Here is a 57,671-nt window from a genome sequence, read left to right as displayed (position 1 = left end):
CTCATGTTGTTGAAACTATTGAAAAATTAAGAAAAAATGGATTAAAAATAGGTTCTACAACAGGTTATACAAGAGAGATGATGAATATAGTTGAACCAAATGCAGCAAAGAAAGGATACTCACCAGACTTTCTTGTAACACCATCAGAAGTATCTCAAGGAAGACCATACCCTTGGATGTGTTATAAAAATGCTGAAGCTTTGGGGGTATCACCTATGAGTTCTATGGTAAAAGTAGGAGATACAATAAGTGATGTAAAAGAAGGTGTAAATGCAGGAATGTGGAGTGTTGCTGTAATAAAGGGCTCAAGTGAATTAGGTCTTACACAAGAAGAAGTAGATAACATGGATAAAGAAGAGCTAAAAGTTAAGATGGATACAGTTTCAAAGAGATTTAAAGAAGCAGGGGCACATTTTGTAATAGAAACTATGGCTGAATTAGAAGAGGTTTTAATAAAAATAGAAAATGAAATTATTAAATCAGACTTTGTACCAGAAAATGATTACATATTACTTACACCAGGACCACTATCTACTACTAAATCAGTAAGAGCATCTATGTTAAAGGACTGGTGTACTTGGGATGTTGAATACAATGACTTAGTACAAGATGTTAGAAGAAGATTAATGTCTTTAGGAACAAAAAATACAGATAAATACACGAGTGTATTGATGCAAGGAAGTGGGACTTTCTCAGTGGAAGCTACAATAGGAAGTACTATTCCAGAGGATGGTAAACTTCTTGTAATTGCAAATGGAGCATATGGAAAGAGAATGAAAGATATATGCAATTATCTTAATATAGAATTTGTTGATTGTACATTTAAAGATATAGAAGCAGTTGATTTAAATGTAGTAGAAAATTTATTAAAAGAAAATAAAGATATAACACATATATCAATGGTTCACTGTGAAACTACTACAGGTAGATTAAATCCTATACAAGAGGTAGGGAAACTTGCAAAAGAATATAATAAGATTTATATAGTTGATGCTATGAGTAGTTTTGGGGGAATTGAGATTGATGTTGAAGACTTTAATATAGATTTTCTAGTTAGTAGTTCTAATAAGTGTATACAAGGAGTACCTGGATTTGGTTTTATAATAGCCAATAAAGAAGAATTATCTAAATGTAAAGGTATAGCTAAGTCATTGTCCCTTGATGTATATGCACAATGGGAGACTATGGAGAAGAACAATGGCAAATGGAGATTTACTTCACCTACACATGTTGTAAGAGCTTTTTATCAAGCTTTATTAGAACTAGAAGAGGAAGGTTCTGTTGAAAAAAGATATGCTAGATATAAAGAAAATCAGTTTACAATAGCTTCAAGATTAAAATCTTTAGGTTTTGACACTTTGGTAAATGATAGTGCTCAATCACCTGTAATAACAACTTTTTTATACCCTAAAAATGCAAATTTTGAATTTATGGAATTTTATACTTATCTAAAAGAAAATGGATTTGTTATTTATCCAGGTAAATTGACTGATATAGATACGTTTAGAATAGGTAGCATAGGAGAAGTTTATCCAACAGATATGGAGAGATTGGCTGATGTAATCGAAAAATTCATCAATATGTAGATGATAATGGATTATAAGTTATTATAGAGTTTTGAGGCTCGTATTTAGGCGTTTATATAATAAATATATAAATATTGAATAATAGGGATGTATTTTACTTAAACCACAAATCTAAGAAATTTGGATTTATAGTTTGGATATAATATTTTCTCTATTATTTTTTTATGATTATTTATAGAAATTAAAATAGGAATTAAATAAGGGTTGTTTTATTGCATATAATTATTACACTTGACAACGTAACAATGTTTTGTTATATTAAGCTCAAGGATAAAATGCGTTAATGAAAGGATATCATTATGAATGAAGGATTAAATTCACTAAACTTTAATATAAAAAACTTTGTTGTAAATGGAAAAGCTGTTATAAAGAGATAATATTAAAGCTGAACGTGTAAGAGTGAATGGGCAACTTAGTATAGATGGAGATGCAGAAATAGATGACTTGGTTATAACTGCTCAACAGAAAGTTGATGGTAAACTGAAATGTAATAATGTTACAATAAAAGGACAATTAAGTATAAATGAAAATATGTATGCACGAGATATAAAAATATATGGTGAAATGAGAAATAAAGCAAATATAGAATGTGAAGATATAAAGGTATATGGAGCTATAAAATGTGATGGTCTTTTAAATGGAGAAAATATATATGTTTATTCAGGAGGAGGTTCTTACTGTAAGGAGATAGGTGCAACTAATATACAAATAGGAAGAAATAAAAATGCTTTTCAATTAATTAAAATTATTAATATTTTTTCTAGAAAATTTAAATGTGATTTGATAGAGGGAGATACTATTGAATTAGAAGATGCATCAATAAAAGATATACGTGGAAAAAATATATCTTTAGTAGATAATTGTGATGTTGGAGATATTGAATACAGTGATAATTTATCAATTTCAGATAATTCTACTGTAGAAAACAGTATAAAGGTGGGCTAGAGAAGTTATGGAAGAATTAATATCTAAGAAAGATTTACTGAGTAAAACTAATATATCTTATGGGCAATTATATAGATGGAAAAGAAAAAATATTATACCAGAAGAATGGTTTATAAAAAAATCAGCTTTTACAGGTCAAGAAACTTTCTTTCCAAGAGATAAAATACTAGAGAGAATAGAACTAATATTATCTATGAAAGAAGAGACTTCTCTTGATGATATTGCAAATATGTTTATGAAAAAAGATACTAATAAAGAGTTTGATATTGATTTTATTCTCAGTAAAGAAGTTATATGTAATTATACAAAGGAAATATTTCAAAACTTATATAAAAAAGAGCTGAGTATAGGTAAAAAAGAACTACTTATATTGAATGTAATAGAGAAATTCTTAGTTAAATCCACAATAACTTTTGAAGAATTAAAACTGATAGTGAACATAATAGAAGAAAACTTTACAGCAATATATAATGAAAATGGTAAAATTTATTTGTTTAGAAAGTTTGGAGTTCCATTTGTAGTAGGATGTCTGGATTATAAAAAAGTAAAATTTGAAAAAGATATGGTTAAGATTGTTGAGATTGACTTAATGAAAGAAATAAATGATATAAGTATAAGGTTATCATAGTAGACTATCTTATATAATGTATTATAATAACTTACTTAAAATACATTTTATTTAAATACTGGGTTTAAAAATTAGATTTTTACAAGTATATAAAAATTAAAGATATATTTAGATAAGCTATAGGGATTAATGAATAATAAAACGAACCATGATGAATTACTATAAATTGTATTCAAATTACATTTTATATTTATAGTAATCTCTATGGTTCATTTTATTGCTATTAAGATAATACGGTATTTATAAAAATATTTAATATAAATATAGTAAATTGTTTAAATATAATGATTACCTTAATTTATTCAAATAATGAGTTTTTAAAATCTAAGAAATATCCTTGTGGATGAAGACATACAGGACAAGCTTTTGGAGCTTCTTTACCTACATGGATGTGTCCACAATGTGTACATATCCATTGTATATCTTCATTTCTTCTAAATAAAGTACCTTCTTCTAAATCAGTAGCATATCTACCAAATCTATCACCGTGAACCTTTTCTATTTCAGCTATATTTTCAAATAATTTAGCTATAGATTCAAATCCTTCTTCACGTGCTGTTTTTCCAAAGTTTTTATATACATCATCCCATTCTTGAAGCTCATTATGTTGTGCAGCTTTAAGATGTTGTGCTGTTTTATCATATAAATCTACAGGATATGCTCCTGATATATTTATATTTTCACCAGCAAATTCTTTTAGTTTAGAAAAGAATTGTTTTGCATGTGATTTTTCTTGGTCAGCAGTATAATTAAATAAAGATTCTATTATATATAATCCTTCTTTTTTTGCTACAGATGCAGAAATATTGTATCTATTTCTAGCTTGACTCTCACCTGCAAAAGCTCTTAATAAATTTTCTTTAGTTTTACTATCTTTTAAATTCATATTCTACCTCTCTATCACAATAAATTTTTACAATATTTGATTCTTTTTATTTATTATTCCAATAGGAGATATAATTATGCTCAATTTGGTCAGCATTTTTAAAATTATCATTAATTTTTTTTAAAATTCTAAGAAATTCTTGTTTTTCATTTTCTGTAATATTATGGTATGCTGTTTCTTTAACTTGTGTTGAGATACTATTAAATGTATCTTCTATAAGTAATGCCTTTTCTGTAAGCTTTATATACGTGACACGTTTGTCATTAGTACATTTTTGTCTTTCTATATATCCTAGATTTATAAGTTTATTAACCAACACTGTAACAGTAGATTTATCCTTTCCTATTTTAGTTGCAATTTCTTTCATTGTAAGTATTCCATTATTTTCATAAAGTGCAGTTAAAATATTTCCATGAGTAGGTATCAATTCATCTAAACCATTTTTACTAAGTTTATTTTCAATGAATTTAATCATATTAGCCTTTGTTTTACTTATAAAATGTATAATATATTTATCTTCCATAAATTATTCTCCAATCTTTAATCTATTTAAATTAGTTTGACATAAAACTATTTATAAACTATAATTAGTTTAACATAAAACTAAATGTATTGGGAGGAAATTTATGAATAAAAAATTTAAATCATTATATATTACAGAAGAAGAAGGAAGTTTTAGAAAAAATATAGTTGAAAGAGAAATAGACACATTGCCAGAAGGCGAAGTTTTAATAAAAGTAAAATATTCTTCTCTAAATTACAAAGATGCACTTTCTGCAAATGGAAATAAGGGTGTTACTAGAAAATATCCTCATACACCAGGAATTGATGCATCTGGTATAGTAGAATATAGTAGTTGTGATGATTTTAAAATTGGAGAAGAAGTTTTAGTGACAGGTTATGATTTGGGAATGAATACTTCTGGTGGTTTTTCAGAGTATATAAGAGTTCCTTCTAGTTGGATAGTCAGACTTCCAAAAAATCTTTCACTAAAAGAAGCAATGGATTATGGTACAGCAGGATTTACAGCAGCTTTATCTGTATACAAATTTATAAATTCTGTAGGTAATGATATGGGAGATGTATTAGTTACTGGTGGTACTGGAGGGGTTGCTGTAATTGCAACTAAAATATTGATTAAATTAGGTTATTCAGTTGTAGTTTCAACAGGAAAACTAGAAGAACAAAAAGAAGTATTGCTAAATTTAGGTGTTAAAGATGTTATACATAGGTCAGAATTGGATGATAATTCAGGTAGACCTCTACTTAGACCAAGATGGGCTGGAGTAATAGATACAGTAGGAGGAAATACTTTGTCAACAGCAATAAAGACAACTGATTATTGTGGAGCAGTGACAACTTGTGGTAATGCAGGAGGAATTGAGTTTACAAGTTCAGTATATCCATTTATCTTAAAGGGAATTACTTTATATGGTATAGATTCTGTAGAATGCCCAATGAACTTAAGATTAAAAATATGGGACTTATTATCAAATCAATGGAAATTGGACGATTTGGACGATATGGTAAATGTAGTATCATTAGAAGAGTTAAATGATAGTATAGATTCAATAATGGCAGGAAAACACGTGGGAAGAACAGTAGTTGATTTAGAAAAAATATAAGTGATTAAGTTTACGATTAGAACTTTAGGTTTTAAGTAAAAATGAGATACTTTAAATTTATTTAGGAGTATCTCATTTTTTTATGTAAAAATTTTTTGTACAAAAGTTTGTGTAAAAAGATTATTCATGAACAATTAATTCAAATACATCTGGTCTTGAATAGTGACCTTCTGAATCAAAGTCTAGTCTACTAAGTACTATTTTTTCTAGGTCTAAATCAGCTATTAGCATCTCTTCTTTATTAAAAATAGGACCTGCTACATATTTTCCAAAAGGGTCAACTATGCAACTTCCTCCTGGACACATAATCTCTGGTTCTACATCTAGCTCCTTATAATAATTAAGGTCAGTTGGATACATATTTTTTTCAACATATTGATTACATCCTATAACGAAACATCTTCCTTCTAAAGCAATATGTTTCATGGTTGCTTGCCATTCTTCTCTTGAGTCTGCAGTAGGAGCTATATAAAGTTTTACTCCTTTAGCATAAAGAGCTGTTCTAGCTAATGGCATATAGTTTTCCCAACAAATCAATGAACCCATTTTTCCATATGGAGTATCGACTACTGTAAGAGTACTTCCATCTCCTTCTCCCCAAATACATCTTTCTGTTCCTGTAGGTTTAAGTTTTCTATGTTTACCAATAAGCTTACCTTCTGGAGAGAAAAACAAGTTTGTGCAATAAAGAGTACAATTTATATCATCACCATCTCTTTCTGTTATGCCCATTGATAGATATACGCCTGCTTCTTGAGCCGCTTTTCCTAACAAATCTGTTGTAGCACTAGGAACTGGCACAGAATTATCATAGTATCTTTTCCAATCTTCTCTACCTTCCATTGTTCTACTTCCAACAACAAATCCAAATGAAAGACCTCTTGGATATGCAGGTATGAATGCTTCTGGGAAAACTACAATATTTGCTCCTTTTCTCCCAGCTTCTTTAATTAATTCCAATGCTTTTTCAACAGTTTTTTCTAAATCCATTATGACTGGCGATGCCTGAACAACAGCAATTCTTACATTTTTATTTTCCTTGCTCATAAAAACCTCCTAAAAAATATTTAATTTATTGAATTGAATAGACTACATAAGATGTTATTTGAGAAATAAGATATTTATATTGTGAATAATAATTTAACTGTATATTTAAAATAATACATCATGATTTAAAAAATTACAATTGCACAAATATAATTGAGTTCAGATATTTAAACTTAATAACTTATAATATTTTTTTACTTAGTATAAAGAACATTAAATTGTCTTATTTAGAATGAATAGTATTTATTTCTTAGCAAACAATAATTGAAAATAAAACTTTTATATGATTAAAGTCTAAAGAAACAAAGTTAATATAAGATAATATAATTAAGTAGAAAATAATGAAGAAAATTTATTAGACTAGATAACTTAAGGAGAATTTTATGACAGAAAAAATTTATTATAATGGAAATATCATCACAATGGAAGATTCAATATGTGGAGATGCTATTCTTATCAAAGACAAAATAATAAAAAAGATAGGAACAAAGGAAGAAGTATTTGCCCTAAAAGATAAAGACGCAGAAGTTATAGATTTACAAGGTAAGACATTGATGCCATCTTTTATAGATTCACATAGCCACTTAATAGCTTTTGCTACTACACTAAAGTTAATTCCATTAGAAGATGCAACTAGTTTTAAAGACATAATAAAAAAAATAAAGGATTTCAAAGAGACAAACAATATAAACAAGGGTGAGTGGATAATTGGATTTTCATATGATAATAATTTCTTAGAAGAACATAGACATCCAGATAAATACGTGCTAGACAGTGCATCTTCAGAGAATCCAATACTAATTTCACATGCTTCTGGTCATATGGGAGTTGCAAACACCTTAGGATTAAAGCAACTTGGTGTTACTCATGAAACACAGGACCCAGAAGGTGGGCATATAGGTAGAATAGAAGGCAGTGAAGAACCAAATGGATATTTAGAGGAGAATGCATTTTTTAATGTATCGTCTAAAATAAAACAACCATCACCAGATGACATTTTTAACTCAATTGAAAAGGCGCAGGACATATATCTAAGTTATGGTATTACAACAGCTCAAGAGGGTCTAATGGCAGAGAATCAATTTAACCTTCTAAAGACAATGGCAAATCAAAAGAAATTAAAAATTGATACTGTAGGGTATGTGGATTTGAAAAAAAGTAAGTCTGTAGCAGATGACAATAGAGATTTTATAAAGAAATATAAAAATAGATTTAAAATAGGTGGATATAAGATATTCTTAGATGGTTCTCCACAAGGTAAGACAGCATGGTTAACTAGACCGTATGAAAATTCAGATGATTACTGTGGATATCCTATATATAAAGATGAAGAAGTAGAAAAATTTATAAAAACTTCACTAAAAGAAAAAATGCAGCTTTTAACTCATTGTAATGGAGATGCAGCAGCAGACCAATTAATAGATTCATTTGAAAAGAATTTAAAAGAAGAAAATAGTAAAAATGATGCAAGACCAGTTATGATACATGCTCAAACGGTAAGAGCAGACCAAGTTGATAGTATGAAGAATATAAATATGATACCTTCATACTTTGTAGCTCACACATACTATTGGGGTGACATTCATATAAAAAACCTTGGAGAAGATAGAGCATTTAAGATTAGCCCACTTAAAACGACTATAGAAAAAGGTTTAATTTACACTCTTCATCAAGATACACCAGTAATAGCTCCTAATATGCTGGAAACAGTATGGTGTGCTGTTAATAGAATTACAAAAAAAGGTATACAAATAGGAGAAAATGAAAAGATAAGCCCACTAGATGCTTTAAAGGGTGTTACTATAAATGCAGCATATCAATATTTTGAAGAAGATAAAAAAGGCTCAATTAAAGAAGGTAAATTAGCTAATTTGATAATATTAGATGAAAATCCGCTTACAATCGACCCTATGAAAATAAAAGATATTAAAGTGTTGCAGACTATAAGAGAAGGAGAAGTATTGTATTCTTTAAAGTAGATGTAAATTAGATATTTTATCATTTGTATAAAAATAGGTTTAGGTAAAAAATTAGGTAGAATTAAATAAAATTATAGTTAAATCAACAATTATCCTTTTTATTAAATTTTAATTATTATATTGAAGATTTACCAGTATAATTTTATTGATTCTACTTTTTTAAAGAAATATCAATTTATTAAAGTTATCTATGTACTATATAAAATAATTAAGCAGTTATTAGTTTATGAAACAACTATGTATATTACTTTACAGTAAGATTTTGGAGCTAAATTTATAATACCAAATTTAAATTCATTAATGGATTACATTATAACATTTCATATAAAATATATTGTGAATCTTGGGGAACTACTATTCTTCTTTGAGTATTTCTTACAATCAGTTCTAAAAAATTCAATTTCATACCTATACTTGAATTATTCATTAAAATTGTTCTATATAAATAAGAGATATATTATAATATAAATAAACTTATATGAAAGTTAATAACTATACAAGATTGATAAAGAAAAAGTCAAAATAGATAATTGATTGGCAAAATCGATATAATTATAATGAAGTTGAATCTAGAAATATTCTCTTAAAATTAAATTATATTGATTTAATTAAATATAATTTGACAATGACTAAAAAAGTGAGTAAAATATAAATAAAATAAAAATAATAGGTTCGGATAAAATAAAAGGGTTTCTTAACCTCAAGCATAAAGTATATTATCGAAGTTATTTGAGATTAAGAGATAAAATCCAATCTTAGGTACTGAGGAGGAAAAAATGCTTGATATAAAAAGAATAAGGGAAAATTTAGATTGTATAAAAAAAGCAATGGAAAGAAGGGGCGAAAAAGCCTTTAACCTTGATGAAGTAGTTAAGTTAGATGATGAAAGACGAAAGATTCTTCAAGAAGTTGAAGTTATGAAAAATGAATTAAATACAGCATCTAAAAATATACCAAATCTTATAAAAGAAGGTAAAGATGTAGAAAGTGAAAAAGTTAAACTAAAAGAGTTATCTGATAAAATTAAAGTAATAGACCAAAACCTTAAAGAAGTAGAAGACAAGATGGAATACTTATTAATGAGAATACCAAACGTACCACATCCAGAAGTGCCACGAGGTGAAACTGACGAGGACAATGTTGAGGTAAGAACTTGGGGAAAGACTACTACTTTTGATTTTGAATCTAAGGCTCATTGGGAAATAGGAACTGAGTTAGGTATACTTGACTTTGAAACAGCTAGTAAAATAACTGGTTCAAGATTTACTCTTTATAGAGGATTAGGAGCTAGGTTAGAAAGAGCATTATTAAATTTTTACTTAGATACAAATACAACAGTAAATGGATATACAGAAGTTATTCCACCATTTATGGCAAATAGAAATAGTTTTTTAGGTACAGGTCAACTACCTAAATTTGAAGAAGATATGTTTAAAATAGAAGGGCTGGACTATTTTCTAATTCCAACATCAGAAGTTCCTTTGACTAACATACATGCTAATGAAATACTTAAATTTGAACAATTACCAATAAATTATACAGCTTATACTCCATGTTTTAGGTCAGAAGCTGGTTCTGCTGGAAGAGATACAAGAGGTTTAGTAAGACAACATCAATTCAACAAAGTAGAAATGGTTAAAATAGTAGCACCAGAAGAATCTTACAATGAATTAGAGAAACTTACTAACAATGCTGAGACTATGCTACAATTATTGAAATTACCATATCGAGTAGTAAAGATATGCACAGGTGATTTAGGATTTACAGCTTCTTTTAAATACGACGTGGAAGTTTGGATGCCAAGTTACAATAGATATGTTGAGATTTCATCTTGTTCAAACTGTGAAGATTTCCAAGCTAGAAGAGCAGGAATAAGATTTAAAAGAGATAAAGATTCTAAAGCTGAATATGCACATACATTAAATGGCTCTGGATTAGCTATTGGAAGAAGTGTTGCAGCTATATTGGAAAATTATCAACAGGAAGATGGTTCTGTAGTTGTTCCAGAGGTTTTGAGACCATATATGGGAGTTTCTGTTATTAAATAAGAGTTAAATTATGTATTTTAATAACACGATAAACTAGAAGCAATTAAAAAATAATAATGAATATAAAAAAGTGTACAAACTAATGAATATTGATATAGTAAGCTATCATATGAAAGAGTATGTACACTTTTTTATTTACTAAATTTACAAAAAAATAAACATAAATAATTTGCAAGTAGAAAGGAATTTTTTATGAAAGTTCAAAAGACAGAGTGGGGATATATTGAATGGAAACACACTTATGACGAAAACAATCCAAAACAAGCTATGAATATATATATTGCAGTAACTATGCAAGGTAAAAAACATTTTAATCATGTTCATTATGGTCAAGAGCAAATGATATATATTTTAGAAGGTGAGGGTCTGTATATTATTAACGGAGTCTGGAAGCCTTTTTACCAAGGTATGATTTTTTATATAGAATCTGGCAGTACACATGAAACTATAAATACGGGTGATAGACCTATAAAAGAGCTTATTGTTTCAAATAATGTAAGTGATATAGGAGAAAGTGAAGTTATAGAAATTAATCCTAATAATTATTTGAAGAAGACTTTAATAAATTATAGTGAAAGCACTTTAAATTTATATGCAGCAATAGAATCAATTCGTGGTCAATTTATAGACCCATTTAAAATTCCATTAATTATATATGATGATTCATGGAATATAGTTTTAAAAAATCCTTATTTTCCTCTATTTTGTTTTGAAGAATGTAATCCTATGAAATTTCCTCAAAATTGTGATTGTATGAATCAAAAAAGTAGCAATCAATTTGTATGTAAGTATGGGATAACAATATATAATATCCCAATATTATACAAAAACAATAGTATAGGAGTTATAAGAGGAGGATATGTATTATTATCTGATTTAAATTTAGATACAACGCATAGTAATTTATATGATATACCAGAAGGTGCTGCTAGAAGTATAAAACGTCTTTTAAAACAAATATCTAAAAATATAATAAATTTTTGTTCATTCAATGATATAAGAAAGGATTTACAAGAAAAAGAGAATGCTATTGCAAGAACATATCATTATGGAGAGCAACTTGAAATGAACTTAAGGGTAGCTCAAGATATGGTTACCAACTTAAGAATAAATCATCATTTTTTATTTAATACTCTAAATTCAATGGCAAGTATAGCACTTGATGATGGTAGTTATGATTTATATAGTGCAATAATAGATTTATCAAAAATGTTTAGATACACAATGAGGTCTGATTTACGATTTGTAGAATTAGAATCAGAAATATTGTATATTAAAAATTATTTAAACTTACAGAAATTGCGTTATGGAGATGCACTTAAAGTAAAGTATCTTATTCCTGAGAAACTCTATAGTCTTTCTGTACCTTTTAACTTTATTCAACCTATTGTAGAAAATGCTTTTACACATGGATTTAGAGATATTGATACAGAAAAGCGAGTTGATATAATTGCAAGAGTAGATTCTAAGTATGCTATTATAGAAATTCATAATAATGGAACTATTTTAGAGGAAAATAATATAGACAAAATAAAGGAAGGTATTCGTAGTAATAATGGTCATGGGCTATCTTTGATATATACAAAATTTACATCTGCTTATGGAAATGATTTTGATATGGATATAAAGTCAAGTGATAAAGAAGGAACTTACATAATGATTAAAATTCCTATTGAAAATTATAAGGAATATGTATAGAACTTGTGTAAACTTAATAAGTTTTATAAATGTTAAGAAATATATTAGATGTTTTATGTTGTTTTATATATCTTATTTTTTATATTATTAAGCTAAAAGGGAGGAATTCTCATGAGAAAAGCACTAATAATAGATGATGAAGAAGCTGTTTTAAAAATAATAACACACTTTATAGAAATGAAAGATATGCCAATAAAAATTGTTGGTAAAGCAACATCTGGTGATGAAGCAGTAGAGAAGATAATTAGTTTAGAACCAGACATAGTTTTTATAGATATTCAAATGCCAATATATAATGGGTTAGAAGTAATAGAAAAAACATCTCATCTGTCTAAAAAAATAAACTTTGTAGTAATAACTGCTTTTGACTATTTTGAATATGCACAAAAAGCTTTAAGGCTAAATGTGAAAGATATACTCCTTAAACCATTGGATATGAACGAGTTTACTAGGTCTGTAGAAAATATTATCGGTTATCAATATACTAATAATAATTTATTAAATGAGATACTAGAGTATATAAATTTAAATTATGGTAAGGACTTAAAGTTAAATGATTGTGCTAAATTATTTTTAACTAATCCATCTAATATATCTAGAATTTTTAAAAGTAATTTGAATACAACTTTTATATCATATCTAAATCATGTAAGGATAGAAAAATCTATTGAATTACTTGAAAATACTACAAAAAGTATAAATGAGATTGCAGAAATAGTTGGATATAATAGTCTAAACAACTTCTACAAGAATTTTAAGATAGAAAAAGGAATGACTCCAAAAGCCTATAAATTAAATACTAAAAATTGAGATTGATAAATAAAAAGTCAATATAGATAATTGTTTGAGTGTGTCTGAATAAGTATACTTTAATTATAGTAAAAATTAAAGCGCTTTAAACATATTTAATGATATTAAACCTTATAAAAGATGTACCTATTTATATAAAAAAATATATATAAATAAAAATAAAAAGATATACAAAATAAAAAAAGCAAATAAAATACTGTTCAAAAAAGACAGAATTTTCATTTAATTTGCTGAGAATTTATATTTGTTGAAGAAGGTAACTTTATAATGGAGGTAGTTTAATATGTCAGACAAAGTGAATGTGAAAAATATTATCTGTATTGCAGGGGCTTATTTAGCAACAGCAATTGGTTCTGGATTTGCTACAGGTCAAGAAATACTCCAATTTTTCGCCTCCCAAGGGTATATGGGGCTAGTTGGAGCATTAATATCAATGGTGTTATTTTCATTTCTTGGTGCTGAAGTTATAACTAGAGGTAGAGAATTAAAACTTAAAGAACCAACGAGAATTTATACTTTTTATTGTGGAAAGATTTTAGGAAAATTTTACGAATGGTTTAGTCCAATATTTTTGTTTGGAATTCTTATAGTAATGATTTCTGGTGCAGGTTCAACTTTAACTGAATACTATGGTATAAATCCTTATTTGGGAAGAGTTTTGATGGCTGTTGCTACGTTAATCACGGTGTCTATGGGTCTAGAAAAATTAGTAAGTATACTTGGTCGTATTGGACCAGTGATAGCAGTATTTACAATTGCTGTTGGATTAATAAGCTTGTTTAAACATTTTGATGGTTTATCTATGGTTGGAGAAGCTATGAAGAATATTGAAGTTACAAAAGCATCAGGAAGTCCAATAGTTTCAGGTGTAATTTATAATACGTTAAATATTATTGTAATGATTGTTTTTTTAACAGGAATGGGAGCTTCTATTGAGAGTAAAAAGGATGCTTTCTGGGGAGGTTTGTTAGGTGGAGTAGTATTTATGACTGCTGGAATCGTTATGTATTTGGCTATGATTTCAGATATAGGAAACTTATATATGAAAGAAATACCATCACTTTATTTAGCAGATAATATAGCTTCTATTGTAGGTGTACTTTTCTCAGTTGCACTTATATTAGGTATATATACAACAGCTGTTCCACTTTTATGGTCTGTAACTAATAGAATTGTTGAAGATGAGCATCCTAAATTTAAATTAATAACAACAGTAATAGCTATTTTGGCTTGTATAGGTGGATTCTTACCATTTGGTAAACTAGTAAATATTTTGTATCCGTATACGGGTTATATGGGACTTTTAATTTTAGTCTGTATGGTATATAAAGCTATTACATGTAGAGAAAAATCAACACAAAGTCAGGAATAGGGTTACTTATCAATAGTTTATAGTTAAGGGAAGTTTTCATATAATATAGATTTAAAAAGTCAAAATAGTTAAATAAATTGTAAAATATGATAATATATTTAATTAAAACGATATAGTAATATATAAATATAAACAAAGTTGCATTAAATTTATAAAAATAATTAAATTTAAAAGAGGTGTTATTATGTTAAAAACAACAAAAATTTCAGACCCAGAGTTATATAAGATTGTAGCTGATGAGTTGGTTAGACAAGAGCATAATATTGAAATGATAGCTTCTGAAAGTACAGCACCAACAGAAGTACTTGAATTAAGTGGATGTGTATTTACAAATAAAACGGAAGAAGGTTATCCAGGGGCTCGTTTTCAAGCAGGTTCTGAAGAAGCAGATAAACTTGAAACTCTAGCAATCAAACGTGCAAAAGAAGTATTTGGAGCAGAACATGTAAATGTACAGCCATATTCAGGTTCTACAGCTAACTATTGTGTATATTCATCAATATTAAAACCAAATGATACCGTCTTAAGTATGCGTCTTGACCAAGGTGGACATTTAACACATGGTAGTACAGTTAATTTTTTACATGACATTTATAGATATGAATTTTATGGAGTAGACCCAAACACTGGGCGTATAGATTATGATGCTCTTGAAGCAAAAGCAAAAGAATGTAAACCAAAACTTATAATTGCAGGAGCAAGTTCATATCCAAGATTAATAGATTATGAAAGAATATCAAAGGTTGCAAAAGAAGTAGGAGCTTACTTTATGGTAGATATGGCACATGTAGCAGGTTTGGTAGCAGCAAAAGTAATTCCTAGCCCTGTACCTTATGCAGATTTTGTTTCTTCATCCACAACGAAGACTTTCTGTGGACCAAGAAGTGGTATTATACTTTGTAAAGCAGAACATGCAAAGAAACTTGATAAAGGTGTTTTCCCAGGAACATTAGGTTCTATACATCTTAATACAGTTGCAGCAAAAGCCTTTTCACTATTGTATTTAAGTACAGATAAATTTAAAAAAATAATGGAGCAAGTTGTAGTAAATGCTCAGACTCTAGCATCTGAACTTATTTCACATGGTTTTAGTATTGTAAGTGGAGGAACTGATAACCATATAGTTATGGTTGACTTAAGAAGTAAAAATCTTACAGGTAAACAGTTTGAAAAAGCTCTTGAATATGTAGGGATAACAGTTAATAAAAATGTTATACCTGATGACCCACAATCACCATTTGTAACTAGTGGCGTTCGTATAGGTCTTACATCCATATCTCAAAGAGGTCTTAAAGAAAAAGAAGTTGTACAGATAGCAGGAATAATGAATAAGGTAGCAGAAAATATTGACAATAAAGAAGTATTAGATGAGTGTAAAGCAGAAGCTCAAGAGCTTATATCTAAGTTTCCATTATATCCAGAAGGGTATTTTGAAGATTAAGTGTATTGATTTTAGCCCACAATCTATAAAGCCTATAACATAAAACCTAATAATATATAACCGCTATAAGGTGTTGATTAATCAACGCCTTATTTTTTTTGAAAAGTAATATACAAGCTATCATAAGCATATAATTCTTTATAGATAATTAACAAGGGGGATAAAGTTATGAGGTATTATAATAAACCTACCAAAGAAGTATTAAAATACTTAAAAACAAATCCAGAAATTGGACTTGATGATAATGAGGTAGAAGAAAGGAAGCTTAGATATGGATTAAATGAATTTACTATAAAAGAAGGGCGAACATTTTGGGACGAGTTGGGAGAAAGCTTGACAGAGCCTATGATATTAATTCTTATAGGAGCAGCAGTGATAAGTTCTTTTGTAGGGGAATTACATGATGCATTAGGTATTTTAGGGGCTATTTTCATTGGGATTTCAATAGGTATAATAACTGAAGGAAAATCTAAAAAAGCAGCTCATGCCCTATCAAAATTAACTGAAAATATAGAAGTAAAAGTACTTAGAAATGGAAAGATAATTAAAATATCAAAAAATGATTTAGTACCCGGAGATATTGTATATATAGAAACGGGAGATATGATACCAGCAGATGGAAGACTTATACAATCTATAAATTTGAAACTTAGAGAAGATATGCTAACAGGAGAGTCAGATGATGTAGCTAAGAATGCTGATGCTATATTGGATATGGAAGTAGTTTATTCTAAGACAGAAATAATTGAACAGGATACAATACCTGCAAAGCAAGTCAACATGGTATTTGGAGGAACTCTTGTAGCATATGGTAGAGGGATAATGGTTGTCACTCATATTGGTGATAAGACAGAGATGGGTAAGATAGCACAGAATTTATCAAATGAAGACCAACAAACTCCGCTTCAAATTAAATTAGGGAAGTTAGGGGCTAAAATAGCAGGCATATCAGGGGTAATAGCTACTTTATTGTGTATGTTTATGATTATACAAATGCAGAGAAAAGGTATGCTAGTCTTAGATACAAGCAGTATATTATCTTTCTTACAATCATTAGAACCTGCTAAAAACGCATATATGGTTTGTATTGCCTTAATAGTTGCAACTGTTCCAGAAGGTTTGCCAACTATGATAAATATTACACTAGCTATAACTATGCAAAAGATGGCAAAGATAAATGCTCTAGTAACAAAGAAAGAAGCCTGTGAAACTATAGGCTCTGTTTCTGTAATATGTTCTGATAAGACAGGTACTTTAACACAAAATAAAATGATGGTGGAAGTAGCATACGTTGATGGTAAGTATATAGGTGGAGGAGAGTATCAAAGTAATAGCTATTTTGAACAAAACTGTATAGTAAATTCAACTGCAGACATAGAAAAAGAAGAAAACTCATTTAAATATATAGGAAGTGCAACAGAGTGTGCATTACTTTTATATCACAATGATAAGAACTATAATGAAATGAGAAAACAGACTTATTTGATATCACAAATACCCTTTAGCTCAGAAGAAAAGAAAATGTCGACATTAATTCGTCAAGAGGATTCAGAGATATTACTTTCAAAAGGTGCACCAGAAGTATTATTAAAAAAATGTTCTTATGTACAACAAGGAAAAAATATTGTTCCAATAACTCCAAAAATAGAAAAAAGTATTTTAGATGAGATTAAGAAATTACAAATTAAATCTATGAGAACATTAGGATTTGCTTATAAAAAGATGAGTAAGTCTAAAATAGAAGTTGCAATAACTTCAGAAGGTGAATTGAATTTAATAGGAAATCCAAGAGGTTACATGAAGGAAGATAATCTAGTTTTTAGTGGATTTGTGGGAATAGTAGACCCACTGAGAGAAGGGGTCAAAGAGTCGATTGATAAAGCATTTAATGCAGGAGTAGATGTAAAAATGCTTACAGGAGATAATATCAATACAGCAACAGCTATTGGTAATGAATTAGGATTATTGAATGATGGGAAAAAGGCAGTTGAAGCAACTTATATAGATGTATTGACAGATAAAGAATTGAGAGAAGAAATCAAAGGAATATCTATTGTTGCAAGAAGTAAACCAGATACAAAAATGAGAATAGTTTCTGCACTTCAAAAAAGTGGCGAAGTTGTAGCTGTAACAGGGGATGGTATAAATGATGCTCCAGCTCTTAGTCAAGCAGATGTTGGAATTGCAATGGGTATTTCAGGTACAGAAGTATCTAAAAATGCAGCAGATATAATATTGACTGATGATAGTTTCAGTACAATAGTAGATGGAATAAAATGGGGAAGAGGTATATATGAGAATTTTCAAAGATTTATACAGTTTCAGCTTACTGTAAATATAGTGGCATTTATAATTGCTATAATATCTCAACTTACTGGTAAGGATATGCCATTTACCACAATACAATTATTATGGGTAAACATAATAATGGATGGTCCTCCAGCTCTAGCCTTAGGATTAGAACCTGTTAGAGATTATGTATTAAAAAGAAAACCAATAAATAGACATTCTGGTATAATAGCTAGGTCTATGTTTGTAAATATTATTATAAATGCTATTCTTATAATTACAATTGTATTTACTCAATCAGCTTTTAATATATTGGGAGCTACACCAGAAGAACAAGGTACTGTTATATTTTCTTTATTTGCATTCAGTGCCCTTTTTAATGCATTAAATTGTAGAGAGTTTGGTTTGAATAGTACAATACCAAATTTCTTTAAAAATAAGCTGGCATTACAAATAATAGTCGTTACGGGTGTAATTCAAATAATATTTACACAAGTATTCCAGAGTTTCTTTAATTCTGTTTCTTTAGACTTTGATATGTGGATAAAAATAATATTATTTGCATCTACTATTCTGTTTTCAAATGAGTTTGTAAAGCTAATCCTTAGAACAATGAAAAATAGTGGAACTATGAATTTTAGTAGTAAAAATTAATTTTTATGAAACCGCAAAGTAGCATATATATTGTGACTTTGCGGTTTTTTCATTAGAAAAAATTTATATCAACAAGGGTTTTGGAATAGCAAAATTTTATCATTTTAAATTAAAATATATGATACAAAAAAATCATATTCTAAGTGATACTTGGGAAAAATGATACTACCATAATAAAAAATCTTTGTAAAAATCAACATAGAATATATTAAACATATATTAATCTATAAAAATTTTATGGAATATAATAATTTGTATCTAGATGGACATATGGAATAATATTTTATTGAAGTAGAGTAATTTTTAAGAATTTTATATATAAATTATGTTATCATAGATAAAGATATAGATTCTAAATTTTGTTAATAAAATAAAAGACAAGGAGGTAAGTTTTATGTTTTCAAAAATCCTAGTCAAAACATTTATCAGAGATAGCGAAAACGTTCAAAATACAGATGTTAGAAATAAGTATGGTTATGTGGCTGGTGTAGTAGGTATATTATCTAATTTACTTTTATTTGTGATAAAAATATTCACAGGCATGCTAACATCAAGTATAGCTATAATGGCTGATGCATTTAATAATCTTTCTGATATGGCATCTTCAGCAATAACTATGATAGGCTTTAAATTAGCAAGTAAGCCAGCTGATAAAGAGCATCCTTTTGGACATGGAAGAATAGAGTATTTATCAGCGTTAATAGTAGCATTTATGGTGATGCTGGTTGGACTTCAATTTGTAAAGTCATCTATAGAAAGAATAGTAAATCCAGTTCCTGTAAAATTTGAAGTAATACCACTTATACTTTTGATTGCATCTATAATGATTAAAATCTGGTTGAGCCGTTTTAATAAATTTATGGGAAATAAGATTAATTCTTCAGCATTAAAAGCAGTTTCACTTGATGCTCTAGGAGATGTATTTACATCAAGCTGTGTAGTTATATCATTTATTGTAGTTAGATTTACTAGTTTTCCTATAGATGGATATGTGGGTATTGCAGTATCGTTAGTAATACTTTATGCTGGTTTTTCTCTTGTAAAAGATACTATAAATCCTCTTCTAGGAGAAGCACCAGATGAAGAAATGGTAAAATCTATTATAGAATTGTTGTCATCTTATAAACATATAATAGGTACACATGATTTAATCATTCATAACTATGGAGTTGGCAGATGTATCGCATCTATACACGCAGAAATTCCATCTAACATAGATATAATGGAAATCCATGAAATCATAGATACTGCAGAGAGAGAAATATCTGAGAAATTAGATATATATTTAGTAATCCACATGGACCCAATATGTCTTGAAGATGAAGAAGTTATGTCAGCAAAAAAAGAGCTTGAAGAAATACTTAAGAAAAATAGCCTTGTAAAATCTATGCATGATTTTAGAATAGTTGGAAAGGGAAGTAAGAAGAATTTAGTATTTGATATAGTAGTCAATCCTTCTGAATTTTCCAAAGGTATGTCAGAAGACGATTTAAAAGAAGATATAACAAAATTAGTTAAGGAGATAAACCCTGAATATAATTGTGTTATTATTGTAGATAAAGATTTTATTTGATGATTAATTAATATTTTAATAAGGTAAAAAATGTAAAAAATATAGACAAGAGTATAAATGCATAATATAATAGAAATATATAATTATATTTAATATGAATATAACAATTTTAATTGTTTTTTATGAAATATTATAGAGATGTTGAAGTATATTCTATTATTGGGCACCTTATGGATATACTGAGTCAGTGGTGCAACCGGCTATGAATATAAATTTATTTATTTTCATGGCTTTTTTTGTATAATTTTTTAGTAAAAATTAATTTATATATAATCTTAATGGAAGATTATATATTATATACAGTCTAGAGGGGAGGAATCTATATGAAGAAAGAAAATAAAAAGGCATTATTAATCAGTTTAATTATGATTCTAAGTATGGTGGTATCTACAATATATCCAACTGTATCTTATGCTTTGGAGTTAGGAGAGAATAGTAGAATTCAAAGTGGTTCAACTAATTTGTCAACTGGAGATGAAAATCCACCAGTACCACCATCAGATGATGTGGTAAATCCACCAATACCACCCTCAGATGATATAATAGAAAAGCCTGTTAAACCAATTGTTCCAATACCAGAAGTAGTAAAACCATTAGTATCAGAAGAAAAGAATAATAACGTAAAAGAGTATACTGTGGTAAATCCGCCAGTACCACCAAAGACAGGACATAATACTACAATTATTGGAGGAATACTATTAGGTCTAGGAGCTATTATAGGGATTATTATATTAAGACGAGACAAAAATACAAATTAGACCCTAACATTATAAAAATATAAGTAATATTAAAAAATATCTTCTAAAATAATATTTAATAGTGAAAATATTGTTAGAAGATATTTTTTTGGTGTATTTATGTAAAAAAATAATAACTTCTTAGAAAAAAATTCCAATACCCCATAGACAATTAAGGAGATGTAAGCTATAATGTAGATATAAAATTAAATGAGGCAAAACTAGGGAAACCTAGTGACGCAAAGCTATAGGGGCTAAAGTTTAATAAACCATGCCAGCCAGTTGCCGAAAAGAGTAAGAATTTCTTTTTGTATATACAAAGATACTCTTGAGTATCTTTTTTATTTTGAAATTTATTGCTCCCGGCCTAATTCAAAGGAGGGAATAATATGAGACCAAGTAAAAAATTATTAATCGCTATAATATCAATATTCTTAATAAGTTCAGTTTCAGTAAGTGTACATGCAGTCAGTACTACTATACAACAAAATAAAAAAATACTTAGTAAAATAGTGGTTCTTCCAAATGGAAATTACAATAAAAATGAAGCTAATGCTATGGTAAATAGACTAGCTAAAATAGATGGAAAGTATTTAAATGCATTAAAGCAAGATAATTTAAAAATAAAATTATTAAGTGGAAAGTTAACAGATGAAAAAGAATATGCTTATTTAAAAGGTGTAGTTCCTAAGGGTTGGGAAGGCACTGGAAAAACTTGGGATGATGTTCCAGGTTTAGGTGGAAGCACAGTAGCCCTTAGAATAGGATTTAGTAACAAAGGTAAAGGTCATGATGCAATAAACTTAGAATTACATGAAACAGCACATGCAATAGATCATATAGTATTAAATGATATTTCTAAGTCAGCACAATTTAAACGAATATTTGCTAAAGAAGGACGTTTTTTAGGTAATGTAAATTATTTAGGTATATATCCCGAAGAATTCTTTGCAGAAGCATTTGCATATTACTATTTAAATCAAGATACCAATAGTAAGTTAAAAGCAACTTGTCCACAAACTTATAGCTTTTTACACAACTTAGCTAAATAGAGAATTTAATAAATTTAAAATAAATACAAATTAAGGGGGTGTCTCAAAATGAACTTTTTAGTTCAGGAGGCACTCTTTTCTGTATGAAATCAAATATATTTTCATCATTTCAACAGTAAAAAAAGGCTTATCTCTATTTTAGTATAATCCCCTTATAGTAGACATTTAAATAAAAGGCTATTATAATAGGTCTAAAAAGCGTATACTCTAAGGGGGTTTTTCTATGTCTAAAAAACACAAAAAATATAGCAAAGAACTTAAACTAAAAGCTGTAAACTTATATATAAAAGAAGGATACTCATCATACAAAATTGCTGAGATGCTGAATATAAGAAGCAAAACACAAGTTCAAAACTGGGTAAAAGATTATAAAAATAAAGGTAAAACTGCGTTTAATGATGAAACTAGGGGCAGATTTAAAAATATTAGTCTAGAAAATGATAATAGAAAATTTAAATCTGTTGAAGAAGAATTGAAGTACTTACGCATGGAGAATGAATTCTTAAAAAAGTTAAGTACCCTATTGGACAAGTCAAAGTAAGCGATAAATTTAAAACAATTAAACTTATGTCTAGGAAGTATAGTATTTCTAGTATGTGTAAGTTGATAGGTGTGTCAAGAAGCGGTTACTATAAATGGCTAAGTTATTCTAAAAAATCTTCCGATAGGGGTATCAAAGATAGAATTATTAAGGATTATATAATTGAAATACATAAAAAATATAGAGGAACTTACGGTAGAAAAAGAATTTGTACTTATTTAAATAAAATACTTGATAGCCCTATTAATCATAAGAGAGTATATAGGTTGATGAAAGAACTAGGTATTAAATCTATTATTAGAAAGAAAGTATATAGACGTAAGTTTAAATCATATGAGATATATGATAATATATTAAATCGTGAATTTAGAGCTAATCAACCATTAGAAAAAATTTGTATGGATATAACATACATACCTATCGGTAAAAAATTCTTATATATGAATGTAGCCAAAGATTTATTTAATGGTGAAATAGTGGCATATGAGATAAGTACAAAAATGGATACTAAATTAGTTAATAATACAGTAAATCAACTAATAAATATGAATTTAGCTAAAGATTGTATTTTACATACAGATCAAGGTTCACAATATACAAGTAGATCTTACTCTAAAAGGCTTAAGGATAATGGTATTATACAATCAATGTCCCGAAAGGGCAACTGCTGGGATAATGCTCCTATAGAAAGTTTTTTCAGTCATTTTAAATCTGAATTAATATATTTAATTGATACTACAGATCCAAAGAAAATGATTAGTCTAATAAATGATTATATTTATTTTTATAATAATGAAAGAATACAATTAAAAAACGGAATGAGTCCGATTGAATATCGAACTCATTGTGCGTAAAGATAGCCTTTTTTAAGTCTGTCTACTTGACAGGGACATATCCAATTTTTAGATAGCCTCTTTTATATTACATGTATAACGAATAATTTTATTCTTATTTATAACTACAATAACACATCAATTACGACTCCTTATACAATGATTCAACGTGCTTATTATGAGCTTGAGCAATTATTGTAGGTATAATAGAAATTATTGAACCCATTACTATTAATAAAATTCCTATAACCATGTTTATAGGAATAATTTCTTTAAGTATTAATAATGCTAGTATTGGAGATATTACTGGTTTAAAGAAGAAGACTAAAGATGTAAGACTAGTAGAAGTAGCTTCCATTGCCATGAAGTAAAGTGCATAACCAACACCTGTAACAAATACGAATACATAAATCATAATAGGCATATTGTGTAAGGTATAGCCACTAAAAATAGGGATATTTGCAAATACATGAAGTTTGTTTTTATTTAATATATCTGTGATAAAATTAATTTTAGTAAACAAAACTAATATTAGCATTTCCAAACTACCAAATATAAAACTAAAACAAGTTACAACTATTCCACCAAATTTTAAGGTTTTTCTTTTACCAAATACAGTATACATTGAAAAAATAATAGCAGAAGATAAAGTTAAGAATATTCCACTAAAAGTTAATTTTGTATGCAATGGATTTATTATAACTATAATTCCAAGGACTTCTAATATAAGTGAAATTACATTGTACCTATATATTTTTTCCTTCAAAATTAAGTAAGCTAGAAGCATTACAAAGACTGGATTACAACTAAACAAAACAGCAACTACAGATGCTTTTGTGTTTAGAACCGCCAGTTGGTACAATGACATACTTACCACTACACACATAAAACCTAAAAATGCAAAGTATCTTAAGTCTGATTTTGTAATAGAAAGACTAAGAGACCTTAATCTTTTTACAGCAAAAGGTAGTAAGACCAAACCGCCAACAAAAAATCTTGATAAGGTTATTTGTAAGGGATTAAAGTCATTAGTGACAGTTTTTAGACTAATTTCCATTGAACTAAAAAATAAGGTAGTCAGGATTATATAAACATAACCTTTTTTCAAGTCAAACACCTCCTTATAATTTATATTAGTACTATAGATGGCAATATTCAAGTTTATTGGAATAATATAGTATATAAAATATAGTACATAAAATTATAAACTACCTTAGTATAGAATACTTAGATTCTATACTAAGGTAGTTAATTATTTGAATTACCTTGATTTAATTATTTTAAATTATAAAGTTTAGCTAATTTTTCAAATGACGGTAAAGAACTTTTAACTTTGTCATAAGATACACAATATGACACTCTAAAATGACCTGGACAACCAAAAGAAGAACCTGGTACTAATAATAAATTAAATTGTTTTGCATCATTGCAGAATTTTTTATCGTCTTCAATTGGAGATTTTGGGAATAGATAGAATGTACCACTAGGCTTAACACAAGAATATCCCATTTCGATTAAACTATTATATAGGAGGTCAAAATTCTTTTTATAAATGCTTACATCGACTTCAGCATCTAAACTTCTTGCAATAACTCTTTGAAAAAGAGAAGGAGCGTTTACAAATCCAAGTATTCTATTTGCAACATTTAACGAAGACATAACATCGTCAAAATCATCCATTTGTCCATTAGCAACAATATATCCTATACGTTCACCAGGTAGAGATAATGATTTACTATAAGAGTATCCTATAAATGAGTTTCTATAGTATTTTAGTACGCAAGGAACTTTGGCACCATCATAAATTATTTCTCTATATGGTTCATCAGAAATTAAATATATATTTGTATTTAATTCTTTTTGTTTTGAGTCTAATAGTTCTCCAAGGTTTTTTAATAATTCTTCAGAATATATAACACCAGTAGGATTATTTGGAGTGTTTATTATTAAAGCTCTTGTCTTTGAAGTAATGGCATTTTTTAGAGCATCTAAATCTGGTTCAAAAGTTTCTATATTTGTAGGAACTTCTATTAATTTTCCATCATAGTTTTCTGTATAGTTTTTATACTCACCAAAATACGGTGCAAAAGCAATAACTTCATCATCAGGATTTAAAAGAGTTTTTAAAATAATATTTAGACCACCAGCAGCACCACAAGTCATAATTAAGTTTTCTCTTGTAAGATTTAATCCATTTTTTTTATTTATGTGTTCAGCAATAGCATTTCTTACATCCTCATATCCTGAGTTATTCATATATCCATGAACTAAATTTGGAGATTCTTCATTTAAAATATCATTTATAACTGCTTTAATAGTCTCTGGAGGTTCAACACTTGGATTTCCTATACTGAAATCAAAAACATTTTCCTCTCCATAAATATCAGAAAGTTTCTTTCCTTCTTCAAACATAGCTCTTATAACAGAACTGTTTGCAACTAAAGTTTGCATTTTATTAGATATCATATGTAACACTCCTTTTTATAGATTTATATTGCTTATGTATATATTACCATATTTTTACTGAATTTAGACAATTTTCGAAAAATTATTTGTTTGAAAATATAGACTTTTATATAAAATATATTTATGTACAGTGTATATTAAAAATTCCAATTTCTAACTTAATCATAATTACTTTCTATAATTATTTTATAAAGAATTAATAAGACATAGATTTAGAGAATAAAATATTCTTGACTATATTAATTGTTTAATATAATATAGTTGATATAGTCAAATATATTATAATTATAGAGGAGAAATTTAAGATGGATTTTAAAAATTTACAGTATGAAAGTTTGTCATATATTATCTGTAATTTACAAAAAAACTTTAAACTTTATTGTGAAAAATGTTTAAAACCATATAAACTTACGAATGGTCTGTATTTCTATTTAATCTATATTAATAAAAATAGAAACTGTTCTTTGAATGATGTTTCGATAGAATTCGAAGTTGATAAGGCTCATACAACAAGAACTATATCTAGATTAGAACAAGATGGATACATAGAAAAAGTCCAAAATCCTAATGATAGCAGAGCTTTTCAGCTGAGAGTAACAGATAAGGGTGAGGAAGTATTAGGAGATATAAAAAATATATTTTCAAAGTGGGATAACCACATAAAAAAAGAGTTTTCAGATAAAGAATATAAAGAATTAGTGAAGAAATTACATGTGGTAAAGGACATAAAAACAAGTGTGGAGGAAGAATAAGATGTATTGCAATTTGTTAAAGCCAATTAAAATTGGAAATTTAGAATTAAAGAATAGAGTATCATTTGCACCTACAAGCATGAGTCTTAAACTTGAAGAAAAAATTAAAAAGTTTTCTGATATTGCTAAGTCAGGAGTAGCTTTGATTACTTTAGGGGATGTATCTGTTAGACCTAGTTTTCATAAGATGGTTATGAGCTTGTCAGATGAGGATGGAGTTGTGAAATACAAGAAAATTGTAGATGAAATACACAATTCTGGTGCAAAGGTATCAGCACAAATATTTTGTTCAGATTATGATGTTAATTTAATTAAAGATGCTATGAAGATGGGAATTACTTCACATGATGAGATAAAAAAAATAATGAATGATGGAGTAAAAGATTACATAACAAATATGTCCAAAGAAGAAATTAAAAATATTATAAACTTATTTAAATCAACAGCATTGAATGCAAAAAAAGCGGGATTTGACATGATTCAGATTCATGGAGATAGGCTTGTAGGAAGTTTTTCATCTAGTATATTTAATAAGAGAAATGATGAATATGGTAAAACGTGTGAGAATAGAAGTAGATTTGCAAGTGAAATAATTAGCAGTATTCGAAATGAAGTTAAGGATATTCCAATAGACTATAAACTTGCAATAAGACAAGAAAACCCTCATTATGGTAATGCAGGAGTGCTACTTTCAGAGGTCGAATATTTTGTAAAAAAATTTGAATCATTAGGCGTAAATAGTTTTCATGTAACACTTGCAAATCATTCAAAATTAGAAGATACTATACCAACTAAGAATCATCCTTATTTTAAAGATGAAGGATGTTTTTTATATTTAGCTGATGAAGTGAAAAAACACACAAATCTTCCAGTGTGTGGAGTTGGGAAATTATCTAGCCCAGATTTTATAGAAAATATTATATCAAATGATAGGGTAGATATGGTCTCTATGTCAAGACAATTATTGGCAGATAGTAACTGGTTGCAAAAAGTAAAAGATGGAAGAGTGGATGATATTAAAAAATGCTGTTATTGTAATAAGAAATGTGCAGATGCCTTACAAACACACTCTAAGTTTGGATGTATATTAGATTAGGCTATATTTATAGAAATTAAAATATGTTAATGTTAATACATTTTGGTAAGTTTAGATAAGTATTTAGATAAAGAGGAGGATATATCATGAAAAGTTTAATTTTATATTCAAGTTTAACTGGGAATACTAAAAAAATTGCTTATTCTATATATGATGCAATTCAAGGAGAAAAGGATATTAAAAATATAAGTGAATTAGTTGATTATATTATTAACTATGAAAATTATGATATAGTATTTTTAGGCTATTGGGTAGATAAGGGAATTTGTGATAAAAATTCAAAACAAGTGATTGAAAATATTCACAACAAAAAGATAGCACTATTTGGTACAATGGGAGCAAGTACAAAAGGAAGTTATGGTGATAGTATAATAGAAAAGATAGAATCAATTATTTCAAAAGATAATGAAATATTAGGTTCATTCATATGTCAAGGTAAGATAGCAGAAGGATTGAAAGCAAAATACGAAGAGATATCGAAGCTTTATCCTGAGAACGAGCATATTCGCGAACAATTAAATAATTATGAAGAATCTCAAAATCATCCAAATAAACAAGAAATATGTGAAGCTGGTATATTTGCAAAAGATATGATGATTAAAGCTAGTACTATGTAGTAGTTAAACAATGAGTTTATATAAGATATAGAATCAATAATTCAGTAAAAAGTATGGCAATAACTTGCTATACTTTTTTTATGAAATCAAAAAAAATAATAAAAGTACTTGACTGTAAACCTTGTTTATACATTATTTTATAGAAAATAAGATAGTTTTAAATATAGAAAAGGAGGTATTATTGTATGAAAATTTATAAAAGATAATTAGCTTGATTTTAAGACATAGTAAATATATCACTATATATAGAGAAAATATTTAAGACTATATTACAGTTATAAATTAATAGAATAGAGAGGTAGTGTTTAAAATTACAGAAAGTGTCTTTATGTGAAGTTGTTGAGAAACAGGAGCAAGTTCTCGAAACTAAAATATCAGATTTAGAAAATGCAAAAACTATGTGTAAAAAAATGTTAGAATCTGATGAGCTAAGTTATTTGAATTTGAAAGTAGAGCAATACATAACTGAGTTGCCAGAATACTGGAATAAAAACAAACATATTTTCAAACTTGACTCTGTAAGCTTCTTATATATACTATTACAGATTATTTAACGAATTTTATATGTTTTGTAGTGTTATCTATGGAAGTGTTCTCTATATTTTTTATTTATAATATTGCCAGACATGTTACAGTAATTATTTTTATGGATATATTTGTATTTATTGTTTTACTGATAATAGGTTTGTATACATTATTTAAGAAATATAATTAACTTTTAAAAATAAGTAACAAATGATAGTGTAAAAAATAGCCACTATAAATTATGGATTGCAGTGGCTATTGTATTTTATTATTTGTATATGAAATTATTTTATCTTTATAACAGGTTACTATATATTATGGTTTAGTTCACTGATGAAATGTTCATGTATTTTAAAGTAAAAAGTTGTACATTCTAATAAAATTTAAAAATTTTGATTCTTCAAAGTTAGAGAAAATATATTATTTTTATTAAAAAATTAAATATTAAGAATTTAATTTCTGCATCTTATTTAAAAAAGATAAGAAATCAACTTTATATATTTTTTTTGGTCTTCCTCTTTGATTATCAAGCTTTGTATTTACAATAGTTGCAATTCCTGCTTTATACAAGATACTCAATATTCGATTTGCACTTCTAAGAGTTATATTCATATAGTCCGATAATATTTCTGCCGAAACATTATTTGAATTTCTGTCATTAATCATACACATAATTTTAGATACATTAGTATTAGATAGAGGTATAAAAGAAGCAATCTTATTAGCTAGTGAGCTTTCGTCAATATCATGAGAATTCTTATTTGCATATAAAGGACCTATAGTATTATTAGTATCATTTACTATAAAAGTACAATTTCCACCTAAAGAAGCAGATTTACCATTAGCTTGACGAGCATTCTGCTCTGCATGAATATTTGTGTTTCCAATACCCCAACCAATATTTAAGCTATACTTAATTTCCTTTAAATCTTCTGAAATAAAAAAGTCTGTATAATTATTGGTCATATTATTTAACATCTCTTTAGTAGTGTGTATCTCTATTTTCATATCATTTTTTTTGACCTGAACTCCATAAAATCCATGTCTTGATAGAGAATTTAAGATAGTGTTATATATTTGGTTTTGTATCTCATCATTTTTAAATATCAAATCTTCATTTATGTACTCTGAACTATTTACTGTAACTATACAAGTTGCAGATTTATTTTTGTCTAAGTTTTGTAATGTTATTTCATTCACCAGAGATTTAAATGTATTCAAGATTGATTCTGTAGATGGAACCATGTAAATACAATTATACCCAAGCTTCTTAAGTTCACAACTAATGATATAATTTCTAGTAAAAGAAAGGTTAATCTTATTATCTCTCAATAAATCTAAATGTATTTCCAATAATTTATCATTTAATTTTTTAAAGTCATACACAGGTTGAGGGATATTAAAATTTTTAATTGTATATGGGCATTTATTAGAATCTATTAATGAATATATATCATAATAATTGTTGTCTTCTCTTAAAAAATCCATAAATGATTTTGTAAAATCAATATCTTTTTGACTATTTAATACTTTAAATAAGTATTTATAAAAATCTCTTTCATCAAGCTTTAAAAAGTTTAATGGTACTTTTATATCCTTTATGTTTATTATAAGCTCACTATATGGAACTATACCACTACATACAAATCCATCAAAATTATCTACCTGCTCATAGTATATATTAGGTAAATTGCTAAAAGGATTTTCTCCTTTAAGCTCAATAAATGTAATTTCGCAAATATCATTTAACTCTTTAAGAGCTTGTTTAAACTTATCTGACATAAAATAAGATGTTGTCAAAAAACCAATTTTATATTTCATAAAACCTCCTTTAAAATTTCGAGAGTGTTGTAACTAATCAATTAATTTATATCCTCATTTTATAATAGTAGATAAAACGCGTCAATTTATTTTACAAAAGGATAATTGCAAGAAAAATCAGAAAATACAAAAAAGACTGAAAAATATGTTGACTAGCAGAAATAATTATGCTATTTTTTAATTAAGGACTAGTCTTTTAAAATTTCCTAAAATAATCTTGGGTTTTGGGGGAAGAAGTATATTTTATTTAAAAATAAAGGAGAATATTATGAATACATATTTAAATGAGATTTCTACGTTTGTTGATGAGAATAGAGAAGAAATAGTTTCATTATGGAAAGAGATTGTTAATATAGAAAGTTATACACATTGTAAAGAAAGCGTAAATAAGTTAGCTGAGAGATTAAAGCTTGAGTTTGAAAAAGAAGGTTTGGATTGTGAGTTAGTAGATGTTGGAGATAATGGTAGCACATTGATAGGTACACTTGGTTCTAATATAGATAAAAAGCCAATAATTTTTTCAGGACACATGGATACTGTCTTTGAAATAGGTACATTTGGAGAGAATCCATTTAAAATAATAGAAGGAAAAGCATATGGTCCAGGAGTTTTAGATATGAAGGGTGGGATAATAATCTCTTTATATGTTATCAAAGCTTTAAATAAAATAGGATACAAAGAAAGACCAATAAAAATAGTATTTTCTGGAGATGAAGAGGTAGGACATAAGGATTCAACTGGTGCAGATGTTATATTAAGAGAAGCAAAAGGCGGTCTTTGTGCTTTTAATATGGAAACTGGATTAGTAGATAATAGCTTGTGTATAGGTAGAAAAGGAAGAATAGGATGCAATATACATGTAAAAGGTGTAGAGACACATGCAGGTAATGATTTTGAAGGTGGAAGAAATGCTATAGAAGAAATGGCCAATAAGATATTACGCATACAAAAATTGACTAATCTAGAAGTTGGAACTACAGTAAGTGTAAGTGTGATTAAGGGAGGAAGAGTGGCAAATTCTATTCCAGAAGATTGTAGTATAGAAGTAGACCTTAGATTTGAAAAGGTAGAAGAAATGGAGAATGTTAAGGAACAGGTTAGAGAGATATGTAAAGAGACTTACATAGAAGGAACTTCTACAGAAGTTAAATTTATAAATGAAATGATGCCATTTGAAACTACAAAAGATGTTATGATATTTCATAAATTTGTAAACGAAGTGTCAAAAGAAAATGGATTTGGAGAATTAAATGCTAAGAAACTTGGAGGCAGTTCAGATGCTACTTATTTGACTATTGCAAACGTTCCTACAATCTGTTCGTTTGGAGTGAGAGGAGAATGGAATCATACATCAAGAGAATATGCAGTAGTAGATTCTATGTTTGAGAGGGTGAAATTAATTTCTACAATTATTTTAAACTTAGATAAATTTGAGGTATAAAGGGGGATTTTATATGGATACAATAGCTGAAGATAATAAGGTAACATGGAAAGGGTATTTGTCTTTGTTTGTACTGATAGTATTATTTTCAGGAATATTTAAAGATAGTCAAGGATTTCTTAAAGCACTAGATTTTGCCAATTTGACAGGTTCGTTTGGTACTATTTCAGATAGTGTAGACTTTATGGGGAAAGGAGGAACTGGGGCAAAAGATGGGTTCTTATTTGCTCTTACTTTAATTCCAACTGTCTGTTTTGCGGTAGGTCTTATAGATGTAGTTGAATCTATGGGAGGAATGAAGGCAGCATCAAAGATATTTAATCCATTACTTAGACCTCTACTTGGTATACCTGGAGTAGCTGGAATAGCATTTGTATCTTCATTTACTAGTTCAGATGTAGCTTCAATAATGACAAAGGAATTATTTGAAAGCGGAGAGATTGCAGATGATGAAAGAACTATATTTGTAGCATATCAATATGCTGGTTCAGCCGTTATATTAAATACAATAAATACTCAAGCTCCTCTTTTACCAGTAGCATTATTGGCATTAGGACCAATAATCCTTATAGAGATATTCTGTAAAATACTTGGTGCTAATCTAGTTAGATTAATCATAAGTGTAAGAAATAAAAAGAATAAGACTAAGGAGGCTGTGTAGTATGAGTCAACAAAATACTGGAAATGCTATTGTAAATAGTAAACCTAAGAAAACTGTTGTTGAGATATTTATGGGAGGAGCAAAAAAAGGTTTTTATATAGGTGTTGAACAGATATTACCAGCTATGATAATGGGTTATGTAATAGTACAGTTTTTACAATTAACTGGTTTAGTCGATATTTTAGGAAATATTTTTGGTCCAGTAATGGGTATTTTTGGACTACCTGGGGAATCAGTTGTAGTTTTGATAGCAGCGTTTTTTGCTAAGGCAGCAGGAGCAGCTACAGCAGCAAACTTATTTGCACAGGGTCTAATTACTGCATCACAAGCAACTATATTAATTATGCCATGTATGCTAATGGGTACTCTAGTTGGTCATTATGCAAGAATAGTACTTGTAGCAAATGCTAGCACTAAGTATAGAATGTTATTGTTAGCAATCCCTATATTTGATGCAATAGTGGGAATGTTGATAGTAAGAGTTTTACTTACTGTTATGGGATTAATGTAGACAAAATAAATTTATAACTTAATTATAAAGTTTGTACAAGAATTGATGTATATAATAATTAGTATATAGTAATTATATATTAATTACATATTATTCAAAAAAGAAGGAGCTGTCTCAAAATAGAGATAAGCTTCTTTTTCATTGTTGAAATGATGAAAATATACTTAATTTCATACAAAAAAGAGTGCCTCATAAACTAAAAAGCTCATTTTGAGACACCTTCTTCTTTTGAATTTATAATTTCTAGAATTTATATTTTCTTTTTATATTTTTAATACCAATATTATACTAAATGTATTTTGAAATTAATATAAATATGTTTTTAAAGTAGAATTTTTTGTGAGTTTCCACGTATATCCACTTTGATAACTTTCTCTATTGTATCTCCTCTAAAACCTAATAAATTACTTGTCAAGTTTGCAGTGGAACAAGAATGATTAGGTATAATTCTTATTCTATCACCAATTTTTATATCAGTTTTACCATTTACTTTTATTTTACCAACTTCTTCTGAAAGTGAATCAATAGTAAGTTCTGGGTGTCCACAAACTCTACCATATCCAATAATACTACTATTTCCATGTGCACCTTTATCAAGCCCAAGGCACTTACTTCCACAATCAATTAAATAGTATCCACTGCTATTTTTTGAGATTACAGTGCAAACAACAGTAAGAGCACACATGTCTTCAGTAGCACAACCTAGACCTATCTGTATAGCATCATAGTATACATAGTTTCCAGGTCTTACAGCAGTTATAGTTTTAGAAGCAACTTCAGCCTCAACTGTTGGAGTGCTACCAGAAGCTACAATTTCTATATTAAATCCATTATCAGTTAGAGCTTTGTATGCTTTTTCTATAGAAGAATCTTCTTGAACACAAACATCTGGAACTCCTTCTGGAGAACTACAACCATACACTTGACCTGGATGTGAACTTATACCAACAATTTTGATGTTTTCTAGCTTTGAAATTTCAGTGGCAAGTTCAACCACTTTTTCTGGCTCAATTCCAAAACGATGTAAGCCACAATCTATAATAATAAGTAGTTTACATTCTATTTTGGATTTAGAAAAAGCTTCACTGTAAGCTTTAGCACATTCTATATTATCTGTAGCACAGATTAAATTTATTTTTGATGCCATAGCTACAATTCTACTTATATTTGCCTCTCCCATGTAAGGGTAAGCCAACATAATATCCTTAAAGCCTGATTTTATTAAAGCTTCAGCTTCATCAAGTGTTCCAACGAGAAATCCAGTAGCTCCTGCATCTTTTTGAAGTTTTGCAATATAGGTACTTTTATGTGTCTTAAGCATAGGCCAAAGTTGTTTATTATTCTTTGAACAAATTTGTTGAACTGTATCAATATTCTTTTCTAACTGGTCTAAATCTAGCAAAAAACTTGGAGTAGCAATTTCTGAAATTTTCATGTCATTTACCACCTTTCAATAAAAGTAAAATTAATTATAAGTATTAAAGTTATTATATTAAAATACTAGCTTTACAATATTACTAGCTTATAATTATATTATAAAACCAGTATTAAGTGAGAGCAATATTTATTTAGACTAATTGGAATTTTCAATAAATTATAGTAAATTTAAATTATTTATGAAAGATAATCTAATTGATGATTATTATATATATATATTGCCAATAATATTGGGAGAGGGATTCCGTTATTTAAATCTGGTATAGATAGGACTAACTTAAATTTTAAGAAAGCTAGTAATATTGGAGAACTTGTAAAATTGGAATACAGTAAAAAGTAAAAAAAGTATATGACAATTTGTTGCAACATTATAAAATAAAGCATTTAAAAGACTTTTGGCTATATGAATTGACATTACTTGTCAAATATGTTAACATATAAACGACTTGTCGGAGGGTGTATTAAAAAGAATATGCTGGAGAAGAGAGTGCGTTAACTCTTTTCTCCTTTTTTTATAAAATCAAGTATTTATAAATTTAGTATTATTACATGATTACACTATCTCGAAAATTAAGAAAGGAGAAAAATATGAAATTAATTTTAAGTTATTTAAAGAATTATAAGTTATTAATAGTATTAAACATACTGGCTATATTTAGTTTTGCATTAGTTGAATTGGGTATTCCAACCATAATAGCTAAAATAATTGATAACGGTATTGCAAATCAGAATATAGCTTACATAAAACAAATGGGAATAGTGATTGTTATTATTTCTATTATAGGGGTTGTAGGTAGTATATTGTTGGGTTATTGTTCTGCAAAGGTGTCAACAAGTGTAACCAGAGATATAAGAAATGATATATTTGAAAAATCTCAAGAATTTTCACATACTGAATATAATAAATTTGGAATTTCTTCAATGATTACAAGAACAACAAATGATGCGTTTCAAATTCAACAATTTGTGAATATACTACTAAGAACTGCTTTATTAACACCAGTTATGTTCATCATAAGTATAATAATGACAATTAGAACAAGTTTGGAGCTTTCTATGGTATTGGCTATATCAGTACCTTTTATAATTATTGGTGTAGCAATAATAGCAAAAGTATCTCAGGCAATATCTTCAAAACAACAAAAAGGACTGGATAAATTAAACCTTATATCAAGAGAAAATTTAACTGGAATAAGAGTAATTAGAGCTTTTGGAAATGATGATTATGAAACAGAAAGATTTGAAAAAACAAATACATATTATGCTAATGTTTCTAAGAAATTATTTAAGCTTATGTCAATTACTCAACCAGCATTCTTTTTACTATTAAATATAGCTGTTTTAGCTGTATTTTGGATTTCGAGTGAGAAGATAAATATTGGGGAACTTCAAGTTGGACAGTTGGTTGCATTTTTGGAATATCTTTTCCATGCTATGTTTTCAATTATGCTTTTTTCAATGGTATTTATTATGTATCCAAGAGCAGAGGTATCTGCAAATAGAATAAAGGAGCTTTTAAATGAGGAACCATTGATAAAAAATCCTGAAAATGGAATTAAGGAGACTAAAAATAAAGGTATCATAGAATTTGATAATGTAACTTTTACTTATCCAGATGGAGAGGCTTCTGTACTTAAAGATATTTCATTTACTGCAAAGACAGGTGAAACAGTTGCCTTTATAGGAAGTACTGGTAGTGGTAAAAGTACCCTAATTAACTTGATACCTAGATTTTATGATGTAACAGAAGGTAGTATTAAGATAAATGGAGTAGATATAAGAGAATATGATTTAAAGGCTTTGAGAAAAAAGATAGGATTCATACCTCAAAAATCACTGCTTTTTACTGGTAGCATAGCAAATAATATTAGATTTGGTAAACGTAAAGCAGGAGAATCAGAATTAGAATATTCCGCAAAAGTTGCACAGGCATATGAGTTTATATCAAAAAAACCTAGAAAGTTTGATGAATTGATTAGTGAAGGTGGAGCAAATGTATCAGGAGGTCAAAAACAAAGACTTTCTATTGCAAGGGCTATTATAAGAAGACCTGAAATATATATTTTTGATGATAGTTTTTCTGCACTTGACTTTAAAACTGATGCAATACTTCGTGCTAAGTTGAAGAAGGAAACAAAAGATGCAATTGTATTGATTGTTGCCCAGAGAATTAGTTCTATTATTGATGCTGATAAGATTATAGTACTCAATGAAGGACAAGTTGTCGGTATGGGAACTCATAAAGAATTATTAAAAAATTGTGAAATATACTATGAAATTGCAACATCTCAGTTGAAAAAGGAGGAATTAGAATAATGAAAAAGTCTAAAGGTTTTAAGAAAACAATTGGTAGACTTCTTCCATTTGTAAAGAAATATAAGTTTTCCTTTATTATAGCTATTATATGTATAATTTCAGCAGCCACTATGAATGCAATTGCACCTAAAACTGAGGGATTAATAATAACACAATTGACTAAAGATGTAATTCGTATAGCAAAAGGAATACCAGGAGCGTCTGTAAATTTTAACTATGTAATAAAAATATTGGTAATTTTAGCATGTATATATGTTGCCAATGCAATTTTTACGTATACTTCAAGTTTTCTACTTACGAATGCTATCCAAAATACAATGAGGGATTTAAGAAATGAAGTAGAAAATAAAATAAGACGATTGCCTATTAGTTATTTTGATAGCAATAGTTTTGGGGATGTATTAAGTCGTATATCAAATGATGTAGATACAATATCAAATGCTCTACAACAGAGTTTTATGCAAATTGTAAATTCAATCTTAGTCATAATTTTGGCACTTTCAATGATGTTTACGATTAACACATATATGGCTTTTATAGCTCTTTTTATAATTCCAATTAGTTATTTTGTATCTAAATTTGTAGTAAAAAAATCTCAAAGTAGATTTTCATTGCAACAAAATGCTCTTGGAAAATTAAATGGAAAAGTACAAGAAATGTATACTGGCTTTAATGAGATAAAACTATATGGTAAAGAAGAAGATTCTATAAAAGAATTTAAAAAGGTAAATCAAGAACTTTGTGAAAATGGATTTAAGGCACAATTTATATCAAGCATGATGAATCCTATGGTATCATTAGTGACTTATTTTGGAATTGCAGCAGTGGCAGTTGTCGGTTCTATATATGCAGTAGGTGGAGGGATAACAGTAGGAAATTTACAAGCATTTGTACGTTATATATGGCAGATAAATCAGCCACTTTCACAAATGACTCAGTTATCCACTGTAATACAGTCTTCTTTTGCTGCAATAGAGCGTGTGTTTGAGATTTTAGATGAAGAAGAGGAAATACCTGATGTTGAAAATCCAGTTAAGATAGAAAATGTAAAAGGTAATGTTACATTTGAGCATGTTAATTTTGGATATGGAGAAAATTCAACTTTAATAGAAGATTTAAATGCAGAAATAAAAAGTGGTCAGATGGTAGCTATTGTTGGACCTACTGGAGCAGGTAAAACAACATTAATAAACTTATTGATGAGGTTTTATGATGTGAAGAAAGGATCTATTAAGATTGATGGGGTAGACATAAGAGATATGAAACGTAAAGATTTGCGTTCAATGTTTGGTATGGTACTTCAAGATACATGGCTATTTAATGGAACTATTTTTGAAAATATAGAATATGGTAGATTTGGAGCTACTAAGGAAGAGATTATACAAGCAGCAAAAGTAGCAAATGTTCATCACTTTATAACCACTCTTCCAGATGGATACAATATGTTCTTAAATGAAGAAGCATCTAATATATCTTTAGGGGAAAAACAGCTTTTAACTATAGCTAGAGCTTTTATATCAGACCCTTCAATATTGATACTTGATGAAGCTACTAGTTCTGTTGATACTAGACTGGAACTTATGCTTCAAAAAGCAATGAGAAATCTTATGAATGGTAGAACTAGCTTTGTTATAGCACATAGACTTTCTACAATTCGAAGTGCTGACTTGATTTTAGTTATGAATAATGGAAGTATTATAGAGCAGGGGAATCATGATGAATTGATGGAAAAGGGTGGATTTTATGAGAAGCTTTATAATAGCCAATTTGCAGATACAGAATCCGAATAGATAACATAAACTGTTGCATAAAATTTTGTAGCAAATTCAAGTATTAATCATATAATTAAAAAGAGTATCAGTAAGTTGTTTTTTTATAAATTTACTGACACTCTTTGATTTTAAGACTAAAGGTACTTATTTATAATTGGTACTTATAATTCACAACTAGTCTTTCTACATCTGATAACCAGAATTACAATACTTTTCTTTTTTACCTTTTTGTTCTCTAACATATAACAATTCGCTCAACTTATCAATGTAATAACAATCATCACTTATGCGAATTAAACTAGTCAGATAATATCCATCTTTGCTTCTAGGAATCTTTTTATTTATTGCTAAATCAATAGCTGTCTTTGCTGCTTCAAAATGCTTTAAATGTGTATGACCTTCTTCAAAACTCTTTCTAGTATTATAAACTACATAACCTTTTTTAACTTGAAAAACTATAAATTCTTTCTTTTCATATATTTTATTAAACATTCAATCAGCCCTTCTCAAGATAGTTTTATAGCATAACATTAGAAGCTTATAAAAATTTTACAAAGAACATAAATATTTTATAAATTATAAATTTAAAACTATAATTTATAAAGATAACTTTCTGATTACTTATATGATAATTCATATAGGTTAAAAGTAAATTATCTTTAGGTTAAACAAAGGTAAAATAAAAGACTAGTTATAATATTTATATGAAAAAGTATAAAATATAGTATAAGAATATAGAAAATTTAAATTATTTATTTACAGTTTTTATTTCCGTAAGTATATTTACCGTTGCCAAAATCTTATAAAACTTTATAAAATATTGTTTAATTCCCTATTCAACAAGTCGAATTTTAAAAGTTAAATAGCTTGCTTATAGTTTCGAATGCTCTAGGTTCTTTATATTGACTTGTAATTAAAAATGTACAAAACTCTTCTATTGCAGAGCATTTTGATTTAGATACAAATGACAAGGTTAACACACTAAAATTAAAAATCTATATTAAAAACTAATAGTATATTAACTAAGGTTTAGGGTATTTTACAAAAAATATTCTAAACCTTAATCTTATATATTAGTATTTTTATTATTGAACTTATGTGGTTATTTGATTATTTATCTTTTTTAATCGATTTAATATTTTCTTTGATTTTGTTTAAAATATCTGTATGCTTATTAGAGCTTATATTGGGAAATGCTTTGATTATACGTCTATGAAGTAATTTATGGTTAGACAGTAAAGTATTAAGTTTATTTTTTAGCTCATCAATGCGATTTTTAGCATAGCGATAGTTTTCTTTTTCCTTAAGTATTTCAAATCTATTTTCTAAAGTCTCGAGTCTATTTTCAACTAAAGATTCAAGTTTGTTTTCGATAGTTTCTTGTGTGATAAGTTTGTAGTACTCTTTCTTATCTTTTAATTCCTTAATTATAAGATTGATTTGTTTTAACTTACCATTTAATTGTAAAATTGTATGTACTGTAATTACTAAATCTAAAACAAAATAAACCTCTATAGATATAGCAAGTATAAATAGCACATTTTTAGGGATAGAGTTTATAAAATCAACTACAATAGGATGTACTATAAGCATTACAATTAATGATAATACACCAAACATAAGCGAGTTTTCTAGACAAACTCTTCCATGAATATTAAATCTATGATTAGAATAATCCCACCAAGTCATATTAAATATTTTTTCTAAAATAAAGCTCGTAAAATACTCCATTATACTAGTTATAATTATACTAAATAAAAACAGCAAGGGAATATTGTGTACAAAAGGAGTCAAAATAGCAACTATTGCTAATGCTCCAAATCCATATATAGGACAAAATGGACCATTTAAAAAACCTCTATTTACAAATTGTTTTTGTAAAACTGAACAATATGTAGTTTCACAACACCATCCTATAAAACTATAAATTACAAAATAAAGAAATTGAATATAAAATGTACTCATAAGCACCTCATTTCTAGTTAGTATAGCACTATATACTCGATATTTTATTTTATGATTAATTTACTAAATTCAATTTACATATTGATTATACCAATTTATAGAAATTTATCAAATTTAATTGCAGTTGGAATGTTATATACACAATTATAATAATGAAATTTTATTCAAAATAAATAAGGGTGTCAAGTATAATCAAACTAATAGTTGTAGATACTCTACACTATGTTAGTTTAATTACATTTGACACCCTTGTATTTACATTATGCCTATTTACATTCGAAGCTAGAACAACATGTTTCAATATAAAGATTTACTCTATCAGTTTCAGGAGCAACCAATATATTATCAAGTGTACATAAGCTACCGTCTTTGTTGTATTTACAATTTTTTACAGTACAAACTAATTCTTCACAATTTCTATTATTAACGTTGCTAGATAGATTGCTATAAATAGATTCATCTAAAAATGAACTACAACAAGTATGTCTGTCATTGTGAGCTTTTTCACCATTTATAAAAATTTTATCTGCATAACATATATGGCTGTTGTTATGTGAACAGTTAATTACATTACAGTTTATTCTTTCCAAAGTTATTACCTCCTAAACGATTATTTATTATAAATTATGTCCATATAATTACAAGAATATAACTATTAAGAGAAAACTACCTTTTAGAAAATATCTGTTCTTAGAGTAATTTGAAATATAAATATATTTTCTTCTAAAATTTACCTAAATTGTATAAAAACTTACAGCTTGGAGAAAATAATAGAAAAAGGAGGCGTAATCAATGTTTGAAAAGAAGAAAAAAGAATTATTTCCTTGGAAAATATCTGCCTTAATACTAGTTGGAGTATTTGTATTAAGTAGTGGAGTTTATATAGGGACAAAATTAAAAAACAATGGAGTTCAAACTGGTGAAATTGTAAGTACTAGTGCGAATATGAATGAAAAGTCAAAAGAAGCTTTTGGATTAAATAAAAATTGTGAAGTTTGGCTTCAAAGTGAAGGCGAAAATGAAACTAACTACAAGAGAACACTTACAATGGCTGGGATAGTTCCAGAGTCATTATTAGATAAGACAAAATCAGAAATAGTATCGTATTTTAAAAAAGAATATCCAACTAAAAAAATAAAGAGTATGGATAAAAATGAAATCATATTGGTAGATTCTAAATATAGTGATAGCAAAGATGTACAGGCAATGAACGCTACTTTAAAAGGTAAATATACTATTGAAAATGACAATGGAAATATAGCACTATATAAATATGATGATAGTGGAAGTAAAACATTAGTAGAAAAAACAAAAATAAGAGTAGATTCACTTCCTAAAACAGTTCAAGATGAAATCAAAAAAGGTGTAGTTATGGATACTGAAGAAGAAGCTTATTCAAGATTAGAAGACTTTGCAAGTTAATATTAAGTAAATCAATAGTAGTTCAAGTTAAATACTAAGTAAGTTAATACTAAATAATTTAATATTAAATAAATTAGTATTAAAATTGTAGTCACATTAATTCCTATAAAAATACAATAATTTATTTGTATTAAATATAAAAGTTATATTGAGGTAAAAATCTTGCTTTGATATAACTTTTTTATTTGATTTTATATTTTACATAGAGCATTTTATGATTTGTTAATATTATTTATGATATAATGATTTAGAACATAAGTTTTTATGAGAAATACATTTTGGTATTTCTTTTATTTTTAGGAGGAATTTTTTAAAATGATAATATTGGGGATTGACCCAGGTATAGCCATAGTTGGATATGGTATAATTGAATATAAAAATAGTAAGTTTAAAGTAATCGATTATGGAGCAGTTACAACGCCTGCACATATGAATATATCGAGAAGATTGGAACTTGTATATAAAGGAATTGATATAATAGTAAAGAATTACAATATAGATGAAGTTGGAATGGAAGAATTATTCTTTAATAAGAATGTAAAAACGGCTATAACAGTTGCACAAGCTAGAGGTGTTACTATGCTTGCGTGTGCCCATAATGGTAAGCCTGTATATGAATACACTCCACTTCAAGTAAAACAAGGTGTAGTTGGATATGGAAGAGCAGATAAGGCACAAGTTCAGCAGATGGTAACTTCGTTTTTAAGTTTAAAAAAGGTTCCAAAACCAGATGATGTTGCAGATGCTTTAGCTGTGGCTATTTGCCATGCTCATTCAAACAAACTTGAAAAAACTCTAAAGAATATAGGTGGTAAGTATGTATAGTTATATAAAAGGTACAGTAGAAGAGATTTATATAGACGGTATAGTTGTTGAAAATAATGGTATAGGATATAAGGTAAATGTATCATCCAATACAATCATGAATTTACAGTTGGGAGAAGCTACAAAGGTATATACTAAACTAATCGTAAGAGAAGATGATATGAGTCTTTGTGGTTTTGTAAGTAGAGAGGAACTTAAAATGTTTGAACTACTTACATCCGTATCTAAAATAGGACCTAAGGTGGCACTTTCAATACTATCATTTGCATCACCAGCACAGTTAGGGGCATATATTTTAAGTGAAGACATTGGAAAGCTATCTAAAGCTCCTGGTGTTGGTAAAAAGACAGCAGAAAGAATTGTCTTAGAGCTTAAGGATAAGGTAGACAAAAATAACATAGAATTTGAACCAACATTATTATCACAAAAACCTACCTTGGTATCTCAAGATGAGTCTGTAGATGCACTTGTAGCCTTAGGCTATACTTTGGCAGAATCAAAAGATGCAGTTCAAAAATGTAAAAAAGATGGTATGAATACGGAAGCCATTATAAAGAAAGCACTTACATATATAATGAGTAAATCTTTGAAATAACATTTACACTTTAAAATAATATTTAAAATATTAAGGCAAATTTCAAAGTATTAAAGTAGATTTCTAAAAATACGAGAGGAGGGGTATAAATGCAAGGTTTTGAAGATGAAAATAGGATAATAACTTCTACAATGAAGATGGAAGATATAGATATAGAAAACAGTCTAAGACCAAAAACTCTAGAAGATTATTTGGGTCAAGAAAAATCAAAGGAACAACTTAGCATATTTATAGAGGCAGCTAAATCGAGAAATGAACAGTTAGACCATGTTCTTTTATATGGACCACCAGGTCTTGGAAAAACTACACTAGCCAGTATAATAGCTAATGAGATGGGTGTAAATTTAAGGATTACATCAGGTCCTGCAATAGAAAGAGCAGGAGATTTAGCAGCTATACTTACAAACTTAAATGAAAATGATGTTTTATTTATAGATGAGATACACAGAATTAATAGAAGTGTTGAAGAAGTTTTGTATCCAGCAATGGAAGACTTTTGTCTAGATATAATAATAGGAAAAGGACCATCTGCAAGAAGTATAAGGCTTGACCTTCCTAAATTTACACTTATTGGAGCTACCACAAGAGCTGGTATGCTTACAAATCCACTTAGAGATAGATTTGGTGTCATTTGTAAACTGGATTACTATACAGTTGATGAACTTTCAAAAATAGTACTTAGGTCATCAAATATTTTAAATGCAGAGATACAGTCTAATGGTGCATTAGAGCTTGCAAAACGTTCAAGAGGAACTCCAAGGATAGCAAATAGGTTGTTAAAAAGAGTTAGAGATTTTGCTCAAGTTAGGGCTGATGGAAAAATAACTGATGAGGTAGCAAAAGATGCTCTAGAGCTTTTAGGTGTTGATAGTTTAGGGCTTGATTTTGTAGATGAGAAGCTTCTCATGACTATAATAGAAAAATTTAGAGGAGGACCAGTGGGTCTAGATACATTAGCAGCTTCTATTGGTGAAGATAGAAATACAATAGAAGATGTATATGAGCCATATTTGCTTCAGTTAGGTTTTATAAATAGAGGGCCTAGAGGAAGAATAGCAATGCCATTAGCATATGAGCACTTAAAAATTCCATATCCTAATGAAAAGTAAAAATAGATTATACAAACATTTAAAATAGAATAGTCATTAAATTAAAATATTTCTAAAATGGCTAAAAATTCAAACATATCCACAAAATGGTAAATATATCTGTAGATACTGTGGATAAATAAGATGGAAATTGTGTGTATTGTATCTATATATTGTGGATAAGACACGTATATCGTGGAAAAATATCTATATATTGTGAATATGGTGTATGTTAAAAATGGTGATTTCTTGATAGATTATAGTAATATTGTGGAAAATAAGTTGTTTTTTTGATATTATTGTAGCTGGAGAAATTTTAAGAGAGGAAGTTTAATATTGAAGACAAGTGATTTTAAATTTGATTTACCACAGGAACTTATAGCTCAAGTTCCTATAGAAGATAGAGCTAGCTCAAGATTAATGGTATTAGATAAAGAGACTGGCAACATTGAACATAAAGTGTTTAGAGATGTAATAGAATATTTAAATCCAGGGGATTGTTTAGTCTTAAATAATACTAGAGTCATACCAGCTAGACTAATAGGAGAGAAGCTTGAAACTGGAGGTAAAATTGAGTTTTTATTATTAAAAAGAACAGAAGAAGATACTTGGCAAGCTCTAGTAAAACCAGGAAAAAGAGCAAAAGTAGGTGCTAAATTTTCTTTTGGAAATGGAAAGTTGGTTGGAGAAGTTGTAGGCTTATCAGATGAAGGTTCAAGAATTATAAAATTTCATTATGATGGAATTTTTGAAGAAATCTTGGATGAACTTGGAAATATGCCACTACCTCCATATATAACTGCTAAATTAGATGAAAAAGAAAGATACCAGACTGTTTATTCGAAGCATAATGGTTCAGCAGCGGCACCTACAGCAGGACTACATTTTACAGAAGAATTGTTAAGTAAAATAAAGGAAAAAGGTGTAGATATAGCCTTCATAACTTTACATGTTGGTTTGGGAACTTTTAGACCAGTAAAAGTAGATGATGTTTTAAATCATAAGATGCATTCAGAATATTATATGGTCAGTCAAGAAGCAGCTGACAAAATAAATAGGGCAAAAGAAAATGGAAATAATGTAATATGTGTTGGAACTACTAGTTGTAGAACTATAGAATCAGCTTGTAATGAAGATGGAAAGATGAAAGAAACTAGTGGGTGGACAGATATATTTATATATCCAGGTTATAAATTTAAAGTTTTAGATAAGCTTATTACTAATTTTCATTTACCAGAGTCTACATTAATAATGTTAGTAAGTGCTATTTGTGGAAAGGATACTGTTTTAAACGCATATAATGAGGCAGTAAAAGAAAGATATAGATTCTTCAGTTTTGGAGATGCTATGATTATAAAGTAGGGAGGTAATAGATGCATAGTTTACAAAAACAAAAAAAGAATAACCCTATATTAAAGATTGCTTTTATATTTGAACGTATTTTAGCAGTAGTAGTTCTAATAGCCGTATTTCTAGGAACTATAGATGTGTTAAGACTTATGTGGGGAGCATATATAGTTGATTTTCAAAATCCAGTACAATACAGTCAGCTTAATGACTTCCTAGCGCAAATATTACTTTTAGTGATAGGTGTTGAACTTGTAGTAATGCTATCACTTCATATACCAGGAGCATTTATTGAGGCATTACTTTATGCTATAGCTAGAAAAATGTTGTTACTTCCTAAAAATGAAGGAATGATAGATGTTTTAATAGGAGTTATAGCTATTGCAGGATTATTTGCTATAAAAAAGTTTTTAGTAACAAAAGACAAGAGTGCTCTTAATATAACGAGTATTCATGATGAAGATGCAATTAAAGAACAACAGAGTAAAAATGATAAAGATAAATCTATTTAGAAAATATATTAGGAGAATGAACTATTATAAATATATCTTAAAAAATCAGGAGAAATAAATATTATTTAAGGAGAAATTTATGTACGCAGTAAGATACGAATTGATAAAAACTTGTAAACAGAGTGGTGCAAGATTAGGAAGATTACACACTCCACATGGAATTATTGAAACACCAATATTTATGCCAGTTGGAACTCAAGCAACTGTAAAATCTATGACACCAGAAGAGCTAAAAGAGATTGGTTCACAAATAATACTTAGTAACACATACCATTTATATATGAGACCAGGTCATGAACTTATAAAAAGAGCTGGTGGTCTTCATAAGTTTATGAATTGGGATAAACCAATACTTACAGATAGTGGAGGATTTCAAGTATTTAGCTTAGGACCTTTGAGAAAGATAAAAGAAGAAGGTGTAGAATTTAGGTCACACTTAGATGGTTCAAAACATTTTCTAACCCCAGAAAAAGCTATGGAAATACAAAATGCACTAGGGTCAGATATAATGATGGCATTTGATGAGTGTGCACCATACCCATCAGATAGAAACTATGTAAAAAACTCGTTAGAAAGAACAACAAGATGGTTAAAAAGATGTAAAGATGCCCATAATAATACAGACAAGCAAGCCCTATTTGGTATAATACAAGGTGGGATGTATAAAGACTTAAGAGAGCAATCAGCAAAAGAAATAACTAGTATTGATTTACCTGGATATGCTGTTGGTGGACTTAGTGTTGGAGAGCCAAAACCACTTATGTATGATGTATTAGAACATACAACTCCACTTATGCCAAAAGATAAACCGAGATATCTAATGGGAGTTGGTAGCCCAGATGATTTAGTGGAGGGTGTTATAAGAGGAGTAGATATGTTTGATTGTGTTTTACCTACTCGTATAGCTAGGAATGGGACTGCAATGACTAGTCAAGGTAAAGTAGTAGTTAGAAATGCAACTTATGCTGAAGACTTTACTCCACTTGACCCTGAATGTGATTGTTATGCTTGTAAAAACTATTCAAGAGCTTATATAAGACATCTTATAAAAGCAAATGAAATATTGGGTGCAAGATTAATAACTACACATAATCTTTACTTTTTATTAAATTTAATGAAACAAATAAGACAGGCGATAATGGAAGATAGATTACTTGATTTTAGAAATGAGTTTTTTGCAAAATATGGATATGAAATATAGGTTTTGCACTATTAATTATAATCATTTTAATATATAATATTCAATAGTACTCAAAGATAGAGAAAGTAAATTGTTATATAAACATTTATTATGATTTACAAAAGAGTATAATTTACAAAGGAGTGAAAATTTAATGCCACAGCAACAAATAATAATGAGTATAGGTCTATGGGTAGTAGTAATCGCAATCTTTTATTTCCTAATGATTAGACCTCAAAAGAAAAAAGACAAACAATTAAAAGAAATGAGAAGTAGCCTAGGTGTAGGAGACAAGGTCGTTACAATAGGTGGAATAGTAGCTAATGTAGCTAAAGTTGAAGATGACGTTGTAATATTAGAATTAGGACCAAATAGAACTAAAGTTCCATTTGAAAAATGGGCTATAGGAACAGTTAAATCTAAAAAAGAAGAAATAGAAGAAGACTAAATTAGTAATTTAAAAGCCTTTTCTCGAATATATATTAATTTGAGAGGAGGTTTTTTATGGGAAAATCTAATTATATTTTTAAAGGTCTGGGATATGCATATATAATAACTTTGGCTGTTTTATTAGTGTATAACTTATTTTTGACATTTACAGATATTGGTGGGGATAATATAACTATGGTTTCATCATTTATAACTACTATTTCTGCAGCTATAGGAGGGTTTTATACTTCAAAACACATGAAAGAAAGAGGGCTTATGTATGGGCTTTTGGTAGGACTTTTGTACATAGTATGTATTTTTTTGACTGTGTTTTTAGCACAAGAAAAGTTTGTGTTTGAAGTGGGGATGATTTATAAGTTATTGTTAATATCAGCAGCAGGAGGCATTGGAGGCGTACTGGGTGTCAACTTTAAATAGAGTTTATATTAAAGTAGTTTTATGATATAATCAATAGGAAACAATTAGAAATGGAGGCGTTGAAAATGGAAAATAAACATGTAAGAACTTTATCTCAAGCTACTTTAAAGCAAAGTGCTGTAAAAGGTGGATGTGGAGAGTGTCAAACTTCTTGTCAATCAGCTTGTAAAACTTCTTGTACAGTTGCAAATCAAGAGTGTGAAAGATAGAAAATTATTGATTTAGTTGTTTGTAGTAGGGTATTTCAAAGTGATTCTTTTATCATTATGAGATATCCTCTTTTATTTTTGTTTGTATATAAAATATTTAAACTATTTATATAAAATTAAGTTTGATTTCTTATCGTTTGATTATGCAAAAATATCTAATTATATAAGAGTATTTATTTTAAAATAGCTACTCTTATATTTTTATTTTTTATCAATTACATGTATTAGAATAATTTTTAATTTTAAACTCTAATTTATGATGATTTTTATAATATGTTATATATTTTAATATATGGAGATAGATATTAATTTAGTGATATATAAGTAATAAGAGTAAAGCAAAAATTAGTGTGTAGTAGTATATAAAAGTGGAGTTTGAATACTTTTGTTAGTATATGATTGTCTAGTAGAAAATCACTATAAAATAGGGATTTCTATCTTTGAGCATAATCATAGATAGATAAGTGGGAGAAGGGGTTCAAGAAGATATTAGTAGTGTTTGTGTTAGCAAATTATGTAAACACATAAAATATATTGAAAAATAATATTATATATAATATTATTTATGTGTGGGAAATACGAATATAAAAAATAAAAAACAATATTCGGAGGACATAAATATGTTAAGCAACAAAAAGAGAAGTATGGCAATAGTAATGGCAGGAGCTACAGTTATGAGTGCAGCTGCACCAATATTCGCAGATAATACTGTGACAGAAAATATTGATAAAAATTATACAGTAAGTGCGAAAGATTCTACTAAACTAATCGAAGAGGTTAGAAAAGCATTAGAAGTTAAGTTTGAAGATACAAAAGCAGGAGCAAATGTAAATGATAGAGTTTACGATATAAAAGTAGACAATGTAAACTTAACTAATGCAACTCAATTACAAAATAAAATAAACTCATTGACAGAAGGACAAAGTTTAAAAGTTACTATTCAAGATAAAGGGCATCAAGTTTTAGGTGGAAAAGTAGTTGACTATAAAGTTGAAAACTACAAAACTGCTCAAGAAATAGTAGATGCAGTTAATGCCTACAATGCAACTTTAGCAGAAGATTCTGATAGCAAATTGACAGCAACTATAAAATCTACAAGTACAGTTGAAGTAAAAAGAGCAAAAGATTCAACAAATGCTATTACATTAAATGTAGGAGACCAACATTTAAATTTCTCGAAAGTAATAACATCAGAAGAGGGTATTTTTGAAGGTTATGAAAAGAATTATAGTGACATAGAATCAAAAGAATTACATACAATAACAGTTAAAAACGCAGATTTACAAGACATATCAGCAGAAGAATTATTTGACGGAATTAGATTAACTACATTAGGAAGAGAAATAGTTAATAAAGTTAAAAATGGATATGCTTTGACATTTGAGAACGAAGCAATTCTTACTCAAGAACAAGAAGATAGTGATGATAAAGATAAGCCAGAAAAATCAAGCTTTGATATAGTTTTAAGTAAATCAAATGAAAAGCCAGAAACAATAAGTGTTTCAAGTAAAAATCATAAATTAGTTAGAGATTTACATAAAGTATTAACTGATGTGAAAGACGGAAAAGAATTAAAAGTAGAAGTTTTATCTGGAGATTCAAGATTTACAACAGCAGTAGAGGTTAGCAAAGAGAGATTTACAGATGGAGCAGCAGAAGCAATAATCTTGGTTGGAGAAGACGCTATAGTTGATGGATTAGCATCAGCACCACTTGCATCTCAAAAAAATGCACCAATACTATTATCTAAAAAGGATTCATTACCATCAGAAATAGAAGCTGAAATATTAAGAGTACTTGGAAGTAATCTATCTTCTAAGAAAATATATATAGTAGGTGGAGAATCTAAAGTATCAAAAGAAACTGAAGAAAAACTTTCTAAACTAGGTGTAAGTAAAGTTGAGAGAGTTTCTGGAGAGGATAGATTTGAAACTTCTTTAGAAATAGCAAAACAATTAAAAGATACATTTAAGACTGCTTTCGTAGTAGGAGGAAATGGAGAAGCAGATGCTATGAGTATATCAGCTAGAGCTGCTCAATTTGGTGCTCCAATAATAGTTACAGGTAATGAGTTAGATGCAAATGCTGAAAAACTATTAAGAGGGAAAGAATTAGAAATAGTAGGTGGAGAGAATTCTGTATCAAAAGAAGTTGAAGACAAATTAGTTGAAATAGATTTAAATAATAAAGTTGAAAGATTAGCTGGAGAAAATAGAAAAGATACTAATGCTAAAGTAATCAACAAGTACTATGCAGGTGCAACTAAAGCATATGTTGCAAAAGATGGTTATGTAGGTGGAAATGGACAATTAGTTGATGCACTTACAGCAGCACCACTTGCAGCTAGTTCAAAAGCTCCAATAGTATTAACTACAGAAGAACTTTCTAAATCACAAGAAGAAGTAGTTGAGTTAAGACTTAAGAATGCTACTAAGTTAGTACAAATAGGTGAAGGAATAGCTAAAAACGCTATTGAAAAAATAGCAGAAAAAATAAACTTATTTACTAAGAACTAATAATATATAGGGATTAATGTTAAAAGTTTATTTAGATAATATATGGTTATACAATATATTAATATGTAAGACATAGTTTAGATATTAGAAAATATATAAAAATAATGAAATAAAAATAAGAGGCTATCTCAAAATAGAAATTGTACTGCACCCCAATTGTTGGACAAAAAATCTAACGATTGGGGTGTTTCTGTATGGCTAAATACGATAATTTCATATAAGAAAGAGTGACTTACGAACTAAAAAATTCATTTTGAGATACTTCCCTATTTTATTTTTGATTATAATATTGTGAACTTCATATTATAAAAAAATTCTTATAAATTATACTGCTTTTATAAATTATACTGCTTATAGTGATTAAATACCCCATTAATGTATATTATTTTGAATTTATTACTTAATTAAATAAAATAAGTTATAATTTTTTGAATTTATGGAGAATAAAGAATTTAACTGTATTGTTTGAGTTATATGGATAACTATGGTATCATATATAAAATATGGTAACAAAATTGTAACTTTTTATTAGAAATAAGCAAAAGTACTAATAAAAAATTTGAAAAATATATTGGGGGTAGAAAATAATATGAAGAATAGTAAAAAGATATTGGCTATAGGACTTACACTATTTTTAGTAATGGTAAATACTACTATAGTAAATGCGTTGACATCAGTAGAACTAATAAAAGGCAATGACAGATATGAGACAGCAGCAAAAATAGCTGATAAACAAAATTACAATACAGCAATTCTAATCAATTCAGATAATAGCTTGGCAGATGGCTTAAGTGCAAGTGGCTTAGCTGGAGCCTTAAATGCACCTATTTTAATGACAAAACAAAATCAAATTCCAAATACAACTATGGAAAGATTAAACAAAGCAAATACTGTATATATAATAGGATCAGAATCAACAATAAGTAAAAATGTTGAAAATCAGTTACTATCCAAAAAAAAGGTTGTACAAAGAATATTTGGTGAAAATAGATTTGATACAAGCATAAAAATAGCTGAAAAAATAAAAGAAATTAAGCCAATAGATAAAGTAATTATAGCCAATGGATTTACGGGAGAAGCAGATGCGATAAGTGCATCACCAGTAGCAGCTAGAGATGGAGTACCTATAATACTCACAGATGGAAATAGTGTAGAATTTGACACAACAGGGTTAAAGAGTTATGCACTTGGCTCTAGTGAAATAATCAGTGACGAATTAGTTAAGAGTACAAATTCTGTTAGATTGGGTGGAACAGATAGATTTGATACCAATAAGAGAGTTATACAAGAGTTTTATAAAAATAGTAAAGAATTTTACCTAAGTAAAGGGTTGCAATTAACAGACGCATTGGCAGTTTCTACAATAGCAAAAAATGCTCCTGTAGTTTTAGTTGAAAATGGTAGCAACAAGAGCATTTTAAGTGGTGCAAATAAATTAACTGTACTAGGAGGCATAAATCAAAATGTTATCAAGCAATGTATAAATCAAGCTTCACCAAACCAACAAGGGTTATATTACAATCCAAATGACAGAGCATTTAAGGAGAGAATAAAGGGTAAAGTATATGCTCTTACAAAGCAATACAGAAAAGAAAATGGAGTAAGAGCGTTATCTGTAGCAAGTAGATTAGAGGGTCTAGCAAATGATTGGTCTAACTTAATGGCAAATAAGAAGACTTTATCTCATACGATAAATGGAAAAAATTCATATTCTACTTTTTTAAAGTACTTAGATTGGAGTGAGATTAAGCCTGGATATAGTGCAGTTCAAGGTGAAAATATAATTAAATATAAAATTCCAGATAAACCTGTGTATACAAATAGAGATGCAGATGATATAGGAAACTTTATTTTTAATAAGTGGAAGACAAATCCAGGAGAAGGTACTAATATGTTACATAAAGGGTATGAAATAATGGGATTTGGTATAGCTATAACAGGAGATAAGAATCTATATGCGACACATGAGTTTTATGGAAGATATAAAGAATAAGAAAGATATACACAAAATTATGCTTGTGAGAAAATTATATAAGTAATTAAATTATAATGAAAAATTGCGGTGTCTCAAGATGAAATTTTTAATTCATGAGGCACTTTTTTTGTATTAAATTAAATACATTTTCATCATTTCAACAATGAAAAATAGGCTTATCTCTATTTTGAGACAGCTAAATTTTTATAATTTAATTTAAAAAAATTGTATTAAAAAGTTTAAAGATAATATAAAATGGGTAATAAAGTAGTGAAAATTAAATGGCAAAATTAGGGAAATCTAATGACGCAAAACTATAGGGATTAAAGCTTTTAAAGCCATATCAGCCAGTTGCTAAAAAGAGTAAAGTCTTTTTATCTTATAATTAAGATTCTCTTTGAGTGTCTTTTTTTATTGTCTGAAACTTATAGTATTTAAATTCATGAAAAGTTAGATATTTATTAAGGGAGGATTGTTGTTTCATGAAAAAGGCAATATCTTGTGTACTAGCAGTATCTATGTGTAGCGCACCACTAAACGTTTTTGCAGAAACTATATTAGAGGGAAAGCTAAGGGCAGTTGAAAAATCAGTTACAGAAAAGTTGAAGGGGAATCTTGAAGTAGATTTAAATTTTTCACTTCCAATAAAAAACAATGAGTCAGAAAATATGACTAATATGCAGTTACGATTAAAAGATGATAGTAACAATAGTGGGGTAATAAAGCTTGGAGAAAAAGATTCAGGAACAGTAAATATTGGGGCAGATAATATAGAATATACTATAAAAAAACTATCTGCAAGTAGAAGTGAAATAAAAAATAAAGATGAGAATATATCATATTATAATATTGTATTTGACAATTTACCTGTAGGAAAATACAATATAGAAGTTTCTGGAGCTGGATTTAAGAACAAAGAAATTAAAGACATTGATATATCAAGTTATTCACAAAGAGTTTTATTAAGTAATAGAGCAAGTGTAGATAATAAAAATAAACCTTTAAATTATGAATTATTCTTAATGGGTGATGTAAACGAAGATGGTAAAGTAGATAAGAATGATTATAATAAGGTTTTAGAGAATATAGATTCAAATAAAAGAGAATATGATTTAAATAGAGATGGAAAGGTAGATATTGTTGATTTAGATTATGTGCAGAAAAATTTAGGTCAAAGTGAAGATGCAAAAAGTCTAGAAAGTATAGTATCTACCAACCCTATAGTAGATACTAGTAAGGTTGAATTAAAAGTAAATAGTGATACAGATATTAAAGGTAATGTAGAAGATTTATTTAGTGAAGAAAATAATGGAGTTACAATATCTCAAAAAAATGATAAAATATCAGAGGAAAAACCAGCAGTAATGGACATAGCTTTATCAGAAGCACTTAATATGGAAGTCATCAATATAAAAGCTCCAGAAGGTACTGCTCCAGCAAAAGGAATAGTTGAAGTTACTGACAAAGATGGTAATGTTCAACAGATTCCTTATGAAAACAAAGAATATATAAAAAACTTAAAAGATGAAGAGCAACAAGAAGAAGCAAATAACGAACAAGCAAATAACGAACAAGAAGAAGTAATTCAAGAAGAAGTAAATAATAAAGATGAAAATATAGAGCAGTCTGATAATAACTCAAATAATAAAGATGAAAATAATGATAAACAAGAAGAAAATAGTGATAAAGAAGAATCAAACTCTAATACAAATCAAGATGAAAATAATGGTAAAGAAGATTCATCAACAGATAAATCTGATTCAGATGAAGATACTCCAAAAGAAGAGGGTAATATCAGTAAAGATGATAACTCTACAACATCTACATATAGTAGGTCAGCATTAGAAACATATGCAGATGTTCAAAATAGCGATATAGTAATAAATCTTGGTAAACAAGTAGCAGTAAAAAAGATAACTATAAAAATAACAGCCACAACAGCAAATGATAGAAGCCTTGCAGAAATATCTAAAGTTGAATTTTTAAACAATGTATATAAAGAAATACCAAAGCCAGATATGAATATACCTAAAATCAATAAAATATTGACTAGCACTGCTGTTGGAAATGAAAAGGTATCTTTTTATTGGAATAATGAAGTAAATGTATCGGCATATGAGCTTATACTAGATAAAATTGACGATAAGGGAAAAGTATTATCGACTAAAAAATTACAAACTAGTAAAAATACAATAGAAGTTAGAGATATAGAAGCATATGGACTATATAGAGTTAGCATACAATCTTTAAATGGCGATTGGTCTAGTGGATATAAAGATGCAATGCCAGAAAACTTAGATGGAGTACCAGAAAATGTAGATTCAAACTATAAACCTATACAATTTAGCCCAGATAGTATATTAGAATTTCAAGTTGTTCCAAATACAAAGCCAGAACCACCAGAAGGCATAAGTGTTAAAGGTAGATTTAAATCTCTTGATGTAAGTTGGAAAAATCATAAGCAAGCTAAAGATTTTGACTTATATTATAGAGAAAAAGCTTCTAATGGCTCTTGGATAAAATACAATGATAGGCTTATTCGTGGGACAAGTTCAAAGATAGAAGGTCTTAAGGATAATACAACATATGAAGTTAGAATGACAGCTACTAACCACTTGGGAACTAGTGGAATGTCTAAAACATATATAGGGACAACTGAAAGTATGGATGCACCAACAACACCTAACTATAGATTGATTAATACTCCTAAAGAGAATGGTGGATTTGGAATACCGACAAATCACATTGTAGATGTTACTTATCCAGATGGATATGATAAAAGTGAATATAGTGATAAAAATCCATTTGATAAATTTAATATAGTGGATGGAGACTTTACAACACACTGGACATTCCCAAAATATAATGCGGCTGAGGGAACGAATAGAGGACCAATAATAACTTTTGATAAATCTTATACTATGGATACTTTTATGGCTACACCTCGTTTTGATGTTTCTGATAAGACAATAAATGACTTTGAAATACGATATTGGGATGAAAATGGTCAATTACATAATTTGGGGGATGTTCCTTTTGAAACAAAGACAGACCCTGTGAATAATAATAAGTATATAATGGTTAGATTAAAAGAGCCAATAAATGCTACTAAGATACAAGTAAATGTTTGTTCATCTTATTCATACAAGGCTAATATATCAGAACTTAAGTTTTATGAGTATGACAGTATAGAAGATGATGTAAGAAATCTATTTGCAGATGACCTACAGATTGAATTAAAAGAAGATATAACTCAAGAAAAAATAACTGAACTAAAAGATAGACTGAATACTCCAGATAAAGCTAGTGGAGAATATCATCCTTATAAGACAGTTATTGAGAGAGAATTAAAATTAGCTCAAGACTTATATAATGATAGAGCAACACTTACTGATGTAACAACTGTGAATCAAGAAATAAATAAATCAGGAAAATATAAAGATAAAAATGGACAGTATACTGTAAATTCTAATAATTTAGGTATGCAAAATGACTGGCAAGCATTGGGAGTAGCTGCTAGAGCAGGAGATGAAATCACAGTATATGTTGGAAGTAAAAGTGGAAAAACTCCTAAGTTGATATATACACAATATTATGGAGAATCTGGTGCATATAAGAGTGGAGAAATAAATCTTAACACTGGAAAAAATGTAATTCAGTTAAGCAAACTTCATAGTTTAGATATAGAATGTGGAGGAAGTTTATACATAAGATACCCTGATGATACTCCAAGTGGAGGAGATATAAAGGTACGTGTAGCAGGAGCTACTAAGATACCACATCTTAACCTAAATGGAACAATAAACGATAAAAGCCCAGAAGGTGTTTCTCAATCTAAGAAAAAGATAAAAGCATATATAGAAGAATTAGCTAAATATAAAGATGCTATAAAAGGAGAACCATATTATCCAGGGACAAATATTGGTAATTCATATGGATATTCAGAAAAAACTGGTGTATTAAATACTACAGATATTGAAAGTGATAAAGTGACATTAAATGTTCCAGCAA

The 57,671-nt window shown here is 28.2% G+C and carries 45 protein-coding genes, 3 pseudogenes and 3 riboswitches (2 of these 51 only partly in view); of the genes and pseudogenes, 38 read left to right on the top strand and 10 right to left on the bottom strand.

Going from position 1 to position 57,671, the window contains the following annotated elements:
• The 3 genes and pseudogenes from phnW to JJC02_13800 form a co-directional block, all read left to right on the top strand.
• Nucleotides 1–1,586, top strand: partial view of a 2-aminoethylphosphonate--pyruvate transaminase gene (phnW, locus tag JJC02_13810; protein ID UDN53962.1) — the 3' portion only. 325 nt of this gene lie to the left of the window's left edge; 1,586 of the gene's 1,911 nt are visible here — the last part of the coding sequence; the start codon falls outside the window, past its left edge; it ends in the stop codon at nucleotides 1,584–1,586.
• Nucleotides 1,587–1,885: 299 nt separating this feature from the next.
• A pseudogene (locus JJC02_13805) lies at nucleotides 1,886–2,531 on the top strand (polymer-forming cytoskeletal protein).
• 7 nt (nucleotides 2,532–2,538) lie between these two features.
• The gene (locus JJC02_13800; protein UDN53961.1) at nucleotides 2,539–3,159 is read left to right on the top strand and encodes a YhbD family protein; all 621 of its coding nucleotides are present in this window, start codon (nucleotides 2,539–2,541) and stop codon (nucleotides 3,157–3,159) included.
• A gap of 298 nt (nucleotides 3,160–3,457) precedes the next feature.
• Here JJC02_13800 and JJC02_13795 read toward each other — a convergent pair whose 3' ends face one another.
• On the bottom strand, nucleotides 3,458–4,045 hold the full coding sequence (locus JJC02_13795; GenBank protein ID UDN53960.1) for a rubrerythrin family protein: 588 nt from the start codon (nucleotides 4,043–4,045) through the stop codon (nucleotides 3,458–3,460).
• 46 nt (nucleotides 4,046–4,091) lie between these two features.
• Nucleotides 4,092–4,568, bottom strand: a complete 477-nt coding sequence (locus tag JJC02_13790; GenBank protein ID UDN53959.1) for a MarR family transcriptional regulator — start codon at nucleotides 4,566–4,568, stop codon at nucleotides 4,092–4,094.
• A gap of 103 nt (nucleotides 4,569–4,671) precedes the next feature.
• On the opposite strand from JJC02_13790, the gene JJC02_13785 reads away from it, so the two are divergent.
• A complete protein-coding gene (locus JJC02_13785; protein ID UDN53958.1) occupies nucleotides 4,672–5,670 on the top strand; it encodes a YhdH/YhfP family quinone oxidoreductase in 999 nt (332 codons plus the stop codon).
• A 120-nt stretch (nucleotides 5,671–5,790) separates the two neighbouring features.
• Here the strand turns inward: JJC02_13785 and JJC02_13780 are convergent, their stop codons facing one another.
• Nucleotides 5,791–6,717: a carbon-nitrogen hydrolase family protein gene (locus JJC02_13780; protein UDN53957.1), complete on the bottom strand. Its 927-nt coding sequence runs from the start codon at nucleotides 6,715–6,717 to the stop codon at nucleotides 5,791–5,793.
• A gap of 383 nt (nucleotides 6,718–7,100) precedes the next feature.
• Between JJC02_13780 and JJC02_13775 the strand changes: the two genes are divergently transcribed.
• The 12 genes and pseudogenes from JJC02_13775 to JJC02_13720 all read left to right on the top strand — a co-directional run bounded on the left by JJC02_13775 (nucleotide 7,101) and on the right by JJC02_13720 (nucleotide 23,765).
• Nucleotides 7,101–8,696: an amidohydrolase gene (locus JJC02_13775; protein UDN53956.1), complete on the top strand. Its 1,596-nt coding sequence runs from the start codon at nucleotides 7,101–7,103 to the stop codon at nucleotides 8,694–8,696.
• 776 nt (nucleotides 8,697–9,472) lie between these two features.
• Nucleotides 9,473–10,744 carry a serine--tRNA ligase gene (serS, locus tag JJC02_13770; protein UDN53955.1) on the top strand — a complete coding sequence of 424 codons (1,272 nt, stop codon included), beginning with the start codon at nucleotides 9,473–9,475 and terminating at the stop codon, nucleotides 10,742–10,744.
• A gap of 192 nt (nucleotides 10,745–10,936) precedes the next feature.
• On the top strand, nucleotides 10,937–12,442 hold the full coding sequence (locus tag JJC02_13765; protein UDN53954.1) for a histidine kinase: 1,506 nt from the start codon (nucleotides 10,937–10,939) through the stop codon (nucleotides 12,440–12,442).
• A 111-nt stretch (nucleotides 12,443–12,553) separates the two neighbouring features.
• Nucleotides 12,554–13,252, top strand: a complete 699-nt coding sequence (locus tag JJC02_13760) for a response regulator (GenBank protein UDN53953.1) — start codon at nucleotides 12,554–12,556, stop codon at nucleotides 13,250–13,252.
• Between the two features lie 283 nt (nucleotides 13,253–13,535).
• Nucleotides 13,536–14,624: a hypothetical protein gene (locus JJC02_13755; protein UDN53952.1), complete on the top strand. Its 1,089-nt coding sequence runs from the start codon at nucleotides 13,536–13,538 to the stop codon at nucleotides 14,622–14,624.
• Between the two features lie 184 nt (nucleotides 14,625–14,808).
• Nucleotides 14,809–16,065, top strand: a complete 1,257-nt coding sequence (locus JJC02_13750) for a serine hydroxymethyltransferase (GenBank protein UDN53951.1) — start codon at nucleotides 14,809–14,811, stop codon at nucleotides 16,063–16,065.
• Nucleotides 16,066–16,233: 168 nt separating this feature from the next.
• Complete coding sequence (locus tag JJC02_13745) at nucleotides 16,234–19,008, top strand: calcium-translocating P-type ATPase, PMCA-type (protein UDN53950.1); 2,775 nt, start codon at nucleotides 16,234–16,236, stop codon at nucleotides 19,006–19,008.
• A gap of 394 nt (nucleotides 19,009–19,402) precedes the next feature.
• Nucleotides 19,403–20,581, top strand: coding sequence for a cation transporter (locus tag JJC02_13740; GenBank protein UDN53949.1), 1,179 nt, complete (start codon nucleotides 19,403–19,405; stop codon nucleotides 20,579–20,581).
• A gap of 125 nt (nucleotides 20,582–20,706) precedes the next feature.
• A riboswitch (cyclic di-GMP riboswitch) is annotated at nucleotides 20,707–20,792 on the top strand.
• A 268-nt stretch (nucleotides 20,793–21,060) separates the two neighbouring features.
• Nucleotides 21,061–21,339: pseudogene (locus JJC02_13735) on the top strand (hypothetical protein).
• A 183-nt stretch (nucleotides 21,340–21,522) separates the two neighbouring features.
• Nucleotides 21,523–21,608, top strand: a riboswitch (cyclic di-GMP riboswitch).
• Nucleotides 21,609–21,707: 99 nt separating this feature from the next.
• Nucleotides 21,708–22,370, top strand: coding sequence for a hypothetical protein (locus JJC02_13730; GenBank protein UDN53948.1), 663 nt, complete (start codon nucleotides 21,708–21,710; stop codon nucleotides 22,368–22,370).
• A gap of 223 nt (nucleotides 22,371–22,593) precedes the next feature.
• Nucleotides 22,594–22,911 carry a transposase gene (locus JJC02_13725; protein ID UDN53947.1) on the top strand — a complete coding sequence of 106 codons (318 nt, stop codon included), beginning with the start codon at nucleotides 22,594–22,596 and terminating at the stop codon, nucleotides 22,909–22,911.
• Nucleotides 22,869–23,765: an IS3 family transposase gene (locus JJC02_13720; GenBank protein UDN56428.1), complete on the top strand. Its 897-nt coding sequence runs from the start codon at nucleotides 22,869–22,871 to the stop codon at nucleotides 23,763–23,765. The genes JJC02_13725 and JJC02_13720 overlap by 43 nt, the downstream gene beginning before the upstream one ends.
• Nucleotides 23,766–23,886: 121 nt before the next feature.
• Here the strand turns inward: JJC02_13720 and JJC02_13715 are convergent, their stop codons facing one another.
• A complete protein-coding gene (locus JJC02_13715) occupies nucleotides 23,887–24,852 on the bottom strand; it encodes a DMT family transporter (GenBank protein UDN53946.1) in 966 nt (321 codons plus the stop codon).
• Between the two features lie 167 nt (nucleotides 24,853–25,019).
• Nucleotides 25,020–26,210: a pyridoxal phosphate-dependent aminotransferase gene (locus tag JJC02_13710; GenBank protein ID UDN53945.1), complete on the bottom strand. Its 1,191-nt coding sequence runs from the start codon at nucleotides 26,208–26,210 to the stop codon at nucleotides 25,020–25,022.
• 305 nt (nucleotides 26,211–26,515) lie between these two features.
• Between JJC02_13710 and JJC02_13705 the strand changes: the two genes are divergently transcribed.
• The 4 genes and pseudogenes from JJC02_13705 (at nucleotide 26,516) to JJC02_13690 (ending at nucleotide 29,390) form a co-directional block, all read left to right on the top strand.
• The gene (locus tag JJC02_13705) at nucleotides 26,516–26,962 is read left to right on the top strand and encodes a winged helix-turn-helix transcriptional regulator (GenBank protein UDN53944.1); all 447 of its coding nucleotides are present in this window, start codon (nucleotides 26,516–26,518) and stop codon (nucleotides 26,960–26,962) included.
• 1 nt (nucleotide 26,963) lies between these two features.
• Nucleotides 26,964–28,058, top strand: coding sequence for an NADH:flavin oxidoreductase (locus JJC02_13700; GenBank protein ID UDN53943.1), 1,095 nt, complete (start codon nucleotides 26,964–26,966; stop codon nucleotides 28,056–28,058).
• A gap of 86 nt (nucleotides 28,059–28,144) precedes the next feature.
• Entirely contained in the window at nucleotides 28,145–28,675 is a 531-nt protein-coding gene (locus JJC02_13695) for a flavodoxin (GenBank protein UDN53942.1), read from the top strand.
• Nucleotides 28,676–28,986: 311 nt separating this feature from the next.
• Nucleotides 28,987–29,390, top strand: a pseudogene (locus JJC02_13690) (MerR family transcriptional regulator).
• Between the two features lie 254 nt (nucleotides 29,391–29,644).
• Here the strand turns inward: JJC02_13690 and JJC02_13685 are convergent.
• Nucleotides 29,645–31,021: a hypothetical protein gene (locus tag JJC02_13685; GenBank protein ID UDN53941.1), complete on the bottom strand. Its 1,377-nt coding sequence runs from the start codon at nucleotides 31,019–31,021 to the stop codon at nucleotides 29,645–29,647.
• Nucleotides 31,022–31,289: 268 nt separating this feature from the next.
• On the opposite strand from JJC02_13685, the gene JJC02_13680 reads away from it, so the two are divergent.
• The 3 genes from JJC02_13680 to JJC02_13670 are packed head-to-tail and all read left to right on the top strand — an operon-like array spanning nucleotide 31,290 to nucleotide 33,634.
• Nucleotides 31,290–32,462, top strand: coding sequence for a M20 family metallopeptidase (locus JJC02_13680; GenBank protein ID UDN53940.1), 1,173 nt, complete (start codon nucleotides 31,290–31,292; stop codon nucleotides 32,460–32,462).
• A gap of 13 nt (nucleotides 32,463–32,475) precedes the next feature.
• Complete coding sequence (locus JJC02_13675) at nucleotides 32,476–33,123, top strand: hypothetical protein (GenBank protein UDN53939.1); 648 nt, start codon at nucleotides 32,476–32,478, stop codon at nucleotides 33,121–33,123.
• 1 nt (nucleotide 33,124) lies between these two features.
• Nucleotides 33,125–33,634 (top strand): YjiG family protein, encoded by a 510-nt coding sequence (locus JJC02_13670; GenBank protein UDN53938.1) that lies wholly within the window; start codon nucleotides 33,125–33,127, stop codon nucleotides 33,632–33,634.
• Nucleotides 33,635–33,956: 322 nt separating this feature from the next.
• Here JJC02_13670 and JJC02_13665 read toward each other — a convergent pair whose 3' ends face one another.
• On the bottom strand, nucleotides 33,957–35,069 hold the full coding sequence (locus JJC02_13665; protein UDN53937.1) for an alanine racemase: 1,113 nt from the start codon (nucleotides 35,067–35,069) through the stop codon (nucleotides 33,957–33,959).
• Between the two features lie 590 nt (nucleotides 35,070–35,659).
• On the opposite strand from JJC02_13665, the gene JJC02_13660 reads away from it, so the two are divergent.
• Nucleotides 35,660–37,387: an ABC transporter ATP-binding protein gene (locus JJC02_13660; GenBank protein ID UDN53936.1), complete on the top strand. Its 1,728-nt coding sequence runs from the start codon at nucleotides 35,660–35,662 to the stop codon at nucleotides 37,385–37,387.
• Nucleotides 37,387–39,177: an ABC transporter ATP-binding protein gene (locus tag JJC02_13655; GenBank protein UDN53935.1), complete on the top strand. Its 1,791-nt coding sequence runs from the start codon at nucleotides 37,387–37,389 to the stop codon at nucleotides 39,175–39,177. The genes JJC02_13660 and JJC02_13655 overlap by 1 nt, the downstream gene beginning before the upstream one ends.
• A 165-nt stretch (nucleotides 39,178–39,342) precedes the next feature.
• Here the strand turns inward: JJC02_13655 and JJC02_13650 are convergent, their stop codons facing one another.
• From JJC02_13650 to JJC02_13640, 3 genes are all read right to left on the bottom strand, one after another.
• Nucleotides 39,343–39,651 carry a hypothetical protein gene (locus JJC02_13650; GenBank protein UDN53934.1) on the bottom strand — a complete coding sequence of 103 codons (309 nt, stop codon included), beginning with the start codon at nucleotides 39,649–39,651 and terminating at the stop codon, nucleotides 39,343–39,345.
• A 618-nt stretch (nucleotides 39,652–40,269) separates the two neighbouring features.
• Nucleotides 40,270–41,124: a hypothetical protein gene (locus JJC02_13645; GenBank protein UDN53933.1), complete on the bottom strand. Its 855-nt coding sequence runs from the start codon at nucleotides 41,122–41,124 to the stop codon at nucleotides 40,270–40,272.
• Between the two features lie 266 nt (nucleotides 41,125–41,390).
• Nucleotides 41,391–41,714, bottom strand: a complete 324-nt coding sequence (locus JJC02_13640) for a DUF1540 domain-containing protein (protein ID UDN53932.1) — start codon at nucleotides 41,712–41,714, stop codon at nucleotides 41,391–41,393.
• Nucleotides 41,715–41,916: 202 nt separating this feature from the next.
• Here JJC02_13640 and JJC02_13635 point away from each other — a divergent pair, with 202 nt between their 5' ends.
• The 13 genes from JJC02_13635 to JJC02_13575 form a co-directional block, all read left to right on the top strand.
• Nucleotides 41,917–42,546, top strand: coding sequence for a hypothetical protein (locus JJC02_13635; protein UDN53931.1), 630 nt, complete (start codon nucleotides 41,917–41,919; stop codon nucleotides 42,544–42,546).
• Nucleotides 42,547–42,861: 315 nt separating this feature from the next.
• Nucleotides 42,862–43,371, top strand: coding sequence for a crossover junction endodeoxyribonuclease RuvC (ruvC, locus tag JJC02_13630; protein UDN53930.1), 510 nt, complete (start codon nucleotides 42,862–42,864; stop codon nucleotides 43,369–43,371).
• The gene (gene ruvA, locus JJC02_13625; protein UDN53929.1) at nucleotides 43,364–43,966 is read left to right on the top strand and encodes a Holliday junction branch migration protein RuvA; all 603 of its coding nucleotides are present in this window, start codon (nucleotides 43,364–43,366) and stop codon (nucleotides 43,964–43,966) included. The genes ruvC and ruvA overlap by 8 nt, the downstream gene beginning before the upstream one ends.
• An 89-nt stretch (nucleotides 43,967–44,055) precedes the next feature.
• Complete coding sequence (gene ruvB, locus JJC02_13620) at nucleotides 44,056–45,075, top strand: Holliday junction branch migration DNA helicase RuvB (protein ID UDN53928.1); 1,020 nt, start codon at nucleotides 44,056–44,058, stop codon at nucleotides 45,073–45,075.
• A gap of 315 nt (nucleotides 45,076–45,390) precedes the next feature.
• Nucleotides 45,391–46,416: a tRNA preQ1(34) S-adenosylmethionine ribosyltransferase-isomerase QueA gene (gene queA, locus JJC02_13615; protein UDN53927.1), complete on the top strand. Its 1,026-nt coding sequence runs from the start codon at nucleotides 45,391–45,393 to the stop codon at nucleotides 46,414–46,416.
• An 11-nt stretch (nucleotides 46,417–46,427) separates the two neighbouring features.
• Nucleotides 46,428–46,913, top strand: a complete 486-nt coding sequence (locus tag JJC02_13610) for a hypothetical protein (GenBank protein ID UDN53926.1) — start codon at nucleotides 46,428–46,430, stop codon at nucleotides 46,911–46,913.
• A gap of 79 nt (nucleotides 46,914–46,992) precedes the next feature.
• Nucleotides 46,993–48,114 carry a tRNA guanosine(34) transglycosylase Tgt gene (gene tgt, locus JJC02_13605; protein ID UDN53925.1) on the top strand — a complete coding sequence of 374 codons (1,122 nt, stop codon included), beginning with the start codon at nucleotides 46,993–46,995 and terminating at the stop codon, nucleotides 48,112–48,114.
• Nucleotides 48,115–48,247: 133 nt separating this feature from the next.
• Nucleotides 48,248–48,541 carry a preprotein translocase subunit YajC gene (gene yajC, locus JJC02_13600; protein ID UDN53924.1) on the top strand — a complete coding sequence of 98 codons (294 nt, stop codon included), beginning with the start codon at nucleotides 48,248–48,250 and terminating at the stop codon, nucleotides 48,539–48,541.
• Nucleotides 48,542–48,597: 56 nt separating this feature from the next.
• Nucleotides 48,598–48,960, top strand: a complete 363-nt coding sequence (locus JJC02_13595) for a TIGR04086 family membrane protein (protein UDN53923.1) — start codon at nucleotides 48,598–48,600, stop codon at nucleotides 48,958–48,960.
• A 65-nt stretch (nucleotides 48,961–49,025) separates the two neighbouring features.
• A complete protein-coding gene (gene scfA / locus JJC02_13590) occupies nucleotides 49,026–49,169 on the top strand; it encodes a six-cysteine ranthipeptide SCIFF (protein UDN53922.1) in 144 nt (47 codons plus the stop codon).
• Nucleotides 49,170–49,789: 620 nt separating this feature from the next.
• Nucleotides 49,790–51,685 carry a cell wall-binding protein Cwp8 gene (locus JJC02_13585; GenBank protein UDN53921.1) on the top strand — a complete coding sequence of 632 codons (1,896 nt, stop codon included), beginning with the start codon at nucleotides 49,790–49,792 and terminating at the stop codon, nucleotides 51,683–51,685.
• Between the two features lie 589 nt (nucleotides 51,686–52,274).
• Nucleotides 52,275–53,678, top strand: coding sequence for a cell wall-binding protein Cwp9 (locus tag JJC02_13580; protein UDN53920.1), 1,404 nt, complete (start codon nucleotides 52,275–52,277; stop codon nucleotides 53,676–53,678).
• A 255-nt stretch (nucleotides 53,679–53,933) separates the two neighbouring features.
• Nucleotides 53,934–54,019: riboswitch (cyclic di-GMP riboswitch) on the top strand.
• 123 nt (nucleotides 54,020–54,142) lie between these two features.
• Nucleotides 54,143–57,671: the 5' portion of a calcium-binding adhesion protein gene (locus tag JJC02_13575; protein UDN53919.1), read on the top strand. The gene runs 2,450 nt beyond the window's last position; 3,529 of the gene's 5,979 nt are visible here — the first part of the coding sequence; it begins with the start codon at nucleotides 54,143–54,145; its stop codon lies off the right edge, out of view.

Source organism: Clostridioides sp. ES-S-0054-01, from assembly GCA_021561035.1.
GTDB lineage: Bacteria > Bacillota > Clostridia > Peptostreptococcales > Peptostreptococcaceae > Clostridioides.
The sequence above is the reverse complement of the archived record's forward strand: the minus strand, read 5'-3'. Positions and strand labels throughout refer to the sequence as shown.

What these genes read in the sequence shown, in the direction of transcription:
- JJC02_13800 (UDN53961.1), top strand. Translation starts at nt 2,539, where the DNA reads ATGGAAGAATTAATATCTAAGAAAGATTTACTGAGTAAAACTAATATA.
- JJC02_13795 (UDN53960.1), bottom strand. Translation starts at nt 4,045, where the DNA reads ATGAATTTAAAAGATAGTAAAACTAAAGAAAATTTATTAAGAGCTTTT.
- JJC02_13790 (UDN53959.1), bottom strand. Translation starts at nt 4,568, where the DNA reads ATGGAAGATAAATATATTATACATTTTATAAGTAAAACAAAGGCTAAT.
- JJC02_13785 (UDN53958.1), top strand. Translation starts at nt 4,672, where the DNA reads ATGAATAAAAAATTTAAATCATTATATATTACAGAAGAAGAAGGAAGT.
- JJC02_13780 (UDN53957.1), bottom strand. Translation starts at nt 6,717, where the DNA reads ATGAGCAAGGAAAATAAAAATGTAAGAATTGCTGTTGTTCAGGCATCG.
- JJC02_13775 (UDN53956.1), top strand. Translation starts at nt 7,101, where the DNA reads ATGACAGAAAAAATTTATTATAATGGAAATATCATCACAATGGAAGAT.
- serS (UDN53955.1), top strand. Translation starts at nt 9,473, where the DNA reads ATGCTTGATATAAAAAGAATAAGGGAAAATTTAGATTGTATAAAAAAA.
- JJC02_13765 (UDN53954.1), top strand. Translation starts at nt 10,937, where the DNA reads ATGAAAGTTCAAAAGACAGAGTGGGGATATATTGAATGGAAACACACT.
- JJC02_13760 (UDN53953.1), top strand. Translation starts at nt 12,554, where the DNA reads ATGAGAAAAGCACTAATAATAGATGATGAAGAAGCTGTTTTAAAAATA.
- JJC02_13755 (UDN53952.1), top strand. Translation starts at nt 13,536, where the DNA reads ATGTCAGACAAAGTGAATGTGAAAAATATTATCTGTATTGCAGGGGCT.
- JJC02_13750 (UDN53951.1), top strand. Translation starts at nt 14,809, where the DNA reads ATGTTAAAAACAACAAAAATTTCAGACCCAGAGTTATATAAGATTGTA.
- JJC02_13745 (UDN53950.1), top strand. Translation starts at nt 16,234, where the DNA reads ATGAGGTATTATAATAAACCTACCAAAGAAGTATTAAAATACTTAAAA.
- JJC02_13740 (UDN53949.1), top strand. Translation starts at nt 19,403, where the DNA reads ATGTTTTCAAAAATCCTAGTCAAAACATTTATCAGAGATAGCGAAAAC.
- JJC02_13730 (UDN53948.1), top strand. Translation starts at nt 21,708, where the DNA reads ATGAGACCAAGTAAAAAATTATTAATCGCTATAATATCAATATTCTTA.
- JJC02_13725 (UDN53947.1), top strand. Translation starts at nt 22,594, where the DNA reads ATGTCTAAAAAACACAAAAAATATAGCAAAGAACTTAAACTAAAAGCT.
- JJC02_13710 (UDN53945.1), bottom strand. Translation starts at nt 26,210, where the DNA reads ATGATATCTAATAAAATGCAAACTTTAGTTGCAAACAGTTCTGTTATA.
- JJC02_13705 (UDN53944.1), top strand. Translation starts at nt 26,516, where the DNA reads ATGGATTTTAAAAATTTACAGTATGAAAGTTTGTCATATATTATCTGT.
- JJC02_13700 (UDN53943.1), top strand. Translation starts at nt 26,964, where the DNA reads ATGTATTGCAATTTGTTAAAGCCAATTAAAATTGGAAATTTAGAATTA.
- JJC02_13695 (UDN53942.1), top strand. Translation starts at nt 28,145, where the DNA reads ATGAAAAGTTTAATTTTATATTCAAGTTTAACTGGGAATACTAAAAAA.
- JJC02_13685 (UDN53941.1), bottom strand. Translation starts at nt 31,021, where the DNA reads ATGAAATATAAAATTGGTTTTTTGACAACATCTTATTTTATGTCAGAT.
- JJC02_13680 (UDN53940.1), top strand. Translation starts at nt 31,290, where the DNA reads ATGAATACATATTTAAATGAGATTTCTACGTTTGTTGATGAGAATAGA.
- JJC02_13675 (UDN53939.1), top strand. Translation starts at nt 32,476, where the DNA reads ATGGATACAATAGCTGAAGATAATAAGGTAACATGGAAAGGGTATTTG.
- JJC02_13670 (UDN53938.1), top strand. Translation starts at nt 33,125, where the DNA reads ATGAGTCAACAAAATACTGGAAATGCTATTGTAAATAGTAAACCTAAG.
- JJC02_13665 (UDN53937.1), bottom strand. Translation starts at nt 35,069, where the DNA reads ATGAAAATTTCAGAAATTGCTACTCCAAGTTTTTTGCTAGATTTAGAC.
- JJC02_13660 (UDN53936.1), top strand. Translation starts at nt 35,660, where the DNA reads ATGAAATTAATTTTAAGTTATTTAAAGAATTATAAGTTATTAATAGTA.
- JJC02_13655 (UDN53935.1), top strand. Translation starts at nt 37,387, where the DNA reads ATGAAAAAGTCTAAAGGTTTTAAGAAAACAATTGGTAGACTTCTTCCA.
- JJC02_13650 (UDN53934.1), bottom strand. Translation starts at nt 39,651, where the DNA reads ATGTTTAATAAAATATATGAAAAGAAAGAATTTATAGTTTTTCAAGTT.
- JJC02_13645 (UDN53933.1), bottom strand. Translation starts at nt 41,124, where the DNA reads ATGAGTACATTTTATATTCAATTTCTTTATTTTGTAATTTATAGTTTT.
- JJC02_13635 (UDN53931.1), top strand. Translation starts at nt 41,917, where the DNA reads ATGTTTGAAAAGAAGAAAAAAGAATTATTTCCTTGGAAAATATCTGCC.
- ruvC (UDN53930.1), top strand. Translation starts at nt 42,862, where the DNA reads ATGATAATATTGGGGATTGACCCAGGTATAGCCATAGTTGGATATGGT.
- ruvA (UDN53929.1), top strand. Translation starts at nt 43,364, where the DNA reads ATGTATAGTTATATAAAAGGTACAGTAGAAGAGATTTATATAGACGGT.
- ruvB (UDN53928.1), top strand. Translation starts at nt 44,056, where the DNA reads ATGCAAGGTTTTGAAGATGAAAATAGGATAATAACTTCTACAATGAAG.
- JJC02_13610 (UDN53926.1), top strand. Translation starts at nt 46,428, where the DNA reads ATGCATAGTTTACAAAAACAAAAAAAGAATAACCCTATATTAAAGATT.
- tgt (UDN53925.1), top strand. Translation starts at nt 46,993, where the DNA reads ATGTACGCAGTAAGATACGAATTGATAAAAACTTGTAAACAGAGTGGT.
- yajC (UDN53924.1), top strand. Translation starts at nt 48,248, where the DNA reads ATGCCACAGCAACAAATAATAATGAGTATAGGTCTATGGGTAGTAGTA.
- JJC02_13595 (UDN53923.1), top strand. Translation starts at nt 48,598, where the DNA reads ATGGGAAAATCTAATTATATTTTTAAAGGTCTGGGATATGCATATATA.
- scfA (UDN53922.1), top strand. Translation starts at nt 49,026, where the DNA reads ATGGAAAATAAACATGTAAGAACTTTATCTCAAGCTACTTTAAAGCAA.
- JJC02_13585 (UDN53921.1), top strand. Translation starts at nt 49,790, where the DNA reads ATGTTAAGCAACAAAAAGAGAAGTATGGCAATAGTAATGGCAGGAGCT.
- JJC02_13580 (UDN53920.1), top strand. Translation starts at nt 52,275, where the DNA reads ATGAAGAATAGTAAAAAGATATTGGCTATAGGACTTACACTATTTTTA.